This is a genomic window from Microbulbifer sp. ABH2_005 (assembly GCF_056160005.1).
The window spans coordinates 173015-230685 of the sequence record NZ_JBSWWI010000001.1 but is presented as its reverse complement, the minus strand read 5'-3'; the positions used below and the strand labels follow the sequence as shown (position 1 = coordinate 230685).

The 57671-nt window shown below is 54.5% G+C and carries 52 protein-coding genes (2 of these 52 running past the window's edge); 20 read left to right on the top strand and 32 right to left on the bottom strand.

Annotated features, from left to right (window positions below):
• From ACXAFI_RS01035 to ACXAFI_RS00990, 10 genes are all read right to left on the bottom strand, one after another.
• Positions 1-326, bottom strand: partial view of a hypothetical protein gene (locus ACXAFI_RS01035; protein WP_475107317.1) — the 5' portion only. Its footprint begins 148 nt before the window's first position; 326 of the gene's 474 nt are visible here — the first part of the coding sequence; the start codon lies at positions 324-326; its stop codon lies beyond the left edge, outside the window.
• Positions 327-449: 123 nt separating this feature from the next.
• On the bottom strand, positions 450-857 hold the full coding sequence (locus ACXAFI_RS01030; protein WP_475107316.1) for an FAD-binding oxidoreductase: 408 nt from the start codon (positions 855-857) through the stop codon (positions 450-452).
• 388 nt (positions 858-1245) lie between these two features.
• Positions 1246-1461: a hypothetical protein gene (locus ACXAFI_RS01025; protein WP_475107315.1), complete on the bottom strand. Its 216-nt coding sequence runs from the start codon at positions 1459-1461 to the stop codon at positions 1246-1248.
• Positions 1462-1515: 54 nt separating this feature from the next.
• A complete protein-coding gene (locus ACXAFI_RS01020) occupies positions 1516-1638 on the bottom strand; it encodes a hypothetical protein (protein WP_475107314.1) in 123 nt (40 codons plus the stop codon).
• Positions 1639-1842: 204 nt separating this feature from the next.
• On the bottom strand, positions 1843-3729 hold the full coding sequence (gene parE / locus ACXAFI_RS01015; RefSeq protein WP_475107313.1) for a DNA topoisomerase IV subunit B: 1887 nt from the start codon (positions 3727-3729) through the stop codon (positions 1843-1845).
• Between the two features lie 12 nt (positions 3730-3741).
• The gene (locus ACXAFI_RS01010) at positions 3742-4365 is read right to left on the bottom strand and encodes a YqiA/YcfP family alpha/beta fold hydrolase (RefSeq protein ID WP_475107312.1); all 624 of its coding nucleotides are present in this window, start codon (positions 4363-4365) and stop codon (positions 3742-3744) included.
• A gap of 74 nt (positions 4366-4439) precedes the next feature.
• Positions 4440-5093 (bottom strand): hypothetical protein, encoded by a 654-nt coding sequence (locus tag ACXAFI_RS01005; RefSeq protein ID WP_475107311.1) that lies wholly within the window; start codon positions 5091-5093, stop codon positions 4440-4442.
• A gap of 449 nt (positions 5094-5542) precedes the next feature.
• On the bottom strand, positions 5543-6367 hold the full coding sequence (locus ACXAFI_RS01000) for a phosphodiesterase (protein WP_475107310.1): 825 nt from the start codon (positions 6365-6367) through the stop codon (positions 5543-5545).
• 41 nt (positions 6368-6408) lie between these two features.
• Positions 6409-6930, bottom strand: coding sequence for a DUF1249 domain-containing protein (locus tag ACXAFI_RS00995; RefSeq protein ID WP_152455267.1), 522 nt, complete (start codon positions 6928-6930; stop codon positions 6409-6411).
• An 86-nt stretch (positions 6931-7016) separates the two neighbouring features.
• Positions 7017-7715, bottom strand: coding sequence for an NUDIX domain-containing protein (locus tag ACXAFI_RS00990; RefSeq protein ID WP_475107309.1), 699 nt, complete (start codon positions 7713-7715; stop codon positions 7017-7019).
• Positions 7716-7831: 116 nt separating this feature from the next.
• Here ACXAFI_RS00990 and ACXAFI_RS00985 point away from each other — a divergent pair, with 116 nt between their 5' ends.
• Positions 7832-8872, top strand: coding sequence for a glycosyltransferase family protein (locus ACXAFI_RS00985; RefSeq protein ID WP_475107308.1), 1041 nt, complete (start codon positions 7832-7834; stop codon positions 8870-8872).
• 37 nt (positions 8873-8909) lie between these two features.
• The gene (locus ACXAFI_RS00980; protein ID WP_475107307.1) at positions 8910-9965 is read left to right on the top strand and encodes a glycosyltransferase; all 1056 of its coding nucleotides are present in this window, start codon (positions 8910-8912) and stop codon (positions 9963-9965) included.
• A gap of 194 nt (positions 9966-10159) precedes the next feature.
• Here the strand turns inward: ACXAFI_RS00980 and ACXAFI_RS00975 are convergent, their stop codons facing one another.
• The 4 genes from ACXAFI_RS00975 to ACXAFI_RS00960 are packed head-to-tail and all read right to left on the bottom strand — an operon-like array spanning position 10160 to position 14435.
• On the bottom strand, positions 10160-10708 hold the full coding sequence (locus tag ACXAFI_RS00975; protein WP_152455273.1) for a DUF4136 domain-containing protein: 549 nt from the start codon (positions 10706-10708) through the stop codon (positions 10160-10162).
• Positions 10709-10730: 22 nt separating this feature from the next.
• A complete protein-coding gene (locus ACXAFI_RS00970; protein ID WP_444920241.1) occupies positions 10731-13115 on the bottom strand; it encodes a PqiB family protein in 2385 nt (794 codons plus the stop codon).
• Positions 13108-13788 (bottom strand): paraquat-inducible protein A, encoded by a 681-nt coding sequence (locus ACXAFI_RS00965; RefSeq protein ID WP_475107306.1) that lies wholly within the window; start codon positions 13786-13788, stop codon positions 13108-13110. Before ACXAFI_RS00965 ends, ACXAFI_RS00970 begins: the two co-directional genes overlap by 8 nt.
• Positions 13785-14435 carry a paraquat-inducible protein A gene (locus ACXAFI_RS00960; RefSeq protein WP_475107305.1) on the bottom strand — a complete coding sequence of 217 codons (651 nt, stop codon included), beginning with the start codon at positions 14433-14435 and terminating at the stop codon, positions 13785-13787. Before ACXAFI_RS00960 ends, ACXAFI_RS00965 begins: the two co-directional genes overlap by 4 nt.
• 355 nt (positions 14436-14790) lie before the next feature.
• Between ACXAFI_RS00960 and ACXAFI_RS00955 the strand changes: the two genes are divergently transcribed.
• Positions 14791-16314, top strand: a complete 1524-nt coding sequence (locus ACXAFI_RS00955; RefSeq protein WP_475107304.1) for a TolC family outer membrane protein — start codon at positions 14791-14793, stop codon at positions 16312-16314.
• A gap of 33 nt (positions 16315-16347) precedes the next feature.
• On the opposite strand, the gene waaA is transcribed toward ACXAFI_RS00955, so the two are convergent.
• Positions 16348-17658, bottom strand: a complete 1311-nt coding sequence (gene waaA, locus ACXAFI_RS00950; protein WP_475109787.1) for a lipid IV(A) 3-deoxy-D-manno-octulosonic acid transferase — start codon at positions 17656-17658, stop codon at positions 16348-16350.
• Positions 17659-17833: 175 nt separating this feature from the next.
• Here waaA and ACXAFI_RS00945 point away from each other — a divergent pair, with 175 nt between their 5' ends.
• Positions 17834-18949, top strand: a complete 1116-nt coding sequence (locus ACXAFI_RS00945; RefSeq protein ID WP_475109786.1) for a glycosyltransferase family 4 protein — start codon at positions 17834-17836, stop codon at positions 18947-18949.
• Positions 18946-19611 (top strand): YrbL family protein, encoded by a 666-nt coding sequence (locus tag ACXAFI_RS00940; protein ID WP_475107303.1) that lies wholly within the window; start codon positions 18946-18948, stop codon positions 19609-19611. The genes ACXAFI_RS00945 and ACXAFI_RS00940 overlap by 4 nt, the downstream gene beginning before the upstream one ends.
• Here ACXAFI_RS00940 and ACXAFI_RS00935 read toward each other — a convergent pair.
• On the bottom strand, positions 19608-20498 hold the full coding sequence (locus ACXAFI_RS00935; RefSeq protein ID WP_475107302.1) for an ELM1/GtrOC1 family putative glycosyltransferase: 891 nt from the start codon (positions 20496-20498) through the stop codon (positions 19608-19610). The two genes, ACXAFI_RS00940 and ACXAFI_RS00935, sit on opposite strands and share 4 nt — an antisense overlap.
• 176 nt (positions 20499-20674) lie before the next feature.
• On the opposite strand from ACXAFI_RS00935, the gene ACXAFI_RS00930 reads away from it, so the two are divergent.
• Positions 20675-22006, top strand: coding sequence for a UDP-glucose dehydrogenase family protein (locus tag ACXAFI_RS00930; RefSeq protein WP_475107301.1), 1332 nt, complete (start codon positions 20675-20677; stop codon positions 22004-22006).
• A gap of 40 nt (positions 22007-22046) precedes the next feature.
• On the opposite strand, the gene ACXAFI_RS00925 is transcribed toward ACXAFI_RS00930, so the two are convergent.
• From ACXAFI_RS00925 to tfpB, 4 genes are all read right to left on the bottom strand, one after another.
• Positions 22047-23420, bottom strand: coding sequence for an O-antigen ligase family protein (locus ACXAFI_RS00925; protein ID WP_475107300.1), 1374 nt, complete (start codon positions 23418-23420; stop codon positions 22047-22049).
• Between the two features lie 254 nt (positions 23421-23674).
• On the bottom strand, positions 23675-24637 hold the full coding sequence (locus ACXAFI_RS00920) for a branched-chain amino acid transaminase (RefSeq protein WP_475107299.1): 963 nt from the start codon (positions 24635-24637) through the stop codon (positions 23675-23677).
• Positions 24638-24697: 60 nt separating this feature from the next.
• The gene (gene glnE, locus ACXAFI_RS00915) at positions 24698-27541 is read right to left on the bottom strand and encodes a bifunctional [glutamate--ammonia ligase]-adenylyl-L-tyrosine phosphorylase/[glutamate--ammonia-ligase] adenylyltransferase (RefSeq protein ID WP_475107298.1); all 2844 of its coding nucleotides are present in this window, start codon (positions 27539-27541) and stop codon (positions 24698-24700) included.
• A gap of 127 nt (positions 27542-27668) precedes the next feature.
• Positions 27669-29444, bottom strand: a complete 1776-nt coding sequence (gene tfpB, locus ACXAFI_RS00910; RefSeq protein WP_475107297.1) for a type IV pilus assembly ATPase TfpB — start codon at positions 29442-29444, stop codon at positions 27669-27671.
• Positions 29445-29589: 145 nt separating this feature from the next.
• On the opposite strand from tfpB, the gene ACXAFI_RS00905 reads away from it, so the two are divergent.
• The 7 genes from ACXAFI_RS00905 to ilvD all read left to right on the top strand — a co-directional run bounded on the left by ACXAFI_RS00905 (position 29590) and on the right by ilvD (position 39030).
• Entirely contained in the window at positions 29590-30267 is a 678-nt protein-coding gene (locus tag ACXAFI_RS00905) for a TIGR00153 family protein (RefSeq protein ID WP_152455299.1), read from the top strand.
• A 10-nt stretch (positions 30268-30277) separates the two neighbouring features.
• Positions 30278-31552 (top strand): inorganic phosphate transporter, encoded by a 1275-nt coding sequence (locus ACXAFI_RS00900; RefSeq protein WP_475107296.1) that lies wholly within the window; start codon positions 30278-30280, stop codon positions 31550-31552.
• Positions 31553-31769: 217 nt separating this feature from the next.
• The gene (locus ACXAFI_RS00895) at positions 31770-33470 is read left to right on the top strand and encodes a thiamine pyrophosphate-binding protein (protein WP_475107295.1); all 1701 of its coding nucleotides are present in this window, start codon (positions 31770-31772) and stop codon (positions 33468-33470) included.
• 174 nt (positions 33471-33644) lie between these two features.
• Positions 33645-34523 carry a carboxylate/amino acid/amine transporter gene (locus ACXAFI_RS00890; RefSeq protein WP_475107294.1) on the top strand — a complete coding sequence of 293 codons (879 nt, stop codon included), beginning with the start codon at positions 33645-33647 and terminating at the stop codon, positions 34521-34523.
• Complete coding sequence (argE, locus tag ACXAFI_RS00885; RefSeq protein ID WP_475107293.1) at positions 34501-35664, top strand: acetylornithine deacetylase; 1164 nt, start codon at positions 34501-34503, stop codon at positions 35662-35664. The genes ACXAFI_RS00890 and argE overlap by 23 nt, the downstream gene beginning before the upstream one ends.
• An 83-nt stretch (positions 35665-35747) precedes the next feature.
• Positions 35748-37070 carry an amino-acid N-acetyltransferase gene (argA, locus tag ACXAFI_RS00880; protein WP_475107292.1) on the top strand — a complete coding sequence of 441 codons (1323 nt, stop codon included), beginning with the start codon at positions 35748-35750 and terminating at the stop codon, positions 37068-37070.
• Positions 37071-37194: 124 nt separating this feature from the next.
• Complete coding sequence (gene ilvD / locus ACXAFI_RS00875; protein ID WP_152455311.1) at positions 37195-39030, top strand: dihydroxy-acid dehydratase; 1836 nt, start codon at positions 37195-37197, stop codon at positions 39028-39030.
• Between the two features lie 48 nt (positions 39031-39078).
• On the opposite strand, the gene ACXAFI_RS00870 is transcribed toward ilvD, so the two are convergent.
• From ACXAFI_RS00870 to lgt, 10 genes are all read right to left on the bottom strand, one after another.
• A complete protein-coding gene (locus ACXAFI_RS00870) occupies positions 39079-39729 on the bottom strand; it encodes an energy transducer TonB (protein WP_475107291.1) in 651 nt (216 codons plus the stop codon).
• Between the two features lie 225 nt (positions 39730-39954).
• Positions 39955-41307 (bottom strand): tetratricopeptide repeat protein, encoded by a 1353-nt coding sequence (locus ACXAFI_RS00865; RefSeq protein ID WP_475107290.1) that lies wholly within the window; start codon positions 41305-41307, stop codon positions 39955-39957.
• Between the two features lie 12 nt (positions 41308-41319).
• The gene (locus ACXAFI_RS00860) at positions 41320-41937 is read right to left on the bottom strand and encodes an energy transducer TonB (RefSeq protein ID WP_152455317.1); all 618 of its coding nucleotides are present in this window, start codon (positions 41935-41937) and stop codon (positions 41320-41322) included.
• 5 nt (positions 41938-41942) lie between these two features.
• Positions 41943-42344 carry an ExbD/TolR family protein gene (locus ACXAFI_RS00855; protein ID WP_152455319.1) on the bottom strand — a complete coding sequence of 134 codons (402 nt, stop codon included), beginning with the start codon at positions 42342-42344 and terminating at the stop codon, positions 41943-41945.
• 117 nt (positions 42345-42461) lie between these two features.
• The gene (locus ACXAFI_RS00850; RefSeq protein ID WP_152455321.1) at positions 42462-42989 is read right to left on the bottom strand and encodes a MotA/TolQ/ExbB proton channel family protein; all 528 of its coding nucleotides are present in this window, start codon (positions 42987-42989) and stop codon (positions 42462-42464) included.
• A 14-nt stretch (positions 42990-43003) separates the two neighbouring features.
• Entirely contained in the window at positions 43004-44374 is a 1371-nt protein-coding gene (locus ACXAFI_RS00845; protein ID WP_152455323.1) for a MotA/TolQ/ExbB proton channel family protein, read from the bottom strand.
• On the bottom strand, positions 44371-45153 hold the full coding sequence (locus ACXAFI_RS00840; RefSeq protein ID WP_444920262.1) for a DUF3450 domain-containing protein: 783 nt from the start codon (positions 45151-45153) through the stop codon (positions 44371-44373). Before ACXAFI_RS00840 ends, ACXAFI_RS00845 begins: the two co-directional genes overlap by 4 nt.
• 287 nt (positions 45154-45440) lie before the next feature.
• Positions 45441-45950, bottom strand: a complete 510-nt coding sequence (locus ACXAFI_RS00835; protein WP_475107289.1) for a dihydrofolate reductase — start codon at positions 45948-45950, stop codon at positions 45441-45443.
• A gap of 14 nt (positions 45951-45964) precedes the next feature.
• Positions 45965-46798 (bottom strand): thymidylate synthase, encoded by an 834-nt coding sequence (locus ACXAFI_RS00830; protein WP_475107288.1) that lies wholly within the window; start codon positions 46796-46798, stop codon positions 45965-45967.
• 6 nt (positions 46799-46804) lie between these two features.
• A complete protein-coding gene (lgt, locus tag ACXAFI_RS00825; protein ID WP_152456458.1) occupies positions 46805-47653 on the bottom strand; it encodes a prolipoprotein diacylglyceryl transferase in 849 nt (282 codons plus the stop codon).
• A 95-nt stretch (positions 47654-47748) separates the two neighbouring features.
• Here lgt and ACXAFI_RS00820 point away from each other — a divergent pair, with 95 nt between their 5' ends.
• The 5 genes from ACXAFI_RS00820 to mepK all read left to right on the top strand — a co-directional run bounded on the left by ACXAFI_RS00820 (position 47749) and on the right by mepK (position 54493).
• Complete coding sequence (locus ACXAFI_RS00820) at positions 47749-48594, top strand: NRDE family protein (RefSeq protein WP_475107287.1); 846 nt, start codon at positions 47749-47751, stop codon at positions 48592-48594.
• A 445-nt stretch (positions 48595-49039) separates the two neighbouring features.
• Positions 49040-51034 (top strand): L,D-transpeptidase family protein, encoded by a 1995-nt coding sequence (locus ACXAFI_RS00815; protein WP_475107286.1) that lies wholly within the window; start codon positions 49040-49042, stop codon positions 51032-51034.
• 183 nt (positions 51035-51217) lie between these two features.
• On the top strand, positions 51218-52456 hold the full coding sequence (locus ACXAFI_RS00810; RefSeq protein ID WP_475107285.1) for a L,D-transpeptidase family protein: 1239 nt from the start codon (positions 51218-51220) through the stop codon (positions 52454-52456).
• A 27-nt stretch (positions 52457-52483) separates the two neighbouring features.
• A complete protein-coding gene (locus ACXAFI_RS00805; RefSeq protein WP_475107284.1) occupies positions 52484-53644 on the top strand; it encodes a L,D-transpeptidase family protein in 1161 nt (386 codons plus the stop codon).
• A gap of 315 nt (positions 53645-53959) precedes the next feature.
• Complete coding sequence (gene mepK / locus ACXAFI_RS00800) at positions 53960-54493, top strand: peptidoglycan L,D-endopeptidase MepK (protein ID WP_152455340.1); 534 nt, start codon at positions 53960-53962, stop codon at positions 54491-54493.
• A 54-nt stretch (positions 54494-54547) separates the two neighbouring features.
• On the opposite strand, the gene ACXAFI_RS00795 is transcribed toward mepK, so the two are convergent.
• Complete coding sequence (locus ACXAFI_RS00795) at positions 54548-55705, bottom strand: imelysin family protein (protein WP_475107283.1); 1158 nt, start codon at positions 55703-55705, stop codon at positions 54548-54550.
• A gap of 82 nt (positions 55706-55787) precedes the next feature.
• Entirely contained in the window at positions 55788-56453 is a 666-nt protein-coding gene (locus ACXAFI_RS00790; RefSeq protein ID WP_475107282.1) for a histidinol-phosphatase, read from the bottom strand.
• A gap of 339 nt (positions 56454-56792) precedes the next feature.
• On the opposite strand from ACXAFI_RS00790, the gene ACXAFI_RS00785 reads away from it, so the two are divergent.
• Positions 56793-57299 carry an RNA pyrophosphohydrolase gene (locus ACXAFI_RS00785; protein ID WP_172975506.1) on the top strand — a complete coding sequence of 169 codons (507 nt, stop codon included), beginning with the start codon at positions 56793-56795 and terminating at the stop codon, positions 57297-57299.
• Between the two features lie 89 nt (positions 57300-57388).
• Positions 57389-57671 carry the beginning of a phosphoenolpyruvate--protein phosphotransferase gene (ptsP, locus tag ACXAFI_RS00780; RefSeq protein WP_444920271.1) on the top strand. The gene runs 1982 nt beyond the window's last position, so the window shows 283 of its 2265 coding nt (coding positions 1-283); the start codon lies at positions 57389-57391; its stop codon lies beyond the right edge, outside the window.

Below are 57671 nucleotides of genomic sequence, written 5' to 3'. Positions count from 1 at the left end.
AAAGCTGTTGCCTGTGCCATAGGCACAGTTAAATACAACCAAAATACCTGCTCTCCCTGAAGAACCGCATGAATATATACCGCTGTTCCACCCAGCCCTACCAACAAGGGGCTTATATAAGGGATAACGTTGATCCAGTACCCACGCAAATCACTAGCCATACGCTCACACCATCGAACCATAAAGGGCAATGGGAAATTGGCTAGGACAATCCCCAGTAAAACCTCAAGAAGCCCAATATTCCAACCCAAATGAAAAGCCAAATAAGTAAAGATCAGCAGGTTAAGGGTAATACAGAACCATAAAACACAGCGAAAATAGGACATCCTATGAATCCCTTCTAAGAAATCTGATTATTATTGACCTCGTCACCAGCCATTCCCAACGTCCTCCAGTGGAAACGCCATAGAATTGATCATATTTATTAAGTGAAAATATTTTTAGATTACCTAGAGCGCTCCTGGTAAAGACTCCTGTACCCGCTCAATAGCTTTCAGCTCTTCTTCTGTCAGGGCTTTATACCCTCGTAAATAAGGCCAACCATAGCCCCAGCGGAAAGGGGTCGGCAAGAATGGTGTCCCACCTACTCTGACACCAACTAGCATAAGCAACGCTACTTCTCTCTCCCCAGTTTTGGCAACACAAATTTCTAAATTGCGATCAGCCTCTTCGCGCTGTGCATAGCTTCCACCCTTCCAGTAAGCGAAATCATGGGCATAACAGCAATCCAACCATAAATCACTTTGATCGAGTGTGCCATCAGGAAAGACGCTACAGCCATCAGAGTGAAAATCCTCTATCTCTACAGCGAACAGAGGCAGAACATAGAATAAAAACAACAACGGAAAATACTTCATAGAGACTCTTTAGATCTATTCTTTTCTCAACACACTCATATTCAGATAAACAATCTGCTAGAGGCAAGACAAACTACCAAAAGAATATTGAAAACAATGTTACCGGCTGCTCTACCCTTTTATCCTTAATATGAAGATAGCCAGTTCGATTGTAATCTCGCACATAACAGGGGTAAGGGCGACCACACAGATAGAGGATCAAGTCTCTCAGGTCAAAGTAAAGACATAGGCCAATAATGATATATTCAATCACAAATAAAAACCCAAAGACTCCCCAGCCTTGATATATCTCAGAAAAATTCAAACTGAACCAAATAAAGAGTGGGCCGAACGTTACCAGATGGCAAATCCCTAGGGCTCGGGTATAGGGAATCACTCTGTCCAGATATTAAACGACGTGCATTGCCAAAAAGCGCGCCAAGAAAATCATTGGCCCCTCCCAGCGACCAAAGAGCAAAGTGAAAGGCGCCAGGATAAATTGTGGCAACACCATGATCTTGGCCCATTGAGCGACCAGCCATCCGGTGGGTGAGCCTGGCTTCTCCAATAATCTGCGGTGCTCTTTAATGACAAAAATCACTCTGGTGACTAACAGGCTTAGCATTGTCACACCCTTCAAAAGAACAAGTCTGTTATAAACAAAGGATAGAGTAGATGTTTAATTGTCATCTATAACCGGAATTAATAGGTCCGTAAATTCATCCCAACTGAATTTATCCTGATTTACATATACAGCAAAATGTTTAATTTGACCTCCGGCATCAACAATAAGGTCAAACATTAAATATTCTTTTAAAGATACATGAAAAGAACCCCCCCCCTACTAGTAACGTTACTAGACGATACCAGTATCACTATTTAAATTTCTTGAAAGGGGGAGGGATTATTGAGAAGGAGCACATGTACTTCGGCATCCATGCGCAAAGTACATGCTATTTTTAAAAGTGTAAGAACAACATATATTGATATTTTGCGGACCTAAAGATTAACCCACTTCCGCCAAATTACCCTTACTCTCCAACCACTGCTTGCGGTCCCCGGCGCGCTTCTTGGCCAAGAGCATATCTAACAGCTGGTTACTGTCATCACCGGCATCGATATAAAGCTGTACCAGGCGGCGAGTGTTGGGGTCCATGGTGGTTTCACGCAGCTGCAAGGGATTCATTTCACCTAGACCTTTAAAGCGGGTCACCTGAATTTTGCCTTTTTTCTTTTCTGCGCTTATGCGGTCGAGGATGCCCTGCTTCTCTGATTCATCCAGCGCATAGTAAACATCTTTACCGATGTCTATACGAAACAGTGGCGGCATGGCTACGTAGACGTGGCCATTGGTCACCAGTGGGCGGAAGTGACGCAGGAAAAGAGCACAGAGAAGAGTGGCAATATGCAGGCCATCGGAGTCGGCATCGGCGAGGATACATATCTTGTTGTAGCGCAGTCCTTCCAGGTTGTCGCTACCGGGATCAACACCCAGTGCCACGGCAATATCGTGCACTTCCTGGCTGGCGAGGATCTCAGCGGAATCCACTTCCCAGGTATTCAGAATTTTACCGCGCAGCGGCATGATAGCCTGAAACTCGCGATCCCGCGCTTGTTTGGCAGAACCGCCGGCGGAGTCCCCCTCTACCAGGAAAAGCTCGGAGCGGGAGGTATCGGCGCTGGAGCAATCTGCCAGCTTACCCGGCAATGCGGGCCCCTGGGTAACTTTTTTACGCGCGACTTTTTTGGATGAACGCATTCGCTTTTGTGCATTCCCAATACACAATTCTGCAAGCTTATCGCCCTCTTCTGTATGCTGGTTCAGCCACAGGCTGAAAGCATCCTTGGCCACGCCGGAAATAAATGCGGTGGCTTCACGGGAGGAGAGGCGCTCTTTGGTCTGCCCGGAGAACTGCGGGTCGGCCAGCTTGGCCGAGAGCACGTAAGAGCACTGCCCCCAGATATCCTCAGGACCCAGCTTGATACCGCGGGGCAATAAATTACGAATCTCACAGTACTCACGCATGGCGTCGAGCAGGCCAGCGCGCAGACCATTCACGTGAGTACCACCCTGGGCGGTAGGGATCAGGTTAACGTAGGACTCGGCGGTGACCTCACCGCCCTCCGGCAACCATTGCACTGCCCAATCCGCCGCTTCAGTAGAGGCGGCAAAGCTGCCCACAAAGGGTTCGGCCGGCAATACTTCCCAGCCTTGATTGGCAGCGGCGAGATAGTCTTTGAGACCGTCTTCGTAGTACCACTCGTCGGACTCTCCATCCTGCTCATTGATAAAGGTAACTGTCAGGCCGGGGCACAATACCGCTTTGGCACGCAGTAGGTGGCGCAGGCGCACCACGGAGAATTTAGCGGAGTCGAAATACTTGGGATCGGGCAGGAAGCGCACGCTGGTGCCCGTGGTGCGCTTGGCACAATCGCCGATCACCTCTAGGTCAGAGGCCTTTTCTCCATTTTGGAAGCCGATGCGGTGCACCTTGCCATCCCGTTGGATAGTCACTTCCAGCACTTTGGAAAGCGCGTTCACCACAGAAACGCCAACACCGTGTAAACCACCGGAAAACTGGTAGTTTTTATTGGAAAACTTACCGCCGGCGTGCAGGGTGGACAGTATCACTTCGACACCGGGGCGGCCCTGTTCCGGGTGTATATCCACCGGCATACCGCGACCGTTATCACTTACCGAGAGCGAATGGTCCTTATGCAGTACTACTTCAATTTTTTTTGCGTGCCCGGCGAGCGCTTCGTCGACACTGTTGTCGATCACTTCCTGTGCTAGGTGGTTGGGGCGGGTGGTATCTGTGTACATGCCCGGGCGCTTTCGCACCGGGTCCAGCCCCGTGAGTACCTCAATATCTTCGGCGGAATAATTGGCCATAATTTTTATAAATTACTGCTGGTTAAATAGAAATTCGACAATGGGATCGCAGTAACGCGCGAAGCCCTGAAAGCTGTGATCACCACCCTCTTCGACAGTTTGACGCTGCCCTTGAAAGAAAGACTCCGCATCGCGGTAGTCGAGGGTTTCATCGCCTCGCTGTGCCAAGAGCCAATAGCGGCTGAGCAGCGGGCTGGGTATCTCTGCTTCCAATTGCGCCATGGTATCAACGTCCGCCCCGTTAAGGCGATACTCCTGTTGCTCACCGCTATAAGGCTGTAACACTTGACCGACGTAGGACGGCATAAAACGAGATGGGCGGACTGCGGGGTTAATCAGCACTGCCGGCAAACGATAGCGCTCACCGAGGTAGGTACACCAGAAGCCCCCCATCGAGCTACCGACCAGGCCGATAGGCCCACTGTTGCCTGAGTCCAGGAAGCCATCCAGTAGGCGCAGCAACGATTGCTGAGCACTCCCCGGATAGGGGGAGATTTGCGGCGCACAGAAAATGATCTGCGGGTGGTCGGCAGCAAGCCGCTCCCGCATCAGTTGGCATTTAAAGGACTGAGGCGATGAAAGAAAACCGTGCAGATAGATCAGCAGCGGCCTTCCGTTGAGATTTTGTGTTTGCATAGTCGGGGATTATAGCGCCCCATGGCAGCAATGGGGTCAGCCTCCTCACAGATCCCACTGATCACCAACCCCGATTACAACAGGGACCTGTCCAGGCTGGCAAAAGCCCGGCGTATATCCACCCGTATATCGGACCAGAAGGTGACACTGGTGAATCGCTCCAGCCGTCCACCCGGTCCGGACGAGGAACCAAAATTCTCGCCAATATCCCGTCGATCGCGGAAATGCATTACAGCGCTGCCGTTACGATCATACAAGGTACCTACCATTTCTGCGTAGGCACTCTGCTCTGTATAGACACGCCAGGTCCAGGGGGATGGATCGAGCGGTGCCGCCAGGGAGAAATTTTGCAGTGACAGAGATAGCGTGTAATAGGCCTCCGCCTGATCCGACACCTGCTGTGCATTGCGCGGTTTTAGCAGCTTATCGTTAAAGCTCTGTGCCAACAGAGTGTTTAGTCGCTGTAGATCCCTCTGGTCCAGCTCATAATCTTTTTCCCGATATTGGCGCCTGGGCAGGGAGGAGAATCGCTTGGTGTATTCAATCTGAACCGGTGCGATATAAACCTTAGCACCACTGAGATCCAGGGCGAAAGCCGCCGCGACTTCATCAAGCTGGCTCGGCCGCACTTCCAATCCATCGCTACGCCCTTGTAAAGTGGACTGTTGGCTGCAAGCCGCGACTAGTAAAAGGAATGAGAGGAGTGGTAAAAAAAATAATTTTTGCATTTTTAACTTCCCATTTTCCCGACAGGATATTTATCCGGTGAGAGGCTCCCAACACAACATTTATTACCACTCAATTTCGAGCCTCGGCAATTATAGAAATCAGAATTAAATTCTTAATTGACCGCATCTTTCACCGCCCTTCGCCCATATTGAAAAAACACAGCTCAATACCGGCCCCTCATTGTACGGTGAGACAGTAGGAAAACCAGGGGGCTTTGGTAAAGAAATGCTTTCTTGCGCTTTACTAAAAAGGCGAAAGAAAGGAATGGAATGCACTTGGATAGTATGAATTAGGGATAACGATTACGCATAGGTCCAAGTTATTTTTTCATTATACCGGAAGCAGTGAATTCTCTACTCGAGAACCAATAACAACTTGCAGGAGAGAAGATGAAGAAGCTGTAGTGGAACGGAAGTACCGCTACGAATGCGCAGCGGTTTGACTTAAATCAATATCCAGATGAGGCGAGATCGACACAATACTTGGAAATAGCCACCCGCTCCACGCCAGTTTCGTAAGTGCCATCGCTAAACAATTCAAACCAGCGGTAACCGGGCATCTCATCGTCTACGGCGAAGGGGCCGCTACCGGGAGTAAACTGTACAGAGGTGGAGGGCGTCGCATGCAGACCGAAATGGCCTCGGTTGCTGTCAAACTGCTGATGTACATGTCCCCAAACCAGGGCTTTTACCTGAGGAGCCTGATCGACCATTTGCAAAAAGGTTTCACAGCCCTCGCGCAGCATATGGCCATCGATCCACTTGCTACCCACAGGTACCGGCTGGTGGTGCATCATAATGATCACCGGATGATCGCGGGTTTCCCACAGAAGTAATTGCAGGCGCTCCAGTTGTGCGCTGTCCAGGCCACCGCAAATCTGCTCTGTTACGCTGGTATCCAACAGCAGTAGACGCCAATCTCCCAGGGCGACCAAATCAGTACAGCGATTGGGAGCCAGTTTTTTCATGCGGGCACTGACATCGTGGTTGCCGGGCAGCCAGTACCAGGGCATGGGAAGTGTGCGGGTTTTTTCTAGGAATCGGCAGTAGGAAGCCTCAGATCCGTTGGCACTGATATCGCCGGTGGCAACCAGGGCTCGGGCGCGGGGTAGCCCACTTCGAAGAGAGTTCAAAACTTCATCGAGGGTGTAGCCGGTATCCAGACCCAACAATTGATAATCGGGCCTGCTGCCGATATGTGGATCTGTGATCTGGATAAGACGTTGCGAAGTCACCCCCGGGGGTGAATCCGACTTGTTGTGCTCGCGAATCACTTGCTCACCTTGTGTTCACATCCATGTGTTCTGCAGCAGAATTAAAATCTCTGGCCATCCAACACCAGTTCAAATTCTGCACGACCATTTGCAAGACAGTACTCCAACCACTCGCCAAGAAAGCGATTGGCCTGGGGTCTCTCATCTGCACGCTGCATACGGGGATTTGGATAGGCGGTATCCACTCCTTTACCACCCACCGGCCCGCGACCATTGGCTTTTATCACCTCCGCCATGCACGCATCGTGGTAGAGGCGTACAGTCAGGTCCGGAGGCTCCAGCCACTGACACTCGTTGAGATTTACCTCCGCCGCCAGAGACACCTCCGTGGTGTATCTGGAGCGCTCCACTACTCTCAACACCAGAGTGCCACCGGGCAGCTGGTAGCGCCAGAGCGCTCTTTGTGAAAGCTCTGGCAACAATTTGGTCAAGCGCAGGTAGTTGGCGTCACAATCGGCATGATAAGACGACAGATCGACTCTATACACCGCCCGCCCGTTGCCATTTGGCGACATTTTCGACTGCCTTCGCCGTCGCGTTTTAGCCTCGCCCAGTAGAGCCATTATCAACACTCCAATTCAGTGACCGCCGTGACTCAGCTCTCAATTTGCTCTATACGCAGGTAACAGTGCGCAATGCAAATGACCAGTCAGGCAGTTGGCCTGTGGTTTGTTAGTTTTGCCCGGTTCAATTGCAGCCACTGCATACAAATAATGGTGGCCGAATTATCGATAGGGTTCTCACCTGGAGCATAGTCCCCCGCCATGGTGGCGAGTATCGAGTCTCTGGAAAACACCCGCAGGCGGATATCTTCGTTTTCCTGCTCCAAGCCAAAGTAACCCTCTGCACTGCTCAAGTCCACCAGCGCACAATACAGGTGCAGCCGTTCGGAACTGCCACCCACACTGGGCATATAACTGTGGATAAAGTGCAACGCCTGAACCTTAAGCCCCGCTTCTTCCAGAACTTCGCGACGGGCTACATCCTCCAGGTCTTCCCCGGCTTCCACCATGCCGGCCACCACTTCCAGGCACCAGGGGCCCGCCGGCCGCTCCAGCGCGCCAATACGGAACTGCTCGGTAAGCGCAACGAGATCCCGATCAGGATCGTAGAGCAATACCCCCACTGCCGGACCGCGTACAAACAGCTCCCGAGTGAAGATTTCACTCCAGCCACCGCGAAAAAGGCGATGGCGCAGCCGCAACCGCAACATGGAAAAAAATCCCTTATAGACCGTCTCCCTGGAAACAACTTCTACAGAATCTGCGGAAAACTCTGGGGGCAAACCCTTTTGACTCTTCATTTTTGACATTAGTTCGCTGACCTTCTGCGCGAGTGGGATCTGCATACTTGGGCACTATATGACCGGGATGCAGCTGTTATACTCTGCGCCCACCGTACCAGCCCCTATAGCAAGCGGCCATACGTATTATCTCCCTGGATTTTTTTAGAGACCGCACCACCATGAGAGTGCTCAATATCGCCTACCAGCAACTGCGCCGTTACGGTAAGACGCGGGTTAGCTGGGCACAGAAACTGACTTTTGGCCTGATCAAAAACGACCACTATACACAGGTGTTCAGCGACCGGGATGTGGCAGCCTTTGAAGCGCCCTTTGGAATCCGCGACTTGGGGGTGAGCAAAGCCAATCGCCGCCTGTTGGAAACGGTCGAAGCATTTGAGCCCGACCTGATCATCGCCGGCCACTGCGACATGATCAGTAACGACACCCTGAGGGCGATCAAGCAACAACAGCCCAACTGTCTGATCGCACACTGCAATAACGATCCGCTGTTCGTGCCCAGCAATGTTGAACGTATCAAGCACCGCGCCGAAGTGGCCGATGCTGTCTTTGTCTCCACCGGCCGCCGCGAACTGAGTATTTTTGAGGGGATTAATGCCCGGGTTTACCACATGCCCAACCCGGTCGAGCCCTCCATCGAAAACCTCAATAATGCCGAACGCACTGATCTGCCTATCGATCTGCTGTTTTGTAGCAACAGCAACAATTTCACCAAGCGCCTGCAAATGGTGAAAAATCTCAAGGATGCCCTTGGAGATTCGCTGAACTTCAAAACCTACGGCAGCTTTGGTGAAGCGCCAGTTTGGGGGAGGGACTACGATCGCGCCCTGGCACAAACTAAAATGGGGCTGAACTTTAACCGCCAGGATACCCACTACTGGTATTCCTCAGCGCGTATGGCCCAGCTCGCCGGCAATGGTATTTTGCAGTTCACCAGTGACAAGTTGCACTTCGACGAACTACTGCCTGCAGAGAGCGTGGTTTACTTTTCCGATGAGCAGGACCTGTTGGAAAAAATCCGCGAGTTCCATGCTGATGATGCCAAGCGCCGCGCCTGGGCAGCAAAAGCCCGGGAATTTTTCCACACCGAAATGAACTCAAAACTCTACGCCCAGTACATTGTTGAGGCCACCAGCCTGCAACCCTTTAGTCACGACTACGCCTGGGCGCACGATATCAACCTGGATGGCACGCTGAAATAACGGCCGCTGGAAGAATTACACAGAATACGTTGGATTTATGAGTAACAAGCCAATTCGAGTGGCGCAGGTCCTTGCCGGTGCCGAGCACGGCGGTGCGGAAAATTTTTTCGTGCGCCTGGTGAGCGGATTGAATCCGCGCGCTGAGATTAATGAGAAAGCCTTTATTCGCAACCACGATCACCGCGTGCAGGCGCTGCGCAACAATGGGGTCGAAACCGAAGGTTTTAAGTTTGGCGGCAAACTGGATTTTCTCGGTCGCAGAGTCTACCGCGAGGCACTGAATAACTGGCAGCCGGACATCGTGATGACCTGGATGGGGCGCGCCACCATTATCACCCCCAACTCAAAAAACTACCTATTGGTCAGCCGGCTCGGTCACTATTACAACCTGAAATACTACCGCCACGCGGATTATTGGATCGGTATCAGTAAGGGTATTTGCCAGCATATGATCGATGGCGGTATTCCCAGGGAGCGTATTTTTCATATCCCCAATTTTGCCGATGAGACTCCGGTAGAACCCCTACCGCGCAACAGTTTCGATACCCCCGAAGACAAACCCCTGATCCTCGCCGCGGGCCGCCTGCACATCAACAAGGGTTTTGATGTCCTGCTGCACTCCCTGGCGCAGATACCTGACGCCACCCTGTGGCTCGCCGGTACCGGCCCAGAAGAGGCCAACCTGAAAGCGCTGTGTCACAAGCTCGGCCTGGATCAGCGCGTGCGCTTCCTTGGCTGGCGCAACGACGTCACGACCCTGATGCGCACCGCGGATCTGTTTGTATGCCCATCACGGCACGAGGGACTGGGTTCCATCGTCATGGAGTCCTGGGCACATCGCTGCCCGATTGTCGCCACCAATTCCCAGGGACCCGGCGAAGTGATCAGTGATGGTCACAGCGGACTTATTACTCCCATCGACGATGCCGATGCCCTGGCCAAGGCCGTCCGCTCGGTGCTGGATAACCCGGATTTACGCCAGAGTCTGATTGAGAATGCCGCTGAAGTGTATGCGCAGGGCTATTCGAAGCAATTTATCGTGGACTCCTACATTGAGCTTTACGACAACCTAATGAGACGCGGGCGCCCCTAGCTCTTATAAAAATTGCAGAAAGCCTTCAAAGTATTTTCACGGCCTTGCCTCTGCAGCCGTGAAAACAAAAAAGGTTAGTAATATTGCTACCAATAACTGGTAGCTCTCTGATACTTTAAGAATTTTTCGCCGGCCAATGGCCGGCGATGCGGGATGAAAGGTAGGGAAGCTTAAAAAACCGATAATAACTCGGTTCACTGATAGGCTGGTGGCAGATCCCGTAATAATTCACTGACGCCTCGTGAAATCAGGCGTTGACGCTGTTCAACACTATCGGGGCGGGTCAGCAGCTCGCTGGCACTGCCACCCCAAATTGTCACGCCATCAGGGCGACCAATCCCCACACTCATAATCACCAGTGGAGCATCGGTAAGTGGCGGCAATTCCACCACATCTTGCGGTGCGTTGCTGTCAAACTGCTTGTCCCAGCTTGGGTCCCGGGTATCTCCGGAAAAAAACTCATCCACCACAGCCACCTGATAATCCACGACCATATCCGCATCCTGGTCCTGGGCTACCTGACGGTAACCGCGCTGCTGTAATTGGGCCGCCACCGTGCCGCGCATTTCCTCATCCAGCTCCACCAATTGTGCAGAGGCATCCACATCGTTGAGGGGCGTTACTCCCCATTTATAAGTGGAAAAAGCCACCGGCTGGGCCCCCGTATTCACCCGTTCCACTTGCATTTCCTGGCACCCGGCCAAAAACAGCAGTGTCATTAGTCCCATGGTTATGTAACGCATAAATACTCCTTGACTTTATTACTTATTTGACCGGTTCTGCATAGTTATACAGCTCTATCTTAGGACTCCACTTATACCACTTGGGCTCCGCACGTGGATAGAGTGGGAAATGGCTGCCGGATTCCACTTCGAATCCCATAAATGGCGGCTCGGGTGTGGCAAAAGCAATTCCCCCCTTAATCAGGGCCTGAGCAGACTCAGTATTAATGTTGAGACCACTTTTCAGCCCAAAATTCACATCTACACCGCTGGCGTTCCAAAAAACTGTGTACTCGCGCACAAGCGGACGGTATTGCGGTTCGATATGCACATAGATATATACCCGGTCCGCCCACTCTCCCAACTCAAAACCGGTAACCTCCCCAACTTGAACCTGGCGGTAATAGACGGGACTGCCCGCCACCAGAGAGCCTCGCCTGGCGGCATCGAGTATTATCGTCAGACCAGGTCGACTCATGGTTTCGGCAAGGTCCTCTTTCGGGGCCTGTAACTCGGCATAAAATTCTGTTTCCGGGGGCCCTCCACCAGGCTCAAGGGCCAAGTAGCGGCCGGTAATGAGCGTATCCAGATGCTCAACTTTACTAATACCAATTTGTGGCGACACCACCCAGATACGAGTGCCCGCACGGGCAAAGTTGCCACCGCGGTGATAGAGCTTCGCTCGCGCCTGCACCTCACTGAGATCCCTGCCGAGACGCAAACGGGTTATTTCCCCAATTTGTACACCTTTGTAGCGCAATGGGGCCCCGACCTTAAGTCCCTCGGCACTGGGTAAATAAATGTGTATTTCAATGCCCTCCTCCAACGCTGCCTCGCGGCTGCGGTATAAGGGGAACTGGTCGCCATTTTGCACGGGCCCGCCCTTTTCGTGGTCATCGCGCCTCATACCAAATGCGACACCACCGCGCAGTAGCGACATCAGTGAGTCTGCCTGCACCTCGATACCGCTACTGAGGCTCGCACTAGCCCGTAGCCCACTGATATTCCAGAAACGGGTACCCGGCTTAACCAGGTGCGCATAGCGGGGTTCAATCACCACATACACCTCAACGCCTTCGCCGTCTCTGCGCAATTCCATTCCCTGCACTTTGCCCACTTCGATACGGCGGAAATAAACGGGAGCCCCCCGCTGCAGTGAGCCCGGGTTGCGGGAGGTAAGACGTAAATGCAGCCCTGGCACCCTGGGGTCCATTTGTGGCGCCGAGGCACGAGCGGAAAAAGTGCGCTGGGAGCGCTGTCCGCGACGCAGCTCTACCTCAATGCGATTGCCCTGAATTAATTCATTCAGGCCACCACTAAAATCAAAGGTGGGCGGCGCCAACCAGAAACGCGTATTTTCACTGAGCAGGTCGTCGGTAGCCGGGTCCATCAACACTCTGACTTCCATTCCATTCATACTGGCATTGGCTTTAGCGCGACTGACCTCGCCCACCTTGATTCCCTGGTAGTAAACCTTGGTACTGCCGGGTGTTACATCGACGCCCCGATCAAAATTTAGGGTGACAGAAATTCCCGCATCTGCCGCGGCAAAATTTTTATAGAGTTTGAATTCTGTGCCGTTGACCGCCAGTGGCGACTGACGCTGGGATTCCGGCGTGTAAAAACTGACACCACCGGCAAACAGGGCAGCGAGAGATTCCAGGTTAATACTGATACCGCTGATTCCCCCCTCAATCGAAATCCCAGAACTGTTCCAAAAGCGGCTGCCCCGGTGTACCAGATAAGCGTATTCGCGACGGATAAATAATTCGATACCAACTTGGTTGCCGTCTTCATCGAGGCTGTAGTCTGCCACCTGCCCCACGCGCAACTGGCGGTAGTACACCGGTGACCCTCGACTGAGGGAGCCGAGCCTGCGGGACTTGAGCACCACGCGCAGGCCATCGCCACGAACAAATGCTGGCGGGCGATCCAGAGCGACAAATTCCCGTTTGCGTTTGCCACTGCCGGACTCCACGGCGATGTAGTTGCCCGATAGCAGAGTCTCCAATCCGCTGATGCCGGTAATGGACAGCTCCGGTTTCACTACCCAAAATTCGGTGCCCTCCACGAGGAGATACTCGGCACTGCGGTTGAGACTGACTTCCGCCATCACGCCATCGGCGCCGTTTAATTCTTTAGCATTGGGTACCAGGCGTACATCTTGAACAACGCCTATATCCACACCCGAATATTTGACCACCGTTTTGCCTTTCACCAGGCCATCGCCGGAGTGAAACAAGATGCTCGCGTGCACATCCCCTTCAGCCATATCCTGGTAAAGCAACCAGGCGGCGATCAAACCGGCCACCAGTGGCAATATCCATACAAGCGGTAGACCCCGGCTCCTGCGAACCTGCCCCCGCTGGGCGCCCTCATAAGCCCGGGGCTCTATGACTTCATTATCCTCAGGCACATTGTCAGCCATTTTCTGCCGCACTCCTGTGAGCCGTTTCCGGCTCTACCGCAGTTGCATACAGATCTCCATCGTGTGCATCCCATATCAAGCGCGGGTCGAAAGAGCGCGCCGCCAGCATGGTAACCACCACCACCGAGGCAAAAGCGGTGCTACCAGGGCCGGCAGCGACCTGTGCGATAAACCCCATATCCACCAGAGCCGCAAGAATCGAGATCATAAATAGATCCAATAGCGACCAACGCCCGATTCCGGAAACCACCCGATAAATTTTCATCGCCTGGGTCGGCACAAAATGCAATCGCAGCTGAATCTGTACTAATAGCAATATCAATCCCAGTAATTTCATTACCGGCACGGCAATACTGGCCACAAAAACAATTAGGGCAATCCCCCACATACCGCTGTTATAGAGTTGCATCACACCGCTGATAATTGTGCTGGGTTCACCGGCACCGAGGTAAATAACACTCATAATCGGCAGGATATTTGCAGGCAGTAACAGCAAGGCACCGGTGATTGTCAGTGCCCAGGTAAGCATCAAACTGCCATCAATGCGTCCATAAACACTCGCACCACAGCGGGGGCAACGGCAGCGCCCTCCCCGGGCCGGTAAAATAATCAACTGATGACAGCTCAGGCAGCTGCTCATTCCATTTTTGAGCGCTTTCTGCGGGGCACTCATAGCGCAGCCCCGCGCAAGTCACGCCGCAGTGCCATACGTTGCCAAATAGCATTTTGATCGAAGCTGAGGGAGGAGAGGTTGGCCACCAACATCATGGCACCAAAGCAATAAAGTCCCGGTTCCACATCCATTTTTCCCAGGTCCCTCAATTTGATCAGCGCCACCAGGATGCCCAGCATGTAGACATCCAACATGCCCCACTCCTTGATGTGCTGGTACCAGCGCACCGAAAAAGCAACCGCCGGATCCAGGAACTTCCAGGCACTGCCGCAGCAGATAAACAACAGCAGTAGGAACTTCCCCAAGGGTGCCAATACACTGCAAAACAACACCAGAGATGCCAGCCAGATAAAACCCGCTTTGTAAAGGGAGTGAACCCCGTTCAATAGGGTATTATCGGCACCAAATGAGAAAAGTGAGAATTTGAGTAACGGCAGACTGGCCGAGGGAATAAATAGCAATAGCCCAGTCAGACTCAGGGCAATAGTGTAATAAACGCTGTGATTGCTGTTGCGGTGCAGAGTGCAACGGCATCGCGGACAAACCAGTTTTTGGCCTGGCGGTGCCAAACCGCCGGTCAATAACAGATCACATTCATGACAGGCACGCTGCCAGGGTATCGGCTTATTGTTGCGCAGCTGATTCATGTGCCAGAGGTCCTTGCCTTATTCTGCACAATTTTTGCCGCATCCAAATACTTCGATGGCGCGTCTATTGCAATGTAGGGCCATTGCCCTATTCAATGCTGCCCTGATACTGCCAGGCAGTTACCGGTAAACGCACATTCGCGTCGGTTTAACGAAGATATACCAAAAAGCCCAAAGCGTCGCCTCGACGCTTAGACTAGCCGCGGGTACACTCTCGCGACTGCTAATTGGGGAGACTGGCAGCGCCATCAGACAATACGAGCCAAAGGAACCCACCGAGAATCAGAACTCGAGTGCCGCTCCAAATAACTGACAGAAGCTTGAAGACCGCACCCGCCACAGGAAGTTGAAACAGATGAAAAGAAGTAACCGCAAAGAGCCGCGAGGCCGCCAGTTGCGTCCACTGAAGAAACTAATCGCCGCAACCCTGCTGGGCTTCGGCGCCATGCAGGCCCAGGCCGACACCCTGTGGGATATCTATATGCAGGCGCTGGATAACGATCCCCAGTTAGCCGCAGACCGCGCCGCCTACCACGCTGGGGTTGAGGCTAAAAACCAGCTGCGCGCTCCTCTGTTGCCGCAGGTCAATGCGCAAATCCTGGCCGCCAGGGTTCACGAGAACAATCAATTTGCAAGCGCTGAACCTGTTGATGAAGAAGAGTTTCCCGATGTGGACCTTGATCTGGTCGATTTTCTTCAACGAGATTCGGGTACTTTTAACGAAAGAACATACAATGCGAGTCTGAGCCAGGCAATATTTGATGCCCCCGCTTGGTTTGGCTATCAGCAGGGCAAAAAGCTAACCGAGCTGGCCACGGCAGAGTATAGCGCCAACCAGCAAGATATGATGATTCGTGTAGCCACCGCCTACTTCGATGTGTTGCGGGCTTACGATGTGCTGGAAGCGGCCGTCTCTGAAGAAAAAGCCCTGGCCAAGCAGCTGGAGCAGACCCAGCAGCGCTTCGAGGTGGGACTGACGGCAATTACCGATGTGTATGACTCCCAGGCCGCCTACGACAGCTCTGTAGCACGACGTCTAACCGCTCAGGACAGCCTGCTCAGCAACTTCGATGCCCTCTCTGTGCTTACCGGCGGCTACCACGATGAAGTTGCGCCGCTGGTGGAGAGCTTCCAGGTGGCTCCGCCTGTGCCCGCAGATCGCGCCGATTGGGTCGATTTCGCGCTGGCCAATAACTTCACCCTAAAAGCTGCGCGCCTCAATGCCGAGGCAGCCCGCTATAACGCCCGCTCTGCCGCCAGTGAGCACCTGCCGACACTGACAGGTTCTCTCTCGTACAGTAAATTCACATCGAATGGCGAGCAAAGGTCCAAATTTATATTCGATCCACCTTTCGAAGAGCAAAATCGCTCAACAACTTTCTCACGGGACCAAGACTTCCGGGATTCTGCTGCCTCAATAACTTTGAATATCCCCATCTACACCGGCGGTCTGCTCAGTGCCAATCGCCGCGAGGCGCGCAACCTATCCTTCCAGGCCCAGGATCTGCGCAACCTGACCGAGCGCAATACTATCCAGACCACCCGTACCCTGCATCGATTGGTTGTGACCGATGTCTCCCGTGTATCGGCTCGGCAACAGGCAGTGGTTTCCGCCAAAAGTGCCCTGGAAGCAACCCAGGCGGGCTATGAAGTGGGCACGCGAAATATCGTCGATGTATTGCTGGCCCAACGCACCCTCTTCCAGGCGGAAACGGATTATGCCAATGCCCTGTATGACTACATTCTAAATACTCTCAATCTCAAGCAAGTATCCGGACTGCTGTCGCCCAAAGACTTGCAGGAGTTGGACGCTATGCTGAACCCGGCATTGCATGTATCCCGCGTTGCCGAGGCCGGCGCCGCCGCTCCTTCCAAGTAAGTTTTACTGGCCAGTGAGTGGATTCAAATCCACTCACTGGCCTTCCAAACAAGGCATCAAGCCTTCGATTTCATCCAACAGACGCTGCAATGCACCGCTGTTTTCCTGTGCGACATCCCTGCCGCGCTGGCCTACAGAGATACGTTTCTGATCATTTTCCAACCACTCATGCAACTGAGCAGCTAAAGCGGCTGCATCCTCGGCAATTTCCATACCACCTGCTTCTTTCAATAGCTGGGAAACGGTAGCGAAGTTATGCAGGAAAGGCCCGCACACAACAGGAACTCCCCAGGCCGCCGGCTCAATCATATTGTGCCCGCCAACGGGAACCAGGCTGCCACCCACAAAGGCCACATCACACGCACCAAAGAAGCGCAGCAATTCTCCCATGGTATCCCCCAGGAGTATTTGATCGCGGGCTGACGGCGCCCGCCCCTCACTGCGCCTGGTCACTCTAAAGCCCCGCTCCTGGCAGAGTCGCGCGACACTCTCAAAACGCTGGGGGTGCCGGGGTACCAATACCAGAAGTAAATCTGCAAAAGTTTTGACCAGCACTTTGTAGGCATCCAGGATAATTTCATCCTCACCGGCGTGAGTACTGGCCGCCAACCACACCTTACGCCCCTTTGCCCGCTCCTTTGCGCCACGCCACTGGTGAGCCAGAACCTGAGCCTCACTGGCCAGCCCCAAATCAATATTCAGGTCAAACTTAATATTGCCACTGGCCTGCACTCGCTGTGACGGCAAGCCTAAATCAATAAATCGTTGGGCATCCACATCATACTGGGCGACAACCTTGTCCAGGTTGGCCAGCATCGACCGGGTAAGCCTAGGCAGCTTGCCGTAGCCCCGGGCGGATTTCTCACTGAGCCGGGCATTGGCCAGCAACGTGGGAATATTGTGTTTTTTGCAGAGATGAAGAAGGTTCGGCCACAGTTCAGTTTCCACAATTACCAGCATATTTGGGCGCAAAGCCTGCAAAAATGGAGTCAGGCACTCGGGCAGATCATGGGGCAGATAGTAGTGCAACAAGCGTCCACCAAGAATGGGGCGCAACGCCTCGGTCACTCGCTCCGAGCCAGTGGGGGTACTCGTTGTCACCAACCACTGCCAATGGGGATGGCGAGCCGCCAGCTGGGCAATCACCGGTATCGCCGCGAGTGTTTCACCCACAGAAACTGAGTGTACCCAGAGCAACGGTGTGCGGCTGAGGCGTTCCGGCACTTTTCCCAGTCGCTCTCCAAGGCGCTGCCGATACTCGGGCTGGCTGCGGCCGCGCCACCAGAGGCGCAGCAAAACAAATGGAAATGCCGCTCGAAAAATAAAGGTATACAGAACTCGCATCGACAAAAAGGGCTTCACAAGAAGTAAACAAATGCTGGTAGGCTGTACCACCAACTGTACTGGATTAGGCTTCACTGCATATAATGAGTCTTCTGCCAGGAAACCAAGGCCTGGTCATCATATCATTGGCAGAACATTTTCTTCTTGGTTACTCGGAGCTGGTCACTTGAAAGTTGTGCAACTACTGCCCGCCTTGAACTCGGGCGGAGTTGAGCGCGGAACCGTGGATTTTGCCCGTGCACTGGTCCGAGCAGGACATCAATCTATAGTCATTTCTAGTGGTGGCCGCATGGTGGAGCAGCTGCAGCGCGAAGGCTCGCAGCATATCACCCTACCGATCCACAAAAAGTCCCTGACCAGCCTGTTACAGGTGCGCCCTCTGCGTAGGCTGTTACACGAACTAAATGCGGACATTCTACACGTTCGCTCCCGAGTGCCGGCCTGGCTTACCTACCTGGCCTGGAAAAAAATGCCTGAGGAAAGCCGCCCCAGGCTACTGAGCACCGCACATGGGCTCTACTCCACTAACCGCTACAGTGCGATCATGGCGAAAACCGAGCAGGTTATCGCCATCTCCAAATGCGTAAACGATTACCTGCTGGACAACTATCCCAACGACCTACAAAGGCCCCCTCAGATTGTCTACCGGGGGGTGGATACCACCGAGTTTCACCCAGAGATAAGCCTTCCGGCTGACTGGATGGAACAGACATGCAGCGAGTTTCCACAACTCCAGGGAAAGCGCTGGCTGCTACTGCCGGGGCGCTTGACCCGCTGGAAAGGCCAGGAAGATTTTATTGAGCTAATTGCCAAGCTCGCTCCGCTAAATTCCCAAATTCATGGAGTAATCCTCGGTGGCAGCGAAGCAAATAAGGTTCATTACGAACAAGAGCTAAAAGAAAAAGTGCAAAAACTGGGGGTTGGGGATCACATCAGTTTTGTTGGGCACCGCTCTGATATCCGCTATTGGTATAAACAATCCGCTCTGGTTTTCAATCTCTCGCAACGCCCGGAGCCATTTGGGCGCACGGTGATCGAAGCGGCCGCGATAGGCGCTCCGATTATCGGTTATGACATCGGTGGCCCAGCCGAGTCCCTACAAGCTTGTTTCCCACAGGGGCTGGTGAATAAAGGGGATCAGCAAATGCTCCTCGAGCGCACACTGGAATTACTGGAGGCTCCCCTGCTAAAACCTCATCTCACCAAGGAATTTACCTTAGAGCGACAGGCTGCCCATACCATGGAAATCTATCGCACAATGCTCGACAGCAGAAAGGGGGCAGCACAATGATAGATTTGAATAACCGTGAGCCCTTCGCCAGTGGGGGCAACCGCTTTTGCTATCAGCATCCACAAGACTCCCTCTTATGTGTCAAAGTGATGCGCCCAGGGCGCACACAGATACTGTTGGATAGGGCCCCCTGGTATAAACGATGGCGCGGCCTCGATAGCTTTGACGATAACCTGCGCGAGCTAGAGGGTTATAGTCAGAGAGCATTGCAACGGGAGCGAACCGGTCTATGGCAACACCTGCCTCGCTGGTATGGCATTCAGCAGACCAGTCTCGGGCCAGCTGCTGTCACAGATATGGTTTTAGATGAGAGCGGGGCTCCAGCCTCCACTCTACGCCAGTACTTAAACAAACACGGCCTGGATGAAGAAGTGCGTACAGCGCTGCAAGAATTTGCCGGCTGGTTGCTGAAATACGAAGTACTGACCAAAAACTTAATCGCTCACAACCTGGTTTTACGTAGAGAAAATGGGCGTTTACAGATCTACCTGATCGATGGTTTAGGTTGTGCCTCTTTCCTACCGCTGCCGCGATTTTCCCGCTTTTTTGCCAGACGTTATATCCACCGTCGAATCCAGCGTATGTGGCTTCGAGTGGAGTGGGAGGTTTCTGATAAGAAGGTACCCTGGAGAAAATTTGAGGCACGCGGCCTGAAAGGCTAATTTGCCAGGAGTCCGCAGCGACGTAAAAGTGCCCTAGCACACAGAAGGTACTGGTCCAGAGGCTGACGCTGTGGCTGGGCCAGCACTTCTTCCAGGTGTTCGCTGACTATTCCCTGATCGATCAGCCTTTGCACCGCGGCACGAACCTTATTGGACTTACCCCGGCCGGGAACCCGGATCACCCCTACCCGCGCGCGACTCTGCAGCGACTCAAACAACATGGAAACACTGTCTTCACTGACCCAGATTTGCTCAGCTGTCGCCATCTGCTCCTGAACCCAACCGGGGGGGCATGAGTGCCAGTCGATAAGGCTGGCATTATCTCCAGACAGTTCTTCCAGTGTGCCCGCTGGTGTTCGGCGGCTGTTGGAAATCTGCCACTCCAAAGGCTGGCTCAATAGTGGCGTGATTTGGGTGCGAATCGACTGAATATCCCAAGAATAATGTTTACTCGGACCACCGAGAAGGATCAATCCCCTCCCAACCTGTGGAACAATATCCGGCAACGGCTCGGTCAGAGCGCCCTGACTTAGAATAATATTCTCAAGCGGCGGCGGTCGATCATGCTCGGGCACAATCGCAAAATCAAACCAGCTGAATGGCAACTGTGGGCGGTTGATCGACACAATACGTCCACCAAAACGGTGGCGCGCGGCCAACATCGGCAGGCGACTCTTGCGCCCGGTGCCAATCAGGAAATCCGGTTTGGGTAGCTGGTTGAGCTTCTGCGCACGCCCCAGAAAGATACGCGAGGCACTCAACTCTGCCGGGATATCAAAACTCTGTACCTGCCCGGCAAAACTTTTATCCAGGCCACGAACCAACGCCGCACTTTGTTTCTCATGCGCCCGGTTACCATCGAGAAAACGCCAAACCCTCAGCTGCAAAGCCAGTTAACCCCATACATAAAAGCCCATAAGCATAACTTATTGTCCCCCTGGCGACGAACAGGAAACATAAGATATGCCGAGTATCCATCAGGGCAGGGTAGCAATATCTGATACACTTGCGCGCATGATTTTTGGGCAACAAAGCCCCTCCAGCGACAGGTAATGGGATACTCATGAATGTAACGGTATTTGGCAGCGGTTACGTGGGACTAGTTCAAGCCGCAGTTTTGGCTGAAGTTGGCCACAATATTTTGTGCATTGATATTGATGAGAAGAAAGTCGAAGACCTGAAAAAAGGGGTTATTCCCATCTATGAACCCGGCTTATCCCCACTGATAGAGCGCAACCTGAAAAATGGCACCCTGAATTTCAGTACTGATGCGTCACAGGGCGTTGAGCACGGAGAAGTCATATTTATCGCAGTCGGCACCCCTCCCGATGAGGACGGTTCGGCCGACCTTCGCCATGTGCTCGCGGTGGCCGGGTCTATCGCCACTTATATGGGCAGCCCTAAAGTAATCGTCAATAAATCTACGGTTCCCGTTGGCACCGCAGACTTGGTGAGCCAGGCAATTACTGATCGACTGACTGAACGCAACGCCGAAAACATCGCCTTCGAGGTGGTGTCAAATCCCGAGTTCCTCAAAGAGGGCTCGGCAGTCAGCGACTGTATGCGACCAGACCGCATCATTATTGGCACCCGCAGCGCCTCGGCAGAAAATGCTCTGCGTCAGCTCTATGCGCCATTCAACCGCAACCATGAAAAAATTATCACGATGGATGTTCGCAGTGCGGAACTGGCCAAATACGCAGCTAATTGCATGTTGGCCACCAAAATCAGTTTTATGAATGAGATGGCACAAATCGCCGACCATGTGGGCGCTGATATCGAGCAGGTACGCCAGGGTATTGGCTCCGATCCTCGCATTGGCTACCAATTTATCTACGCAGGCATCGGTTATGGCGGCTCATGCTTCCCCAAAGATGTAAAAGCACTGATATCGACGGCAACCCAAATGGGCGTATCCCCCAGTATCTTGAATGCTGTGGAGGAGCGTAACCAAACCCAGAAGAGCTACCTGCTACAAAAAATCACCAAACATTTTGGTGAGGATTTGAAAGGGAAAACCTTTGCCTTGTGGGGGCTTGCCTTTAAACCCAACACCGACGACATGCGCGAAGCGCCCAGCCGCACCTTAATGGAGCAGCTCTGGCAGCTCGGCGCAAAGGTTCAGGCCTTCGATCCTCAGGCAATGGAGGAGTGTCAACGGATATACGGTGTACGCGAAGATATGCAACTCTGTGGTACCAAAGAGGTTGCGCTATCTGGAGCGGATGCCCTGATTATCGCTACCGAGTGGCAACAATTTAAAGCCATTGATGCTAAGGCCGTTATTAATGCGTTAAACAATCCAGTTATTTTTGATGGCCGCAACCTCTATGAGCCCCAGTATATGAGCGAGGGTGGGATCGAGTATTATTGTGTAGGGCGCCCCAAAGGATAAGACGCCCTTGCCCCACTGAGGGGGGACTCCCCCCCCATATTCACTCACTAACAGCCCGGCCCTGCTCAGGAGTGCTCTTGCTTCGAAAAATATGAGTAGCAATACCCGCAACTACAATGCCAAATATAAAATGGCCACTGGAATAGAAAAGATAAGATTCGAAACAATTAGCAATCAGCCAAAGAATCATAAAACCAATATAAAAAAGGAAGAAATCCCCCGGTAAAAAGCCCTTACGCCAGCTTTTATAAGCTGCCAAGAATAGCCAGCAATTAAACGCTCCCCACACCAAGGCCCCTAGAAATCCATAGTTCACGAGCAGGTCAAGATAACTGTTGTGCAGGTGCCCGATAGTATTTTTAAATTCCGGTGGCATATCCTGCAGGTTTTGAATAACAAGACGCCGACCTTTACCGCCCCAACCGAGTAATGGGCGTTCGGCTATCCAATTAACCGCAGCATGCCAGCTGTGTATCCTGACGCCGATACTGGAATAGGGAATCGATTCAAGGTTACCTGAGAGCAAGGCATCAACTGTACTCCTCTCTAATCCAAGGCGCTTGATCACCACATCCCCAACTTTCCCCCAAAGGGCGATCATAGCTACACCGATAACCGCCCCCCAAGACAGCAAGCGCAACCAAATGCCTTTACCCGGTTTGCGAAAAACTACCACTATGTAAACTATTAGTAGGGTAAACAGAGATATCGCTATAGCAAACCAAATCGCACGAGTCTGTGAATAAAGCACGGCCAGGGCACATATACCAACAGCAACGGCCCAAGCTAAACTTGGAACAGATAACACTCCTGAATAGTTAAATATTCGCTTTGAAAAAACAGCTAAGCCGAGCAGCGCAACACCAAAGATAATCGCAGTATGCTGGGCATTATGAAAACCAAATTCGACCCGCTGCCCCATGGCTCCATACGCCCACTCAGAAAATCCTCCTCCCGCAATCCAGGGAGCCAATAGTATGGCGATTAAAGCCGTCAACCAGAGAGTTAAAGTATTGCGGGTGCTGCCTCCCAGCCAACAGGCAATAGCAGCAAATAAAAACCACTGCCCTAGGCGATGAAGTTTTGGCGAGGATTCGGCCCAGCTAGGATATTCCACCAGCATGCCAACCCAGGATAACACCTGCACTAATAAGGAAGCTGCAAAAAACCACCCAACTGGCGAGTTCAGCCAATGTCTTCCGCGGGTAAAAAGCGCCCAGAAAGTAAGAACGATAAAAAGGGTTTTTGCGGTATCTGCATAATCACTAGCTAAGGGAAATAAAGCTGCGTAAAGGAGTAGCAAAGCTCCCCCGAGCAATTGCAGGTTTGCAGAAACGTCGATCAACGCATTGCGCTGCCAAAATTGAGAAATAATGCCTTTCCAATCCTTTGCAAGGTTTTTAATTGGTAACACCAACGACTCCCATGGCCCTGAATGACTCACTAAATCGGTACCCCATCAAGCAGGGTCAAAGATTGAACTCACCATTCAACGCTTTCGATTCACATTAAACCTGCGATGGGCGGACACCCACAGAATACAGAGGGATAATTAACTTGGGCATTCTACGAGAACAGCGGGCAGGGTACTACTTTCCCCTGGAGAAGAATTGGGGAGGGCTCTTAGGGCCCTCCTATCTGGAATGGGTTAAATCCAGACCTTATAGTCTAGGCAACGGCAATGTGGCTACCATTTTGCAAACCGGCATCATCCACATCACTCAACCAGCCTCGGTGTGCTGTGCTGCGGCCATGTACCACATCGAAATAAAGCCCCTGCAAGCGGCCGGTGATTGGGCCGCGACGACCACTGCCGATGGAGCGGCCATCGAGCATGCTAATGGGTAGCACCTCTGCGGCGGTGCCGGTAAAAAAGGCCTCATCGGCGATATAGACTTCATCCCGGGTAATACGCTTTTCCACCACCCGATAGCCACACTCCTTGGCCAGCTCGATCACGGTATCGCGGGTGATGCCATCCAGGCAGGAGGTCAGCTCTGGGGTATAAATAGTCCCGTCCCTGACGATAAAGAAATTCTCCCCACTGCCCTCGGCCACATAACCCTCTGGATCGAGTAACAGCGCCTCTTCACAACCGTTGCGAATCGCCTCCTGCAAAGCAAGCATCGAGTTGATGTAATTACCGTTGGCCTTGGCCTTGCACATGCTGATATTCACGTGGTGGCGGGTATAAGAGGACGTATTAACCTTGATACCACGTTCCAATGCCTCTGGGCTCATATAGCTCGGCCACTCCCAGGAGGCAACGATTACATGGGTAGTTAGCCCCTCTGCGCGCAGGCCCATACCTTCAGAGCCGTAAAATACCATTGGACGCAAGTAGGCGTGCCGGAGTCTGTTTTCCCTTACCACAAGACGCTGAGCTTCATTCAGGGCATCCGCATCGTAGGGTATGGGGATATTCATGATCTTCGCAGAGCGGAATAAACGGCGGGTGTGGTCCTGAAGGCGAAAGATACTGGCTCCACGATCGGTCTCATAAGCGCGTACCCCCTCAAAGACCCCCATTCCGTAATGCAGGGTATGAGTCAGAACATGCACGCGGGCATCCCGCCAGGGAACTAATTCACCATCAAACCAGATAACGCCGTCGCGGTCGGCAAAAGACATGGGGCAACTCCTACAAATCCTGAAAAACAGTTTAATCGGGCAGCAGGGTGAAGCTGGGGTTTAACCAAGCAATTGCTGCCAGTTTGTTAGAACGGTCTTTCTTTCCGCTGTGAAGCGGTCATCGCTCACTATCCCTGGCAGTTGTTGTAGTGCCAGGCGATGACCTTCAGATCGGTAGGCTTTGTAGGCGTCGATCAGATGCTCGGCCTGTTTGGCCGGCATCAGGCCCGCGTCATTCAGACTTTCGAGAATGCGAATATTATCGGTGTATCGCACGATCGAGGGCGAAGTTTGTGCCCAGGCCAGAGCAGCATATTGAACCAAAAATTCAATATCGACAATACCGCCCGGGCCGTGTTTCAGATCGAAATTTTGATCATTGCTCTTATCCAGGTGGGAGCGCATTTTATCGCGCATCCCAACCACTTCCTCGCGCAATTTTCCCTCATTTCTCGGCTCGCAAAGCAATCTCAAGCGCAGGGCCTCAAAGTCACTGCAGAGCTGTTCGCTCCCTGCAACCGGGCGGGCGCGCACCAACGCCTGATGCTCCCAGGTCCAGGCGCTCTCGCGCTGATATTTTTCAAAGGCTTTCATGGAGGTGACCAGTAGGCCCGAGTTACCCGAAGGGCGCAAACGGGTATCCACCTCATACAGCGGTCCACTCAGGGTACGGGTTTGCAGGATGTGGATCAGGCGCTGCGCCAGGCGGGTATAGAAACGCAAATTGTCGATGCTGGTTGCACCGTCGGTAGCAAGCTGAGGATCCGCATCGTGCACAAATACAATATCCAGATCGGAGCCGTGGGATAATTCCAACCCCCCAAGCTTGCCGTAGGCGACGATAGCAAAGTGCATATTCTCGGCGGTTGCCCCTGCGGGTAGGCCGTATTTGTCCACCATCTGTGCCCACGCCAAATTAAGCGACTGTCGCAATATCCCCTCTGCCAACCAGGTGAGAGAGTCGCTCACCTTCATCAGTGGCAATGCTCCGCTGACCTCTTGAGCGGCAATACGCAGGCTCTGACTCTGCTTGAAATAGCGCAGTGTTTCCATCTGCAGTTCCAGATCTGCGTGATCAACACGCAATAGCTCAAGCCGCAGCTCATCGGCAATATCCTCCGCCGTGGCCGGTGCCAGCAGGCGGCGGGAGTCCAGTAGTTCATCCAACAGGATGGGGTGACGCGCCAGCTGCTCAGCAATCCTTGGGCTGGCACTACACAGTTGTACCAGCTGGCTGAGCACCGGGGGATTTTCATTGATCAGTACCAGGTAGGCACTGCGGCGCAGTACCGAGCGCACCAGGGGTAGAACCCGACCGAGCACCAACAGCGGTCGCTCCTGCAAGCTGGCTGCAGCCAGCAGCAAGGGCATAAAGTGATCCAGGCGTTCGCGCGAGGATGCCGGCAGTGCCATCACCATAGGAGAGACACTGAGATCCCGCAGCAGGCCCAGGGCCTCCGGCGCCGGAGTAAAGCCCGCATTTTCCAGGGTCTGTAGATTGATCTCTTTACCGGTCTCGTCGCCACAGCTGCTCCACAACCCCTGCCACTCTTCCGCCACATGGGGCTCGGCGATCTCCTCTGGTGGCGCAATGACCGTATCGAACTCCCGCTCCACCACATTGCGGACGGCTGCCAACTCCCCAGCCAACTGATCCCAGCTGTCACGGCCAAGGGCGAATGCGAGCCGCTCGCGCTCTGCAGTGTCCTGCGGCAACGCCTGGGTCTGCTGATCCTTATAGGCCTGCAAAGCGTGCTCCACCCGGCGCAGCAGCAAATAGCAGTTGGCCAGTTCATCGGCAACCCCGGGCTCCACATGGCCGTCGGTTTCCAGCAGTGGCAGTATCTTTAATAAATTGCGTTCTCGCAGTGCAGGCACCCGTCCGCCACGAATTAACTGGAAAGCCTGCACAATAAATTCCAGCTCGCGAATACCTCCGCGCCCCAGCTTGATATTGTCGATCAGCCCGCGGGCACGCACCTGTCGCTGTATCAGAGCCTTCATCTCGCGCAGGGCGTCGACAGCACTGAAATCGATATAGCGGCGGTAAGTGAATGGCCGCAATAGCTCCATCAACTCAGCGGCAACGCCTTGATCACCTGCCACCGGGCGCGCCTTAACCATGGCGTAGCGCTCCCATTCACGCCCCTGGGTCTGGTAGTAATCCTCCAGCGCAGCGAAATGGCTCACCAAAGGGCCGCTGTCACCATAGGGGCGCAGACGCATATCCACGCGAAACACAAAGCCTTCGGCATTAATGGCATCGAGGGATTTGATCAGTCGCTGACCCAAGCGCTGGAAAAACTTTTGATTTTCTACGCACTGATCGCCGTCAGTATGTCCCGGTTCGGGGTAGGCAAAAATCAGGTCGATGTCGGAGGAGAGGTTCAGCTCGCGCGCGCCCAGCTTGCCCATACCGAGCACCACCATAGACTGAGCCCGGCCACTTCTATCCCGGGGCTCGCCATATCGCTGTACCAATTGACTGTGGTGCCACTGCAGGGCCGTGTTGATAGCGAGTTCTGCCAGTTCACTGAGGCGCAGGCAGGCTCTGGGGATATCCCATTGGCCGGCAAAGTCCCGGAAAATAACCTCGGCGGTCACTCGGTTGCGCAGCTGCCGCAGGGCCAGATCTAGAGTTTCATCGCTATCAAAACTGGGCAGCTGCAGACCCAGATCATCCTGCTGCAATAACTCCATGAGGAAATCCGGATGGCGCCGGCACTGTCGATAAAAGAATTCAGAACCGATAAAGCTGCGTGCCAATGCCAGCCCAAGCGCTTGATTCTGCAGCAACGCCTCTACTTCGGTGGCCATCGCCGGGCCCGCAGTCTCACTCCACTCTCGCCACAGAGTCTGTAATTGCGGGCGCAGGGGTTCGGGGCAGATGGCGCTATCAATCATGCGGAATCGATCCTTATTTCCAAATGAGGAATTCTGCAGGGGCAGCACTACCGCCCACAGTTTTTATCCCAAGCTACTTGTATTCCACACTTTATCCCACACTTTTTGTAGCGGAAATTTAGCTCTATTAAAAAGCGATATCCGGTGGTGGTGCCACACGTAATACTTCCGCCACGGTCGTTAGGCCAGCGGCCACTTTCTTGGCCCCCGATAAACGCAGACTGTTCATACCCTCGCGCATTGCTTGGCGACGAAGCTGCTGCAAGTCACAGTCGGGAGTGATAATGGTTTGCACCGCTTCGCTGAACGGCAGGATTTCATAGATACCCTGGCGGCCCTTGTAGCCGGTGTTGCGACACTCCAGGCAGCCCTCGGGGGCATACACTTTTTCCGGTAGAGGCGCTTTCCAGGGGCGAACCAGGGAATGCCAGTCGGCCTCGTCGATAGTGTCTTCGCGCTTGCACGAGGGGCACAGGGTTCGCACCAGGCGCTGGGCCATAACACCGAGGATGGTGGACTTGAGCAAGTAGTGCGGCAAACCCAAATCCAACAGACGAGTCACCGCCGTGGGAGCATCGTTGGTGTGTAGAGTGGAGATCACCAGGTGGCCGGTAAGTGCCGCCTGCACCGCCATCTGTGCGGTTTCCAGATCTCGGATTTCCCCCACCATAATGATGTCCGGGTCCTGACGCATCAAGGTGCGAATGCCCGCGGCAAAATCGAAGCCGATAGCGTGGTGCACCTGGGTCTGGTTAAAACTCTCCTCCACCATCTCGATGGGATCTTCCACGGTGGAGACATTAACCGCACTGGTGGCCAATTGCTTAAGGCCGGTATACAGCGTGGTGGTTTTACCCGAACCGGTAGGGCCTGTTACCAGCACAATGCCGTTAGGTCTTGCCAGCATCGCCTGCCAGCGGGCCAGGTCGGTGCCGGCGAGTCCCAGATCGCTGTAGGAACGCGCCAGTACCTCGGGATCGAAGATACGCATCACCAGCTTTTCGCCAAAGGCGGTGGGTAGGGTGGAGAGACGCAGCTCCACCTCGCTGCCATCGGGGCGTTTAGTCTTGATTCGGCCGTCCTGGGGTTTGCGCTTCTCCGCCACATTCATGCGCCCGAGGATTTTTAGGCGACTGGTTACCGCCGCATTGACCTGATCGGGCAGCTCGTGGATCGGATGGAGGACTCCATCGATGCGGAAACGAATACGCCCCACCTGGCGCCGGGGCTCAATATGTATATCACTGGCACGCTGGTCGAAAGCGTGCTGCAACAGCCAGTCAACGATATTGACGATATGCTGGTCGTTGGCTTCCGGGTCTTTCAGGCTACCCAGCTCTAACAACTGCTCGAAATTATTCGCCGCAGAGGTGCCCTGCAACCCACTGGCACCGGAAATAGAATTTGCCAGGGAGTAAAACTCCACACAGTAGCGCTTGATATCCGCCGGGTCCGCCACCACCCGCCGCACCCGGCGTCCGCTGGTGTGTTCCAGCTGCTCCTCCCAGCCGTGGGTAAAGGGCTGGGCCGTGGCCACGGTTAGCTCTTCTGCACCGGCTTCGACACACAGAATCTGGTGGCGCTTGGCAAACTGAAAGCTCATCACCTCGGTCACCGCGCTCACGTTCACCTTGAGCGGGTCGATATGGTAGAGGGGGTGATCAGCGCTCTCCGCCAGCCAGGCACTGAGCAACTCGTCGCCCAGCAAAATACCTGGAGCCCTCTGGTTGGCCAGGTCGCAGCTGGCGATATAACTGAGCGGGTGCATTTGTGCCTGCTCTGCGGTACGCGGCGTGCCCACAATACGATTGGCATCCAGTCTGCTCACATAGCCCTGGGCAACGAGATCCTCCAGCAATCCACGTAAATCCAGCAACCTGTCCGCCGCTCTGCTCTCTGTCATCGGCATGCCCCCTTATTCTCATATGACGACGCATTGTAGCCCTATCAACTATCGGAGACAGTGCATCGTTAACGCACTATTACCGAAGTGGCCCCGATTGGGGTACCATGCCGCCGTTTTCGCACCCTGAGCAATGGAGCAAACCATGGCCCTGTCGAATATTGCCAATCTGTTTGGCCGCTCACCGATCAAGCCGATCGAGAAGCACATGGCTACGGCCCACGAGGCTTCGGCCGACCTGATCCCGTTCTTCGACGCCCTGATTAAAGGCGATTTGAAGGAGGCGGAACAGATTCAATTACGTATCTCTGCTACAGAGAACCGCGCCGATGACATCAAGAGAGACCTGCGCCTGCACTTGCCGGACAGTCTGTTTATGCCTGTCTCCCGCTCCGACCTGCTGGAGCTGCTGCATGCCCAGGACGAAGTGGCCAACACGGCACAGGATATCGCCGGGCTGGCAATTGGCCGGAAAATGCAGATTCCCGAGAGCCTGCAATCTCTGATGACCACATTTGTTGAAAGCGCCGTGGCCACTTCCGCCCAGGCTCTGCGCGCAATCAATGAACTGGATGAATTGCTGGAGAGCGGCTTCGCCGGGCGCGAGGTGACTATCGCCAAGCGCATGACCGAAGAGCTGGATGAGCTTGAGCGCAAGTCGGACAAGTTGGAAATTGAAATTCGCGCCTCTCTGTTCGCGATCGAAAAAGACTTACCGCCGGTAGATGTGATGTTCCTCTACCGGGTGATTGAATGGATCGGCGAATTGGCCGATCGCGCCCACAGCGTGGGTAACCGTTTGCAGTTGTTGTTGGCACGTTAGGGGGTTCAACGTGGAAGTTCTTAGTCAATATGGCCATATTCTGTTGATATTGGCCTGTGTCGCGGGCTTTTTTATGGCCTGGGGTGTTGGTGCTAACGATGTCGCCAATGCCATGGGCACTTCAGTCGGCTCGCGGGCACTGACTATCAAGCAGGCGATTATTATCGCCATGATTTTCGAATTTGCCGGCGCCTATCTGGCTGGTGGCGAGGTAACCGCCACGATCCGCAAAGGCATTATCGATTCTGAGATCTTTGCCTCTCAGCCTGAGCTGCTCGTGTACGGCATGTTGTCCGCCCTGTTCGCCGCAGGCACCTGGCTGCTCGTGGCCAGTATTCTCGGCTGGCCGGTATCCACCACACATTCCATTGTTGGCGCCATTGTCGGTTTCTCTGCCGTGGGTATTTCTGCCGATGCGGTGGCCTGGGGCAAGGTAGGCAGTATTGTGGCGAGCTGGGTGGTCTCCCCATTGCTGGCAGGAACCATTTCCTTCCTGCTGTTCCGCAGCGTGCAGCGCCTGATTCTCGACACCGAAGATCCATTCGCCAACGCCAAGCGCTATATCCCCTTCTATATGTTTGCCGTGGGCTGGATGATCGCCATGGTGACTCTGACCAAGGGCCTGAAGCACGTTCTCAAAGATGCGGATATCAAGCTCAGCTTCCTGCAGGATGCCGGTATCGCCGCGATTGTCGGTTTGATCGTCGCCGGAATTGGCGTCACCATGCTCAAGCGTATTAAGCGCGACCCCTCTATCGAAGCAGAAAACCGCTTTGCCAACGTAGAGCGCGTCTTTGCCATCCTGATGATATTCACCGCCTGTGCCATGGCCTTTGCCCACGGCTCCAACGATGTGGCCAACGCAGTGGGCCCGCTGGCGGCGGTAGTCAACACCATCCAAATGGGTGCGGTAACCGCTAAGGCAACCATGCCTTCCTGGATTCTGCTGCTCGGGGGCCTGGGTATCGTGGTCGGCCTCGCTACTTACGGGTTCAAGGTGATGGCCACTATCGGCCGCAAAATCACTGAACTTACACCCAGCCGCGGTTTTGCTGCGGAGCTCGGCGCCGCTGCCACCGTAGTGATGGCCTCCGGCACCGGTCTGCCTATCTCCACCACTCACACCCTGGTGGGCGCGGTACTAGGGGTTGGCCTGGCCCGGGGCATCGGCGCACTGAACCTGCGCATGATCACCACGATTGCCGCCTCCTGGGTGGTTACCCTGCCCGCAGGTGCCGGTATTGCGATCCTGTTCTTCTACTTTTTCAAGGGATTATTTGGCTGATAGCAGCCACGCAGTATCCGTCAAAAAAGGGAAGCTCAGCTTCCCTTTTTTGATTTCCAATATATTCATTGTTGGCCCGCTGCTCCCCTTGTAAATGCCCCAATCTCTCCCCGTTATCTCCCCTCAGAAACTGGACTAAGCTGTCCCAGACACGGCTTCACCTGCCTAAGCCCGCCTCCATACCAGGCTTTCACCCGCTGAAAACGAATATCGCCCCATGAATACACGAGAAACCAAGCACTGGACCGTTGGAACCTACCTGGCACAGCGTTTAAAAGATGTGGGGATCAACCACTACTTTGCCCTGCCTGGCGACTACAACCTGGTCTTGCTCGACCAGCTACTGTTGGAATCGGACCTGCAGATGATCAGCTGCTGTAACGAGCTGAATGCGGGATATGCCGCCGACGGCTATGCGCGGGCAACCGGAGGACCCTCCGCAGCTGTGGTGACCTTTTCTGTTGGCGGGCTCAGCATGATCAACGCGGTTGCCGGTGCCTATGCCGAAGACCTCCCCCTGATCGCTATTTCCGGGGGGCCAAATACGAATTCTGAAGCCGAGTGGGAATACCTGCACCACACACTGGGAAAGGTGAATTATGGCTACCAGCGGGAGATGTATTCATACGTCACCGCAGAAACCGTAATCATCCACCACCCCAGGCTGGCACCCGCGGCCATTGATCGCGCCCTGGATACCGCCATGTTGCGACGCAAGCCGGTCTATATCGAGATCGCTGCCAATGTTGCCAACGCTTCGACCTCCGCCCCTATTCCGCGGGGTTTTGCCCGTCGACCGACTAGTGACCCCGACTCCCTCGCCGCCGCGGTGGAACATATCGCCGACTTCCTAAACGCCGCTGAACGCCCTGTACTGATAGCCGGCAGCAAGGTGCGCGCGGCAAATGCCCAGGAGGCTCTGTGCCATTTGGCGCACAGCTGTAAATACGGACTCGCCTCCATGCCGGACGCCAAGGGCCTGCTTCCAGAAACTATGGAGAGCTTTATGGGCATCTACTGGGGGCCGGTAAGCACTCCTGGCTGCAGTGAAATAGTGGACACAGCAGATGCACTCCTATTTGCCGGCCCCCTATTTACCGATTACACGACTACCGGACACCAGCTGTGCTTCCAAAGTGAAAAGGCCATCATTGTTCAACCCACATCAGTTCAATTGGGGGAGACCTGCTACAGCAATGTGCATATGAGGGATCTGTTGGATGCCCTTGCCGGACAGTTGAGCGCAAACGATGGAGCCCTGACCGCCTACCGCCGGGTTAGCAGCCCCAAATATATTCTCAAGCCCGGTAAGCCGGACACGCCGCTCACCTCTCGACAGCTGTTTGCGCGAATACAAAAATTGCTCGATAACAAAAGTACCCTGCTTGTGGAAACTGGGGATTCCTGGTTTAACGGTATGGAGCTCTCATTACCCGAGGGGGCACAGTTTGAAATTCAGATGCAATATGGAAGCATCGGTTGGTCTGTGGGGGCGAGTCTTGGCTACGCACTCGGTATGAGCAAAGGCCGCCTGATCTCTTGCATCGGCGACGGCTCCTTCCAGCTCACCGCTCAGGAAATCTCCACCATGATTCGCTACGGGGTTAACCCGATTATTTTTCTGATCAACAATGGCGGATACACCATTGAGGTGGAGATCCACGATGGCCCCTACAATACGATTAAAAACTGGGATTATGCCCAGCTAGTCGAAACCTTCAGCGCCGGGGAAGGCAACGCCTGGGGGTGTAAGGTCAGCAGCGAGGGGGAACTCGATAAAGCCATTACAGAAGCCAAGAAACGTAATGGCCTATGCCTGATTGAAGTGCTTATCGACCGCAATGATTGCAATGTGAACCTGCTGCGCTGGGGCAACCAGGTGGCTCGCAACAACAGTCGGGCTAATCGCAGTATGTAACAGCAACGCCATCCGGCGTGGGCGATGCTCCAGCCCCGGCACTTTCGATTGAGTCATCTCCATTGCCTGCCTCTCACGGCTGCGGATGGCGGCCACTTCCATTTATTGTTCGCCCAAGCAATACTCACCCGCTATTGCTAGCCGTATATTTTCCGCTCCCGAGAAAGCATCACCATGCCTCTATTGATCCTTGTCACCGTGCTCTGGGCCTTTTCATTTAGCCTGATCGGCGTCTATCTCGCTGGCCAGGTAGACAGTTATTTCTCGGCGATGACAAGAGTTTTATTAGCCGCGCTGGTGTTTTTGCCCCTGCTGCAATGGCGAAGAACAAGTGCCCGCAGCGCCATTACCCTGATGGCAATTGGCGCCGTGCAGCTGGGCGCAATGTACCTTTTTTACTATCAGTCGTTTTTGCTACTCAGCGTGCCTGAGGTGCTGCTGTTTACCATATTTACCCCTTTATACATTGCACTGCTTTATGATCTGATTGAGCGACGCCTGTCACTGTGGAATTTGGCCATCTCACTGCTGGCAGTCTCCGGGGCGGCCATTATTCGCTGGGACTCCCCCAGTGGCGATTACTGGTTGGGCTTCGTTGTAGTCCAGGGGGCTAACCTGTGCTTTGCTATCGGCCAGGTCACCTACAAGCAATTTATGCAGCGGGAACAAGCACTCCCCCCAAGGCAAACTTTTGGCTGGTTTTTCCTGGGAGCGGCGGTCATCACCGTGAGTGCATGGGCAATTTTGGGTGGACCCAAATACCCGCAAACCACCACCCAGTGGGGCGTATTGCTGTGGCTCGGCCTTATAGCCTCCGGCCTCGGGTATTTTCTGTGGAATAAGGGCGCAACCCAGGTCTCCGCCGCAACTCTTGCCGCAATGAACAATGCCCTGGTACCCGCCGGCCTGCTGGTAAACCTGTTAATCTGGAACCGCGATGCGGACATTCCCAGACTGGCTCTAGGTGGATGTGCGATCGCGTTGGCGGTTATCCTCAACGAGCGACGCAACAAAACAAGGGACAATCCCCATGGCGCCTATCGCAGTACCTGAGTTCAAGACTCAACTTCGGCAATTAATCTCCTGCCCCAGCGTCAGTGCCACCGATCCAGCACTGGATATGGGTAACCGCCCCGTAGTGGAGATACTCGCGGACTGGCTTGAAACCCTGGGCTTCTCTGTCGAGCTGATGCCCCTGCCGGGTAGCGTGAATAAAGCCAACCTCATTGCCACTCTGGGCGCACGCGAGGGCGCCGAAGGCGGCCTTATTCTTTCCGGGCACACCGACACAGTTCCCTTCGATGATGGACGCTGGCAATCGGACCCATTCAGCCTGCAGGAGCGCGACAATCGCCTCTATGGCCTGGGTACCAGCGATATGAAAAGCTTTTTCCCCCTGGCCATTGAAGCCGCCCGCAGCTTTGTCGACAAACCTCTACGCCACCCCCTGACCATTCTCGCCACCGCCGATGAAGAGACCTCCATGACCGGTGCCAGAGAACTGGTTAAAGCAGGGCGGCCCCACGGCCGCTATGCGGTAATTGGCGAACCGACCGGCTTGCGCCCGGTTCGCATGCACAAGGGCGTAATGATGGAGGCTGTACGCATTACTGGGCAATCCGGGCACTCCTCCAACCCAAGCCTCGGTGCCAATGCCCTGGAGGCCATGCACTCGGTAATTGGAGAGTTGTTGCACTTGCGCGGGGAGTGGCAGGAAAAGTACAGAAACCCCGGATTTATCGTCCCCGTTCCCACCCTGAACCTCGGCTGTATCCACGGTGGCGACAACCCCAACCGAATCTGCGGCAACGTAGAGCTGCAATTTGATGTGCGCCCTCTGCCCGGCATGTCCCTGCAAGAGCTGCGCAATGAGTTAAATGAACGGCTGCAGGCTCGCATCGACAAACATAGAATTCACCTCGAAATGGTTTCGCTGTTTCCCGGTACCGAGCCCTTCGAGCAGGACCCAAATTCTGAGTTGGTCAGGGTTGCGGAGAAGCTCACCGGTTACAGTGCCGAGAGCGTCGCCTTTGGTACCGAAGCCCCCTACTTGAAGAGCATGAATATTGACACTATCGTGCTCGGCGCCGGCGACATAGACCAAGCCCACCAACCGGATGAATACCTGGGGCTCGACCGGATAGAGCCGATGGTAAAAATATTACGCAATCTGATCGGGCGTTTTTGCCTCTAAGCAGCTAAAGCCATCCCAGTTTCAGATGACTAACCACCCGCGCCGATACACAGGCAAATACTTTATTAGACGGAAAGGTATTAGTGACCGACGAGAACGCCTCCCTTAACTGGTTCCGCCACGCGGCGCCCTATATCAACGATCTGCGCGGTCGCACCCTGGTTGTCGGTATTCCCGGCGACGGACTCGAACACAGTAACTTCCGCAATCTGGTCCACGACCTAGCACTGCTCGCCAGTCTCGGAGTCCGCTTGGTCGTGGTGTACGGTTGCCGAGTACAGGTAAATCGCGCCCTGGAAGAACACGGTATAGAAAGCCGTTTCCACGGCAGCAAGCGCATTACCGACCGGGAGAGTCTGGAAATCATAAAAGCTGCGGTTGGCAGGTTGCGTTTTGATATCGAGGCGGCCTTTTCCCAGGGGCTCCCCGACTCCCCGATGGCCCGCTCGGCCCTGAAAGTAATCTCCGGCAACCTGGTCACCGCGCGTCCCTGTGGTGTCCTGGATGGCGTCGACCTGGGCTGGACCGGCACGGTTAGGCGTATGGAGATCAATACGATTGAACAAGCCCTGGACCAGGGCGCCTTGGTATTGCTGTCGCCTCTGGGTACCTCGCTGACCGGTGAGCTTTTTAACATCAATTACCTGGACCTGGCCGCAGAAGCCGCACGGGTGTTGCGTGCCGAAAAGTTGGTTCTATTCCGTGAACCCTCTCAGCTGATGCTCGACGGCAACCCTGTCCATGAGCTCAGTATTGTGCAGGCAGAACAGGCCTCCAACCGGGTGCAGAGCGAAACCTTGCGGTGTGCCATTCAGGCCTGCAACTCCGGCATTGCCCGGGTTCACCTCCTCAGCTACTGCCAAAATGGCTCCCTGATCCAGGAGCTGTTTCGTCGCGAGGGTGCCGGAACCATGATCTATCGGGATAGTTACGAAGTGGTGCGCCGGGCGCGTATTACCGATGTGGGAGGGATTCTCGGGCTGATTCGCCCCCTGGAAAAGCAAGGCGTCCTGGTACGGCGCTCACGGGAAAAGCTCGAAGCGGAGATTGAGCACTTCACTCTGGTGGAAGTCGATGGCACTCCCGTAGCCTGTGCCGCACTCTATCCCATCGGGGATGACAACGGCGATACTTCTGCGGCTGAGATCGCCTGCGTGGCCAGTCATCCAGATTTTCGTGGCGGAGGCCGCGGCGCCAAGCTTATGCGTCACCTGGAACGACAGGCGCGCACAGTCAATATCCACGAACTCTATGTGCTCACCACCCAGACCGAACACTGGTTTATCGAGCAGGGCTTTGAGCAAGTGGGAGTCAGTGACCTACCGACCTCACGTAAATCTTTGTACAACATCCAGCGCAATTCACGTATTTTGCGCAAAAACCTCGGCCAGGATAACGGCTCTTAACACCTCCCAACCGAAATACTCATCCTAGAGATAAGCGCGGTGGCTCAACACCGCGCGAAACTATCCCGAATATCGGCTTTTTGCTAAGCTGGCACTCTAATTTTCCCAGCCGGATGCTTGTATCATGCCCAGATATCGTTCCCGTACCTCCACCGCCGGACGCAATATGGCCGGCGCCCGAGCCCTGTGGCGCGCCACAGGCATGACCGACGCGGATTTTCACAAGCCGATTATCGCCATCGCCAACTCATTCACCCAGTTTGTACCGGGCCATGTGCACCTGAAAGACATGGGGCAATTGGTGGCAAGGGAGATCGAGCGAGCCGGCGGTGTCGCCAAGGAATTCAACACCATCGCTGTGGACGATGGTATCGCCATGGGGCACGACGGCATGCTATACAGCCTGCCCAGTCGCGAGATTATCGCCGATTCGGTGGAATACATGGTCAACGCCCACTGTGCCGATGCCCTAGTTTGTATCTCCAACTGCGACAAAATCACCCCGGGAATGCTGATGGCCGCCCTGCGCCTAAATATCCCGGTGATCTTCGTATCCGGCGGCCCCATGGAGGCCGGCAAGACCAAACTGGCCGACCACAAGCTCGACTTGGTGGATGCCATGGTCATCGCCGCCACAGATAGCGCCACCGATGAAGAGGTGGCCGAGTATGAACGCTCCGCCTGCCCCACCTGCGGCTCCTGTTCCGGCATGTTCACCGCCAACTCCATGAACTGCCTGACCGAGGCTCTGGGTCTCTCGCTACCGGGCAATGGCACCCTGTTGGCCACCCATGCAGACCGCAAAGAGCTGTTCCTGCGCGCAGGCCGTGAAATCGTTGCGCTGACCAAGCGTTATTATGAAAAAAATGACGAGAGCGCCCTGCCCCGCAATATTGCCAACCGCACGGCATTTTTGAATGCTATGGCTCTCGACATCGCCATGGGCGGCTCGACCAACACGATTTTGCACCTACTCGCCGCCGCCCAGGAGGGCGATATCGACTTCAACTTACAGGATATCGACCGACTCTCCCGCGAGGTGCCGCAGCTGTGCAAAGTGGCACCCAACACGGAGAAATACCATGTGGAAGATGTCCACCGGGCCGGTGGCGTCATGGCGATTCTCGGAGAACTGGAAACTGCGGGGCTGATCGATGCCTCCCTGCCCACCGCTTATGGGGGATCACTAGCCGATGCTCTCGAGCAGTGGGACATCTCCCGTACCGACGAGCAATCGGTACAAGACTTCTATAGAGCCGGACCCGCAGGTATTCCTACCCAAACCGCATTTAGCCAGGCTTGTCGCTGGCCTACCCTGGATGCCGATCGACAAAATGGCTGTATTCGCTCCGCCGAGCATGCCTATTCAGCGGAGGGAGGCCTTGCGGTACTGTTCGGTAACCTTGCTGTAAATGGCTGCGTTGTGAAAACTTCCGGTGTTGACGAGGCGTTATGGAAGTTTGAGGGCCCGGCCCATGTTGTCGAGAGCCAGGAGGAGGCCGTTGCCCATATTCTCGAAGGCAAGGTACAAAAAGGCGAAGCGGTAATAGTGCGCTATGAGGGCCCCAAGGGCGGCCCAGGTATGCAGGAAATGCTCTACCCCACTAGCTACCTGAAATCCAAGGGACTGGGGGAGCATTGCGCCCTGATTACCGATGGTCGTTTTTCCGGAGGTACTTCCGGCCTTTCCATTGGGCACGTATCCCCGGAAGCCGCCTCTGGTGGCAATATCGCTCTGGTTCGCAATGGCGATCCAATCCGAATCGATATACCAGCGCGCAAAATTGAGATTGTTATTAGTGAGGATGAACTCGAGAAACGCCGTCAGGAAATGCGTGATCTCGGCCAGCAGGGCTGGAAACCCAGTGAAGAGCGCCCCCGCAAAGTCAGCAAAGCGTTGAAAGCTTATGCACTACTCGCCACCAGTGCCGATCGCGGCGCGGTAAGGGAAATTGATTAGGCCAAAATTAGAATATTAAAAAACGGCCCAGATGGGCCGTTTTTTCTTTTACTGTGCCAATTTATAGGTAATGCGATTGCGCACTCCATAGCGCTCGATGGGCTGACCATCCTCCACTTGCGGCTGATATTTAAACCGCTCTGCCGCTGCCAATGCCGAACGATTGAATACATTGGTTGGGTTACCGGTGCTATCGAATCCACCAACTACCCGAGCATCACGCACAGCTCCGGTTTTCGTTATCGTAAACTCCACAACAACATAGCCCTCTAAGCCTCTGCGCATAGCCACACTCGGGTAACGCGGTGTGGGCTTATAAACAGGCACAGGCTCTCTCGATACGATAACTGGATTATCACCAGTTTCAGCAACCGGAGGAGCAATCGTTGGAGTGATATTTATAGTATCTACATCTCTGGTCACCTCAGTACGCTCAATCGGTGGAGGAACTTCCTGAGGGCTCGGTGGAGCCTCATACTTTTGCTGGGTCACCACTTTTTTATCGGTGATACCTATAGGTTGAATCGTCGGCAACGGCTTAGCCACCGGCTCCACAAAATTAGTGGAGATCAACTGGCTCATTGCAAAAATCAAACCGAGAGTAGTCAAGGCTGCGTAAGCCAAGCCTTTGGCATAACCAGTAAGCAGATGGGTAGGGAAAAAATCGGGGCTGGAAAATGGCGTGCAAGCTCTATCCATAACACCTCTCCTATTGTTATTAGGGTGCGTAAAAGGCATCCAAGTGCCGAAATGGAAAAAGCTGATCAGCTGACCTTAATCATTAGCCAATTCACACAAAAATGCAAATAGTCTGTTAATACAGGTTAAATCCATATTTTGTATTGCCGAAAAAAGATAAAACAGCACAAAAAAAGCCGCACATTTCTGTGCGGCTTCTTCTAGAAAGTGGAAAGCAACTAAGTGTTAAATTGCCAGTTGCTTTTCACGCTTCTGTTCACCCTTCACAAAGTCTATCCACTGCTTGGCAAACTTCTCAGAGCGCTCATCTTTTGAGGCCTCTTTGAGGCTCTTCATCGCTGCGTCATAGCGTTTCAGGTTGGCATTCGCCATACCCATTACGATATGCAGGGTATCGACACGTTTGACGCTGCCTTTAGCAAGCGCTTTTTTACCCATGGATATGGCTTTCTCATTCTGGTCCAGATCCAGATAGATGCCGGCCAGACGCGAGTAAATTTCACCCTTGTCAGACAGCTGAGCTGCGGCTTCCAACTGGGGAATTGCCTTTTGCAGCTCTTGCGCCATTTGATAAGCCTGGGCGAGGGTTTCCAGGTTCTTGGCTGTACGGGGAATCTTCTTCTCTTGGATACCCTTGGCAATCACCTTGGCACCTTTATAAGGCATTTCATGCCCCATAAAGAGATAACCCATGTTCAGCAGATCCCTATCTTTCTCCAAAGCACCCGCAAGATAAGCCGCTTCCATCATGTGCAGCTGATCTTTATCGCGCTTCAGCTCACCATACATGGCTGCCAGTGTTTTGTAGTACACAGGCTTGGGATAGTGCTGTACCAGCTTCTCAAGAACACCAGCTACTTTTTTGTAGTCGTTGCGCTCGAAGTAAATGTACTGCTGAAGACCGTACCAACCTTCCTTGGGTACTTTGCCCTCTTTCTCGTACATGGAGACCGCGACATTGATATCCGCAAGTGCTTTGCTCTGATCGCCTACCTGATTATGGGCCTGGGCGCGCAATGCATAGGAGTCCGCAGTAATACGATCGGTAACCTTGAACCATTGGTTCAGGTAGTTGATCGCCTGCCTATAGTCCTCAGTAACAAAGTAGAGCTGCGCAAGAGTAAAGAGAGTTCCCACTTCAAGGGCTACTGGCAGGTTTGCTTCACCCTGGTTTAAAACCTTCTTAAAGTATGGGATGGCCTCTTTGTAACGCTCGGTGCTGTAGTAAACGACACCGAAGAAATTGTACATCTGCGCTATTTCATAGCCGTTGAACCGTTTCTTGCTGGCATCCATATCTTTCAGCGCTTCGAGAGCAGCCGCCCAGTCTTCTGCGTCAGCAGCTTCCTGGGCTTTTTCCAACTTTTTATACGCGGCTTCGCGCATAGCCGGTACTTTGCGGCTCTTCTGTTTGCTGGGCTTTTTTTGCTCCTGCGCCAGGGCAGAAGCGAAAGGTGCGGAAACACCCGCTGCTTCGAGCACGGTAACGCTGACCGCTGGTGCCAGGACCAGGGGCAACGCTACTGATGTGCGCAGAGCGAGTTTGGACAAACTTTTGCCGATGCTTGTCAACTTCATAGTGCTTCCCCCTTAGTCCTTAGCCATGTTAAAGCTGATCTTAGTCCGCACATTGGGGACTTCGGTCGGCTTGCCATCAACTACCCGCGGCTTGTACTTATATTTCAGCGCGGACTTGAGCGCGGCCCTGTTGAAAACAGAGGTCGGCTTTCCGTCCAGGGTAAAGGCTTCGACCACGATCGGATCGCGCACGGAACCGTTAGTGGTCACCGTGTACTCAACGATCACATAGCCTTCCATCCCCCGCTGAAGAGCGCGGCGTGGATACTGAGGCTGAACCTTAACGATGGGCAGGTAATCGCCCTCGCCAAAGCTAAAGCCTGACAGCTTGACACCACCGGACGCCTTAGGCGCAGAAATGCTAATACCGCCATCGATGTCCGGCTCTTCGAACTCTGGTTCAGGCATTTCGGGTGGCGGAGTTTCAGGGTCCTCCGGCTTCACCGGCTTGGTCGTATCGTACTGTGTTTCAATCTTCTGCTCAGGCATCACCACATCGGCAACTTTGAACTGCTCCTTATCCTCTGGAGCTTTCATATTTGCCTGAATCAGCTGATGCATGGTGAAGATGAGGCCAAAGGTTGTGGCTACCGCCAGCGTACCTGCCCCAAGAAGTCTTACCGGATTCATAGCTGTTAACTCTTTTCTGTCGCGACCGAAACTTTCTTGATACCAATCTTCCTGGCTGCTTCCGCAATCAGGGCGATCTTCTCAATACTCGCTTCCTTATCGGGCTGAATCACCAACCACCCTTTCGGGTTTTCCGAGTAGAGGCGCTCCAGGACAATCTTCACCTGGCGCTCATCAACCTTTTCTTTGGCAATCCAGATCTCATTACTGTCGTTGATCGCTACCAGAATAGAGGTGGCTTTGAGTTCTGCGGTTGTCGCTTCCGGCTTAACAACATCAGCACCGGGTTCCTTGATAAAGGTCGCAGTGACGATAAAGAAGATCAGCATGATGAACACCACGTCCAGCATGGGCGTGAGGTCGATAGCGCCGGCTTCTTCTTCTGCCGTATTTTGTCTTTTGCTCATAGCAACTCTCTTAGCGAACTTTCTCGGCGAGGGGCTCTCAGGGAGCACCCCCGGCGAAAATTTCTGGCTTGGCTAAACCTTCACAGCAAATAAGCTGGCCTATTCGCTTATGTGTGCTTAGTGATCCATGGTCAGATGATCTTCCAACAGCTGGGTTTCACGCTCGGCCTTACGGGCGAGGTAGGTGTTGGCAAATACACCGGAGAGGGCCGCAACCATACCCGCCATTGTCGGGATAGTTGCCATGGATACACCACTGGCCATCTGCTTGGCGTCACCACCACCGGTGATCGCGAGAACATCGAACACGTTGATCATGCCCCAAACCGTGCCCAACAGCCCGAACAGGGGCGCTAGGGCAACACAAGCCTGGATCATGTCCATATTGTCCTGAATCTTCTCGGAAACCCGGGAGATCATCGCGTAGCGGATCTGGTGGGAGGCCCAGGATTTGCGCTCGCTGCGCTCTTCCCATTGGTCTACCGCACCTTGAACGTCACTCTTTAACGCTTTGTTAAAGTAGAAAACACGTTCAAAAATCAGCGTCCACATAAAGAAGGTCAGGCCGGCGATCAGGAACAGTACTGGCCCGCCCGACGCCATAAAGGCGTTGACGGCGGCCCATGCGTCGATTAATGCGTGCATGTTGCCGCCTCCTCTTATTTACGCTCGGCGTTTTCCGCCACGATACCAGCACTCTGCTCTTCCAGAATGTGCAGGACGCGCTTGGCACGAGCATTAACAATGGTGTGCATCAGTACGGTGGGGATAGCCACACACAGACCGAGAACGGTGGTGATCAGGGCGGAGGAAATACCACCAGCCATTGCTTTAGGATCACCGGCACCGAAGATAGTGATCGCCTGGAAGGTTACGATCATACCGGTAACAGTACCCAGCAGACCCAGCAGCGGAGCGACCATGGCGATAATCTTCAACAGGTTGAGGCCGGACTCGATTGCGGGGCGCTCTTTCAGTACCGCTTCTTCCATCTTCAGCTCGAGGGTCTCGCCGTCGACACCTTTGTTCTCTTCAGCAACAGCCAGTACACGACCCAGCGGGTTGTTGGTGTTCGGGGTGGAAGAGCGCAGCTGTGCATTCACCTTGGCGCTAACACCGGTCAGTACGATCAGGCGGAAGATGGCCAGCAACATGGCGAAGACACCAACAGCTGTAATGATGTAACCAACGATGTCGCCCTGGTGCCAACGCTCAACGATGTCGGGGCTATTGATCATGGCTTTCAGGTAGGAGCCACCGGTAGGACCAGTCGGGTCAACACCGAAAGCGCTGAAACCTGCGGTGGAAGCCTGCAGATCTTCCGCCATCTTCTGGAACTTGGCATCCGGCTGGCGGATCAGCTCTGCCATTTGGTAGGCGTCGTTCATTTCCAGGTATTTACCGTTGGAAACCAGGTTGAAGTTACCAACACGGACAACTTCCTGTTGAGCCTGCTCACCATTGGGCTTGATCACAGTTGCGTTGAACTTAACAACTTTACCGGATTCCAGGGTTTCACGTTGCAGTTCGAACCACAGACGCTCGATTTCCTCGATAGTCGGCAACTTGGTAGCTGTACTCATCTTGGCCAGCAGACCGTCGATAAATTCGGTACGACCTGAATACTGGGCAGAAACCAGGGAGGAACCGATGTTCGAGCGCAGATCCGCAGCAGTAGAGGACATGTGACCGAACAGCTCTTTCAGGGAGCCCATACGCTCATCCAGCTGCTGACGCTTCTGGTCTACAGCCACTTCCTGCTCCTGGTATTTCTTTTCCAGTTCAGCAGAACGATTTTCTTCAGCGGTACGGGTGTCTTTGGCTTTTTTCAGCAGGGCTTGCTGATTGGCCTTCTGACGGCGGAACTCAGCTTCGCGCTGCTTGTGCTCTTTGGATTCAGCAACTTTGGATTGTTGAACCATTTTCAGCAGGTCGTCGAGAGAAGCTGCTTTTTCCTGGGCAACAGCAGAGAAGCTGATCAGGCCAGCCGCTGCTGCAACTAGTACGCGTTTGGCGATAGAGGATTTCATTGCGCTGCCTCCGGTGCCGCGATCGGCATAGTCATGATATCGATAGTGGCCTGTTTCTTGGCGATCTTGAGGCCATTCATGAGGGCGCGGCGGTATTCGCCAGCATCGATCTCAACCCAGGCTTTCTGGCCTTTGTCATAGGCGAGGGAAATCGTGGAGTCGGTGGTTTGAGCCAGCAGGGCGATACGGCCAATCTGCAGCACGTTTACCTGGCGCTCCTGGCCAGCTACGTTCAGGGTATCGCCGTAAGTGTCGATCTTACGCGCGTATTCCGCTTCGAAATTGTACAGTTCCAGTACCTGGCGGAATTTCTCCGCAACAGTGATATCGGAACGATCCATATTGTTCTTAACGCCTTCGAGGTTGCCCATGCGCTCGTCCAGCTTGAACGGAGCGTCCAGTTCGATGAACTGTTCCAGGCCGTCCAGCATGCGCAAAATCAGCGGCTGGATCTGACGTTCAATTACGGTAACGTTGGCAATGGACTCATCCAGCTCATTGATCACTTCGAGCTGATTGGCCAGCTGCTTTTCCAGCTGACGGTTGTACACACGCAGACCATCGATTTCCTTGTTGACCACCTTGAAGTCCTGCAGAAGGCTGCTGGTTTCTTCGGCAATCTTGTCGATGCGTTTTTGCGATGCCTGGGCCGCAGTGGTTTTCTGCTGGCCGACGGCGAGTACGTTATCGAGAGTATCCGCAGTGGCTACGCTGCCGTAGAGCGCGCCGGCAGACAGCGCAGTGGTCAGCGCCACAGCCATGAATCGCTTGGTTTTCATTAGACCCCCCAGTGGGTTCAATATTTCACAACATGGTCGCGATGAGATAGCTGCCACAACGCGGTGTCCTTTTGTTTTAAAAACATTGGTTAGAAGACAGCTAAGAGCCGCACATTGTAAACAGCCGATTTGATTATTCAAATGCCGATTGTCAGCATCGGCCCGCATGGGTAGCAAGGTAACAACCAGGTAACAAAACCGGGTCACTTGCACACATTGACGGCGCTGTTTCCTGTGTAGGCTGTCGCAGAATTTAACAGATTGATCAACTTTTAATCAAATTGTTTTTATTTGAATCTGTCGTACCGAACTAATGCGTAGTTGTACTCATTCTTTTCAGAGGCAGGGTAACACTCTCGTGCAACTTCGACCCAAGAGTCATCAACTTCGGGAAAAAACGCATCTCCCGCCACTTCAGCATCCACTTCGGTGACATAGAGCCGCGCGGCATGGGGCATGCTGAGGCGATAAATCTGTGCTCCGCCGATCACCATCAGCTCGCTGGCTCCCGCTTCCTGCGCATGCTTATCGGCAAGTTCCAGGGCAGCCTCCAGGGTGCTTACCACCTCGACACCCTCAGAATGCCAATCGGGGTTGCGGGTAATCACGATATTGGCACGCCCGGGTAGCGGGCGGCCTATAGACTCAAAGGTCTTGCGCCCCATCACCACGGGTTTGCCCATGGTGGTGCGCTTGAAGAATTGCAGGTCGCCGGAGAGACGCCAGGGCAGCTCGTTGTCTCTACCGATAGCGCCATTGCGGGCCACAGCTGCGATCAGGGCAATTGGAGTTTCCACAGCTTCTCTCCTGATTAAATCGCGACTGGAGCGGGAATATGCGGATGTGCCTGGTAATCCTGCAGTTCAAAATCCTCGAAACGGAAGGCGAACAGGTCTTTGACGTCCGGGTTGAGGCGCATCTTTGGCAGGGCGTGAGGCTCACGCTGCAGCTGCAGGTCTACCTGCTCCAAATGGTTGGAGTAGAGGTGGGCATCGCCAAAGGTGTGAATAAACTCACCCGGCTGGAGGTTGCACACCTGCGCCAACATCAGGGTTAGCAAACTGTAGGAGGCAATGTTGAACGGCACACCTAGGAAGATATCAGCGCTGCGCTGGTACAACTGGCAGGATAACTTGCCATCCGCCACATAGAACTGGAACAGGGCGTGACAGGGAGCGAGTGCCATACGTCCTTCGCGGGCATTATCCGCCGGGGAGACACCTTCATCGGGGAGATCTGCCGGGTTCCAGGCACTGATCATCAGGCGACGAGAATCGGGACGGGTTTTCAGCTGGTGTACCAACTGCTCCACTTGGTCAATCTTACGCCCATCTGGCGTGGGCCAGGAACGCCACTGGTGACCGTAAACCGGCCCCAAGTCCCCATCTTCGGTCGCCCACTCATCCCAGATGCGCACCTTGTTTTCCTGCAGATAGCGAATATTGGTATCGCCCTGCAAGAACCACAGTAGTTCGTGGACTATGGAGCGCAGGTGGCACTTCTTTGTGGTGATTAAAGGGAAACCCTCTGCCAGGTCAAAGCGCATCTGATAGCCAAATACGCTCAGGGTCCCGGTGCCGGTACGGTCCCCTTTTACTGTGCCGTTTTCGCGCACATGGCGCATTAGATCGAGGTACTGCTTCATTTCTAACTAGGCTCCGCCATTTACCTGAGAACGGTTTTCTTTATTTCCACCTTTACCGCGCCCCTCTGGCAGCGGCTGGGTGCGATAACTCCACACCAACAGGGCGATACCGGCAATAATCATCGGCAGGCTCAACAGCTGTCCGCGGGTCATCCAACCGAACAAATCAAAGCCGATATGGCCATCCGGCTCCCTGACAAACTCCACCAGGAAGCGGAAAATACCGTAGAGCAAGACAAACATGCCGCCAACGGCGAGACGCGGGCGCGGCTTGCTGGAGAACCACCAGAGCACCGCGAAGAGTACCAACCCTTCTAGGAAAGCCTGATACAGCTGCGATGGATGCCTGGCCAACAACTCCGGGTCTTTGGGGAATACCATGCCCCAGGGGCCTTCGGTGGGGCGGCCCCAGAGTTCCTGACCAATAAAGTTACCCAGGCGCCCCAATCCCAAACCAATTGGAACCAACGGGGCGACAAAATCAATCAGTGCAGGGAAGGTTGTGCCAATTTTTCGGGCATAGAGGACCGCAGCCAACATCACGCCGACCAGGCCGCCGTGGAAGCTCATGCCCCCCTCCCAGACTTTGAACAGGGAGAGCGGATTCTCCATAAGCTCCGGCATGTTGTAGAAGAACATGTAGCCGAGGCGTCCGCCGACCACCACGCCAATAGCGCAGTAGAGAATCAGGTCCTCCACTTCCGATTTGATAACCGGGGACCAGGGCCGGGTGCTGCGCCGCAATGCCAACCACCAGGCAGCAATAAAGCCGAACAGGTACATCAGCCCGTACCAATGCACTTTTAGGGGACCAATAGCAATGGCCACCGGATTGATTTCTGGATAAGTCAGCATGGGGGAATCGAGATTGTTGGCGAAACGCCTATTATGGTCGCAAAGCGCCCCCCAGCGAAAGAGGCGCGCCAAAAGCCTTCTGCCGGGAAAATACTATGTGTCTACTGCTATTCGCCTACCGCTGCCATCCAGACTACCCGCTCCTGCTGATCGCCAATCGGGACGAGTTTTATGCCAGACCGAGTGCTCCCGCCGAACTCTGGAGAAAAGAACAAGAGATCGGACAAGGCAGACAAATAGTCGCAGGGCGGGATCTGCAAGCTGGGGGTACCTGGGCTGGGATCGCTGCGGGACGGGTGGCGGCAGTTACCAATATTCGCGAACCGGGTAGTGCCGAGCCAGAAAATGTCCTGTCACGAGGGGAAATTCCATACCAGTTTCTAACCGGCGGCGACTCACCTGAACAGTTCGCAAGAGAGCTCCAAGGGCAGCGCTACCGGGGCTTTAACGCGCTGCTATTCGCCCTAGATGAAGAGCAGCCTCTCTATTGCGCGGGCAATAGGCACAGCCCTTTTGCCTTTTCCGCCGGAGTGCATGGCATCTCTAACGGGGCCCCCGACGCCCCATGGCCCAAGGTGGAAAAGGGCAAGGCGGGGCTGGCGCAAATTACCCAGCAACTTAAGGGCTCTATTAGCCGGGAGAACTTTATTGAACCCGCCCTCAGCCTTCTGCAGGACAGGAGTCCGGCTACCGATGCGATGCTGCCCAGCACCGGCGTAGGTTTACCGATGGAGCGGGCCCTGTCGCCAATATTTGTGCAGATAACCCAGAGAGAGAATCAGCTGCCAAGCAACGTGGATTCAAGCGCCTTAAAGCAAGGCTATGGCACTCGCGCCAGCACCCTGATCGCCGTACACCGGAGCGGCCAGACCCATTTATGGGAGCAAAGCTTTTCCCAGGGCAATCTGTGCGGCCCCCTTCGCTACTTTTCCCTCCCCTGACACTCTGGCCAAGTCCCTGAAATAAATAGGGTTTTTTGGGGCTATTAAAATTATTGGCCGTATCTAGTCGCTCAAGGTATATCTCATTGATAGAAAAGTTACGAGCAATAGCAAAACCTTATTGCGGTATGGACGGAATTTTGCGGCCTTTCTACAAGGGCTACCGGATCACTTATCCTCAGAAGAAAGAAACGCCAAGCAAATTCCGCATTTATTGCCATACTTAGTTTCACAGGCTGAAATTGGTTGAGTTTCGCGCAAGTGTGACGCCAATTGCGGTCTTAAATAAGAGGAAGTCGCGCGGGACGCATGACAAGTGCGAGTCATCGCTAGACACCTAACAGTCTCTGGATGGGCTCGCCACAGGTTCGGAAGGTATGAACGATCTGGCGCCCGGCATTATCCACAAGACAACACCGGGCCCCTGCAGTATCGCTGAGGTACCATGTCTTATTTCAACCCAGAGCAGCGTAAACACAAACCCTTACTGCCCCTGCTGATGCTCGGCAGTCTCTGCGTTTCTATCCTCTATTACGCCTTTTCTGCCAACCAGAAAACGGTGCCGGTATTACCGGAGAGTGCGGTACGCCCACATTTGGTGCACTGGCTGGAGGAAAACCCGGACGCCTGGCCGGCCCAAGACCCCATCTTTAACCCCGCGGCAGTGCGCAGGATTTACCAGCGTACCAACTACCGCCTGCTCTGGTTTGATAACTACAACCTGAGTGACAGCGCCAATGATCTACTCAAGCAGCTCACTGCCGCCAGCTCCGGCAACCCCAGCAGCATGGTGGATTACCGCTACCACCTGGGCTACTTTGACCGCACCTTGCGGGACACCCCCCAGCGCTTAAAGATGGCCGCAGTGCTGGACATCCTGCTGACCGATGCCTTTGTCTCCTATGCACAGGATACCCAGCTCGACCGGATCAACCCTAAAAGTCGACCGCGCCGGGGAATTACACCGGTGCTGCGCGAGCATCAGGGGTTTCGCATGGTCGCCTATAGCAATGTCAGCAATGTGGCCTACGGCAATGCCCCACAGCAGGCATCCAGCGAGCCCAGTGGTCGCAAGTACTTCCGCGGCTATGATCGGGCGCGCATGATCGGCGGCAAAGCACGTAACCGTTACTATTCCCGCGATTACAACACCGATAACGAACGCAATCTCTCCAGATCCGCGGACACCCGCAGCCAACGCACTCGCTACAACTCCGCCAGCGACAATAGTGGCAATTCAGGTACTAGCAGGGGTGGCAGCAGGGTTTACTACAACCAGAGCCGCAACAGCAATCCGCAAGAAAGGGCCACAGTTGCCCGCTCGGATGCCCGCTCAGAAAATAGCGAGGGACCTTATTTCGAGGAAAATACCCCTTATGGCAGTGATGTCTACGCTCTGAGAAACGAGCTCGAGCGCCTGCGCAAAATCTCCGATAGTGGCCGTTGGCGCCCGATACCTCCGGGACCAGTGATGACGATGGGTGCCCGCCATCCCCATGTGTCCCGTCTGAGAGAACTATTAACGCTCTATGGGGACTACCAGAGCCGCTATAGCTATGGCGGAAGTGATCCCAATCGCTTCGATCGAGGCCTTCACGAAGCGGTGCTGCGCTTTCAAAAACGTCACGGCCTCAAACCCGATGGCATCGTGGGCCGCGGCACCCGCAAGCGGCTCAACCTCTCCCCTACAGCACGGGCAAAAATTATCGAGATGAACATCCAGCGCAGGGAAGAATTACCTGCCAATCTCGGCGATCGCTTTATCCAGGTCAACATCCCCGCGTACCGTCTCCAGTATGTGGAGAACAACCGGGTGAAACTGGCTATGAATGTGGTCGTAGGCAAGAAGAAGCACGCCACTCCAGAAATCACCACCCGTGTCAGCAGGGTGATTTTCAATCCCACCTGGACAGTGCCTCGCAGCATCCTGGTCAATGAACTCTTGCCTAAGGCCCGCAAAGACCCCTCGGGCATGGAAAAAATGGGTTACCGGGTTGTCGGCGGCAGAGGGGAATACCTACCGCTGACTCCCAGCAATCTGTCAGCCGCCGGTGCGGGCTCCTACTTATTACGCCAGATGGGCGGTGAGGAGAACATCCTGGGGCGCGTGAAATTCGAGATCCCCAACAAGCACGATGTCTACCTGCATGACACTCGCGCCCGTACCCTCTTTTCTCTGACCGACCGGGATTACAGCCACGGCTGCATCCGCCTGGAAAAACCCCGCCACCTGGCGGAAGCCCTCCTGCGCCCGCAGGGGAACTGGGACCAGTGGCGCATAGACCAGCTCACGGTTGGGGAAAAGACCACCGCGGTCGACTTGCTCCGCCTGGTCAAGGTCTATATCACCTACTGGACCGCCTGGGTGGACGGGCAGGGCCGGCTGAATTTCCGGCCGGATATCTATGGCAAGGATGGATTAAGCGACAATCAATTTTGAGTTTGCCGGGGCGGCCCTCAAGGCCGCCCTTAGTCTCCAGTAACTACTCCCTAATAGTCTTTTTCTCTCTGCGTATAGCCGCAAACCATTCCTCAATATTATTAAGGGCCCGCCAGTCACAAGTTACCAATGTGAGCAGTGCGATCAATCTCTTTGGTCCGACTTCGCTTACTGGGGTGACTTATGGGTGCTGGCAATCGTTCCTTCTCGCTGAATAAATCAATCCAGGGTGGCACCATGGCTTTGATGCTGGCCATAGCGCTGGGCATCGACAGCCCTCCAGTCTCGGCGAACACAAAGACCAACCTGGATCTACCGGTGCCGGGAAGGGACCCTTTCTCCCCCTATGGCCGGCAGTACACACTTCTCAGCGAGGAGCTGGCTCGCTATCGGACACTGGCCCAGAACGATCAATGGCGACCGCTAGACGCCGGGCAACCGATTACTCCGGGGAGCCGGGGGCCGCGAGTAGCCCAGTTGCGCAGCCTACTGATGCTCTACGGCGATTTCCGCCCCAGCGACTTTTCCAATAAAAACACGAAGGAGGCGCATAACGGTGATGTCTACGACAAACCTCTCCAGGAGGCGGTACGCCGCTTTCAACGCCGCCACGGCCTGAAAGGTGACGCATTGGTGGATGAACGCACCCGCAACCGGCTCAATACCAACCCGAATAAACTCGTGCGCATACTCTCCGCCAATATCGAACGCTGGGAGAGGCTCCCCAAGGATCTGGGGCCGCGCTATATCGTCGTGAATGTGCCCGAATTCAATCTGCGTCTGATTGAAGACGAGCGCGAGCAATTCCGAATGAAGGTGGTGGTGGGGAAACCCAAGCACAAGACTCCGCAGTTGACCACGCGCATGACACGTCTTGAATTCAACCCGGTGTGGCGGGTCCCCCCCAGTATCGCATTGCGCGAGTTACTGCCCAAGGGCAGTTCGGCACTGAGCGCCAAGGGTTACCGTTTAATCAACCACCGCGGTCGAGCCGTCCCCTTTACTCGCGGCAATGTCGCCGCAGTGCGCCGGGGCCAAGTGTCTCTGCAGCAAAAAGGTGGACCTGGAAACGCTCTGGGGCGGGTCAAGTTTGTGATCCCCAACCGCCACGCCATATTCCTACACGACACCAACAGCAAGCACCTGTTCAAGAAGTCCCAGCGCGCCTTCAGCCACGGCTGCATTCGCCTGGAAAAACCCCTGAAATTCGCTCGCATGATGCTCGCTCAACAGAACCGCTGGAACAATGCTCGCATTGAGCGCGCCCTCATGAGCGGCCGCACTCACGGTGTCGCGCTAAAAAATCCCCTGCCGGTATACATTGCCTATTGGACCGCCTGGGTGGATGAAAATGGCCAACTGCAGTTTCGCCCGGATATCTATAACCGCGACAACGCCAGCAATGGAGCAAACCGTGGCTAAATATGACCACTCCGCTGGGAGTTCACAATGGCTTGGTATCCTCGTCACCTAGGGCTAATCGCCCTGCTGACAGTGGCCATAACCTCTGCAGCCTCGATACATAGTGGCCAGACTTCCAGGGAAGCCGCAGCCCTGAATATCGCCCTGATGGGAGAGCAGCTGCGCAGCGAGGCCCTCCATTATCGAACCCTAGCGAAATATTGGCGCCCGGTTCCGCAAGGGGGGCCACTGCAAGCCGGGGATAGGGGCGAACGAGTACTGCAACTTCGTAAACTGCTCGAGCTCTACGGGGATTACCGCGGCCAACCCGGTCCGGTTTCCGCGCCGCAAAAGGACCCTATGCGCTTCGATAGCGCACTCCAGTCAGCGCTTGAGCGCTTCCAACGTCGCCACGGCCTCATTCCGAATGGTATTGCAGAGGGGGCGACCCTCGCAGCTCTGTCGGTTTCCCCCATCGAGAGAGCTGAGCAAATGGCGAGGAATGCACTGCGTTGGGACAAGCTCCCTCCTCTAGAGGAAGAGCGCTATGTATTGGTAAATGTGCCCGATTACCGCCTGCAGCTGGTGGAAGATGGACGTATCAAACTCGACATGAAAACCGTAGTGGGCAAAAACAGCAGCCGCACACCCAATTTACACACCCGTATCACCAGTGTGGTATTCAACCCCACCTGGACAGTGCCACGCAGTATTCTGATCACAGAACTGCTACCCAAAGCGCGACACAACCCGGCCGCCATGCACCGCCGCGGTTATCGAGTTATTCAATATCGCGGTGGCAAAACCTCTCCTATCACCGATGAGAGCCTGGAGCGGGCTGCCGGTGGCCATGCCACCCTGCGCCAGGTCAGTGGGCCGGACAATACACTCGGCAAAGTGAAATTTGTTATCCCCAACAAGCAAGCCATATTCCTGCACGACACCCAGGCACAGAGCCTTTTTACCGAGCACCACAGAGCCTTTAGCCACGGATGTGTGCGCCTACAGCAGCCCGAGGAATTAGCCTACAGCTTGCTTCAAGCCCAGGGCTGGGACAGGACCCGCATCGCCGAAGCCGCAACAGGCGCCGAACCCCTGAGAGTGTCGATTAAGCCCGCCCCAAAACTCTTTATCGTATACATGACAGCCTGGATCGACGCCGAAGGGCGCCCCCAATTCCGCCGGGATATCTACCACAAGGATCAATAGCTTCCCGCCAAGATGCCCCCAAAAAGCGCTTCAGACACCGTTTAAAACTATTCAGTCGCAAAAAAAATGTTTTTTTACGCTTTATCTATTAATGACAACGCTGTCTCTTGTTTCTAGTGCCCACTTCTCGTGACTAGCGACAAGCGTTTCGAAAGAGCTAGCCGCCAGGGAAAAATTTACCAGCCGAATTTTCAAATATTTCCTAATTAGCAGGTCACAATTTGTAACAAATGGTTATTTTTTGTACATTTTCCGCCGTACCCGGATGCGCCCACTCAAGGGCACACCGAAGAGATTTAACGACGAGGCGGAATTATGAAGAATCCATCCAGACGTCGATTCCTGGCAGTGACCTGCGCAACTGCGGCGGCGGTCAGCGCCGGGCCGACTTTCGCGAAAGTAGGTAGCTCCCGCACCCTGAAGATGCGTAACCTGCACACAGGGGAGAAGCTGGAGGCCGCCTACTGGAGCAACGGGAATTACAGCAGTGGTGGCTTGAAAAAGTTCAACAAGCTACTGCGGGACCACCGCGCCAACGAAGTGACTCGTATGGACCCGAAGCTGTTTGATATCGTGTATAAGCTGAAGGAAAAGTTCAATTACAGCGGTACCATCGAGATTATCTCCGGGTACCGATCGCCCAAGACCAATGCGAAATTACGCGCTGCTGGTCGGGGTGTTGCCAAGCGTAGTTATCATACGCGCGGTATGGCCCTGGATATCCGGATGCCCGGTGTCCCTCTGTCAAAACTAAGACAGGCGGCATTGAACCTGAAGGCGGGCGGAGTCGGTTACTATCCGAAGAGCAACTTCGTACACGTGGACACGGGTCCTGTACGTCGCTGGTAAGACTGCAGATATCTTACGAAAAACCCCGGCTTTTGCCGGGGTTTTTCGTATAAATCAGTCTTCCGTTGCCGGTAGCGAAACCGGCATCACATCCTTTTTCGATACCGGCACCTCTGTGGTACCGGTCATTAAACCCGCCATCCGCTCCAGCAATTTGCGCGCCTTCGCCAATTGCCCCAGCTCCGCCAGCTCGAACGGGTCTTCCATCTTCAAGAGCAGGGCTTCAAAGTCCGAAAAGGTCTCCTCCAGAGCATTGACCTGGTGTCGGTCGAGTAGCACTTCCGCCAAACCGCCCCCCCCGGTGGGAATCCAGTTGGACTGCAGGGTTGCCATAATTGCCAGCAGGGCCTGCTTGGAATCCGCCGCGCGACCGCTTTCCACGTCGCTCTCGGAACCCTCGGGGAGACGGCGCAAAAGCTGCTCATCGATAACCTGGGTATGCGCCGAGCGAATCTGTTGCAATCGAGCTACCGGGCCCAGGGCCAGGTACTCACGGGACAGATTGTTGGCCGAAGTGGGCCAGCGGCGCGCCAGTCCAGCCATATCCTCTTCAATACCCTTGGCGATCAAACTGGTCAGCTCACGGCGGCGGTTGGCCGCCAGGGCCTCGGGCTTCTCACCCTCACTAACCGCGACAAAGTCTTCCGCCATTCTCTCGCTAGTGGGCCCCCAGAGCATTACTTCGAGCGCATGAAAACCAGTGCTCGCCTCTTCATGTGCGGTGAGACGGTGTTGCTTGCGCAGATTTGCCAGAGTCAGCTCAATAGCGGTGTCATTGACGATGCCGCTATCGGAATAACCGGGCACGGTGTCCAGGTAACCGGGCTGGGCGGGCCAGCTATCCAGTGCCAACAGCAGTTTGCGCCCCTGACCACGCAGGTCTGAGGGAGAAAAAGCCAGCTGAATATAGGGCAGGGTTGCCGCGAACTCTCGGTGCGCATCCAGCCAGGCTAGCCTGGCCTCCTCCAATTGATCTTCATTGGGCTGTGCCAGCAGCGCTTCCACTGCCCGCTGTAGGGTTTCCACTGAAGCATGAGCATGTAACACCTGGGCCTGCCCCGCCTGCCAAATTGCCAGGGAGAGATCCGAGGCCGCCTTTTCATCAACCTGCTGAGTCGCCGGGGCCCGCTGTTCTTCCTTCAGTGGCTGGGGGGCTCTCTGTTCACAGCCATTAATGAAAATCAGTGCGCACAGCAGCAGGGCTGTGGTCATAGACCGAGGGCAATATCCTTTCACTCAATTCCTCTTTTCATCTGTTCCAAGGCCACAGTTGTCATTTGGCCAAAACCTTCATTCAACCCTGATCGCGCAAGCTGATAATCGGCCAACCTCGCGCTTGGGCCTCGGCGCGTAAGCGGGTATCGGGGTCGACCGCTACCGGGTGTTCAACCTCGGTCAGCAGTGGCAAATCGTTAATGGAGTCGCTGTAAAACCATTTCTCTCTGCCCGCGAACTCGGGGTTTTGCCCCAGCCATTGGCGCAGACGCAACACCTTGCCGGCCTGGTAACAGGGCTCTCCCACAACGCGACCAGTAAAATGGCCCTCATATTCCTCAGGCTCAGTCGCCAGTAGGGTATCCACTCCCAGGCGCGCGGCAATCGGCTCCACCACAAAGCGATTGGTGGCGGTAATAATCATGATGTGGTGGCCCTTGCGGCGGTGTTCCCCAATAAGTTCGTGTGCCGCCGGCAGCCACAACTCGCTGATCACCTCCTGCATAAACTCACTTTGCAAGTTTTCCAGCTGACCGCGGGAGATTTGCGACAGGGGCTCCAGGGCGAACTCCAGGTAGGCAAAGATATCCAACTCACCCTTCTGGTAATCCTGATAAAAGCGATCGTTGCTCAAGCGGTAGTGTTCGCTATCCACGTGCTCTCGCTCCACCAGGAATTCACCCCAGGCGTGATCGCTGTCGCCGCCAATAAGCGTGTTGTCGAGATCAAAAATTGCCAAGTGCATCGCCAACTCCCCCGTAAACTATAGATTCGCAAAGGCTATTTCACCGCCAGGGTAAAGGAACCACCGCTACAGTGGCGGTCGATTTTACCGCGCACTTGCCCACATCACACGGACTGCGTCACTGAATTGCTGTAAACCCACCTCTGTGGAACAATGCGGGACAAGTAAGTGCAGCGCACGGCAGCACACAACAGTATTGAGGACGGTATTTTGGGCGACGGCAAACCGGCACCTGCCGGGCGAAGAAACCGCCGTAGGCCTGCCAAGCAGTCAAATCGCACCGACACCCCCAGCGGCAGCAATCGCAACCGGGGACAGGGTGGCGACAACAGCAGCAATATAGACGCAGAGGGTTTCCGCCCCAATGTCGGTATCATTGTGCTGAATGCCCGCGGTCAGGCACTGTGGGCTAGGCGGGTAGGTGGCAAGGACGCCTGGCAATTTCCCCAGGGTGGTATTAATCCAGGCGAAACTCCTGAACAGGCACTATATAGGGAACTATACGAAGAAATCGGACTTACACGCGATCAGGTCAGCCTTATTGCCTGTACTCGTGGCTGGCTGCGCTATCGCCTGCCACAGCGCCTAATACGCCGGCGCTCTGAACCCCTGTGCATCGGCCAGAAACAAAAGTGGTTTTTACTAAAACTAGAGGCCGAAGAGTCCTGCATCAGCTTTGATAATGGCTATAAGCCCGAGTTTGACCACTGGCGCTGGGTGAGCTATTGGCACCCGCTCAGTAAGGTGGTGACTTTTAAACGCGAGGTTTACCGGCGCGCGTTGGCCGAGCTGGCCCAACAACAAATTCAGCTGGAGAGACGCTGGCTGCGCGATCGGGGCGAATAACCCCTAAGTGCCCGCTGCGCTCCGGTACCACCCGGCTTCAGGCTTTCCTGAGCCAGTAATATTCTCCGTTGACTGGCGAGGAAAGGCCATTGCTCGGATCTTTGCGCAGTATCGTTCAGGAAGTTAACTCCGCCAGGGACCTGCCTGCGGTGCTTGAGATCATTGTGCGACGCGTGCGCGAAGTGATGCACACACGCGTCTGCTCCGTATATCTGCGCGACAAGGAAACCGGCAATTACGTCCTGATGGCCACCGACGGCCTGCTTCCCAGCGCCGTGGGGCAAGTATCCCTGGCACCGGGAGAGGGCCTGGTAGGCAACGTAGTAACACGCGAAGAGCCTATCAACCTGGAAAAGGCCGAAGCGCACCCCG

Coding starts and splice junctions, on each gene's coding strand:
- ACXAFI_RS01030 (WP_475107316.1), bottom strand. CDS start 857: ATGAAGTATTTTCCGTTGTTGTTTTTATTCTATGTTCTGCCTCTGTTC.
- ACXAFI_RS01025 (WP_475107315.1), bottom strand. CDS start 1,461: ATGCTAAGCCTGTTAGTCACCAGAGTGATTTTTGTCATTAAAGAGCAC.
- ACXAFI_RS01020 (WP_475107314.1), bottom strand. CDS start 1,638: ATGTTTGACCTTATTGTTGATGCCGGAGGTCAAATTAAACATTTTGCT.
- parE (WP_475107313.1), bottom strand. CDS start 3,729: ATGGCCAATTATTCCGCCGAAGATATTGAGGTACTCACGGGGCTGGAC.
- ACXAFI_RS01010 (WP_475107312.1), bottom strand. CDS start 4,365: ATGCAAACACAAAATCTCAACGGAAGGCCGCTGCTGATCTATCTGCAC.
- ACXAFI_RS01005 (WP_475107311.1), bottom strand. CDS start 5,093: ATGCAAAAATTATTTTTTTTACCACTCCTCTCATTCCTTTTACTAGTC.
- ACXAFI_RS00995 (WP_152455267.1), bottom strand. CDS start 6,930: ATGGCTCTACTGGGCGAGGCTAAAACGCGACGGCGAAGGCAGTCGAAA.
- ACXAFI_RS00990 (WP_475107309.1), bottom strand. CDS start 7,715: ATGCAGATCCCACTCGCGCAGAAGGTCAGCGAACTAATGTCAAAAATG.
- ACXAFI_RS00985 (WP_475107308.1), top strand. CDS start 7,832: ATGAGAGTGCTCAATATCGCCTACCAGCAACTGCGCCGTTACGGTAAG.
- ACXAFI_RS00980 (WP_475107307.1), top strand. CDS start 8,910: ATGAGTAACAAGCCAATTCGAGTGGCGCAGGTCCTTGCCGGTGCCGAG.
- ACXAFI_RS00975 (WP_152455273.1), bottom strand. CDS start 10,708: ATGCGTTACATAACCATGGGACTAATGACACTGCTGTTTTTGGCCGGG.
- ACXAFI_RS00970 (WP_444920241.1), bottom strand. CDS start 13,115: ATGGCTGACAATGTGCCTGAGGATAATGAAGTCATAGAGCCCCGGGCT.
- ACXAFI_RS00965 (WP_475107306.1), bottom strand. CDS start 13,788: ATGAGTGCCCCGCAGAAAGCGCTCAAAAATGGAATGAGCAGCTGCCTG.
- ACXAFI_RS00960 (WP_475107305.1), bottom strand. CDS start 14,435: ATGAATCAGCTGCGCAACAATAAGCCGATACCCTGGCAGCGTGCCTGT.
- ACXAFI_RS00955 (WP_475107304.1), top strand. CDS start 14,791: ATGAAAAGAAGTAACCGCAAAGAGCCGCGAGGCCGCCAGTTGCGTCCA.
- waaA (WP_475109787.1), bottom strand. CDS start 17,658: ATGCGAGTTCTGTATACCTTTATTTTTCGAGCGGCATTTCCATTTGTT.
- ACXAFI_RS00940 (WP_475107303.1), top strand. CDS start 18,946: ATGATAGATTTGAATAACCGTGAGCCCTTCGCCAGTGGGGGCAACCGC.
- ACXAFI_RS00930 (WP_475107301.1), top strand. CDS start 20,675: ATGAATGTAACGGTATTTGGCAGCGGTTACGTGGGACTAGTTCAAGCC.
- ACXAFI_RS00920 (WP_475107299.1), bottom strand. CDS start 24,637: ATGTCTTTTGCCGACCGCGACGGCGTTATCTGGTTTGATGGTGAATTA.
- glnE (WP_475107298.1), bottom strand. CDS start 27,541: ATGATTGATAGCGCCATCTGCCCCGAACCCCTGCGCCCGCAATTACAG.
- tfpB (WP_475107297.1), bottom strand. CDS start 29,444: ATGACAGAGAGCAGAGCGGCGGACAGGTTGCTGGATTTACGTGGATTG.
- ACXAFI_RS00905 (WP_152455299.1), top strand. CDS start 29,590: ATGGCCCTGTCGAATATTGCCAATCTGTTTGGCCGCTCACCGATCAAG.
- ACXAFI_RS00895 (WP_475107295.1), top strand. CDS start 31,770: ATGAATACACGAGAAACCAAGCACTGGACCGTTGGAACCTACCTGGCA.
- ACXAFI_RS00890 (WP_475107294.1), top strand. CDS start 33,645: ATGCCTCTATTGATCCTTGTCACCGTGCTCTGGGCCTTTTCATTTAGC.
- argE (WP_475107293.1), top strand. CDS start 34,501: ATGGCGCCTATCGCAGTACCTGAGTTCAAGACTCAACTTCGGCAATTA.
- ilvD (WP_152455311.1), top strand. CDS start 37,195: ATGCCCAGATATCGTTCCCGTACCTCCACCGCCGGACGCAATATGGCC.
- ACXAFI_RS00870 (WP_475107291.1), bottom strand. CDS start 39,729: ATGGATAGAGCTTGCACGCCATTTTCCAGCCCCGATTTTTTCCCTACC.
- ACXAFI_RS00865 (WP_475107290.1), bottom strand. CDS start 41,307: ATGAAGTTGACAAGCATCGGCAAAAGTTTGTCCAAACTCGCTCTGCGC.
- ACXAFI_RS00860 (WP_152455317.1), bottom strand. CDS start 41,937: ATGAATCCGGTAAGACTTCTTGGGGCAGGTACGCTGGCGGTAGCCACA.
- ACXAFI_RS00855 (WP_152455319.1), bottom strand. CDS start 42,344: ATGAGCAAAAGACAAAATACGGCAGAAGAAGAAGCCGGCGCTATCGAC.
- ACXAFI_RS00850 (WP_152455321.1), bottom strand. CDS start 42,989: ATGCACGCATTAATCGACGCATGGGCCGCCGTCAACGCCTTTATGGCG.
- ACXAFI_RS00845 (WP_152455323.1), bottom strand. CDS start 44,374: ATGAAATCCTCTATCGCCAAACGCGTACTAGTTGCAGCAGCGGCTGGC.
- ACXAFI_RS00840 (WP_444920262.1), bottom strand. CDS start 45,153: ATGAAAACCAAGCGATTCATGGCTGTGGCGCTGACCACTGCGCTGTCT.
- ACXAFI_RS00830 (WP_475107288.1), bottom strand. CDS start 46,798: ATGAAGCAGTACCTCGATCTAATGCGCCATGTGCGCGAAAACGGCACA.
- lgt (WP_152456458.1), bottom strand. CDS start 47,653: ATGCTGACTTATCCAGAAATCAATCCGGTGGCCATTGCTATTGGTCCC.
- ACXAFI_RS00820 (WP_475107287.1), top strand. CDS start 47,749: ATGTGTCTACTGCTATTCGCCTACCGCTGCCATCCAGACTACCCGCTC.
- ACXAFI_RS00815 (WP_475107286.1), top strand. CDS start 49,040: ATGTCTTATTTCAACCCAGAGCAGCGTAAACACAAACCCTTACTGCCC.
- ACXAFI_RS00810 (WP_475107285.1), top strand. CDS start 51,218: ATGGGTGCTGGCAATCGTTCCTTCTCGCTGAATAAATCAATCCAGGGT.
- ACXAFI_RS00805 (WP_475107284.1), top strand. CDS start 52,484: ATGGCTTGGTATCCTCGTCACCTAGGGCTAATCGCCCTGCTGACAGTG.
- mepK (WP_152455340.1), top strand. CDS start 53,960: ATGAAGAATCCATCCAGACGTCGATTCCTGGCAGTGACCTGCGCAACT.
- ACXAFI_RS00795 (WP_475107283.1), bottom strand. CDS start 55,705: ATGACCACAGCCCTGCTGCTGTGCGCACTGATTTTCATTAATGGCTGT.
- ACXAFI_RS00790 (WP_475107282.1), bottom strand. CDS start 56,453: ATGCACTTGGCAATTTTTGATCTCGACAACACGCTTATTGGCGGCGAC.